Origin of the sequence: Nostoc sp. (genome assembly GCF_036916655.1) — a bacterium.
Lineage (GTDB): Bacteria > Cyanobacteriota > Cyanobacteriia > Cyanobacteriales > Nostocaceae > Nostoc.
Genome location: NZ_JBALFY010000101.1, coordinates 230,687 through 288,357, shown reverse-complemented (window position 1 = coordinate 288,357; position 57,671 = coordinate 230,687). Strand labels below are relative to the sequence as shown.

The following is a 57,671-nucleotide window of genomic DNA, read 5'->3' as shown; positions in this document are numbered from 1 at the left end:
CTGGTCAATTTTCATATAAATGACAACAGTTAAACCAGAAAACATCAAAGGCCAGCTTTCTTTGAATAGAAGTTTAGCAATTGGAAAACTCCAAGACCACAACCACAACGAGTAGCCCTTAATTCTGTAAGCGATCGCCAAACATATAGCACCTAATGCAATCTCTGCTAAAGCTGCCCAGGCAAAAGCAATTAATGGGGCGTGTATGACAATCAAAGTCACTTCTAGCAGGCTAATCAGTACAAACGCTATAGTTTTGGCAAGCACGGTGTACTTTGACTGCACTTGAGACTGAAACCAAAGATTGATTGTGTCAAAAGCCTGAAAAATTCCTGCTGTTGCCAAAATTGCTACTAACCACACGTTTAGCTTTTCATCCTGGCGTAACCAATAAATAGAGGCAGTTGCTAACAACACAGATCCTACCCCACCAAAGAATTTGAGCCAGAAAGCTGTTCCTAAAATTTGCTCTTTGCTCCAAGAGTCACGCACAATGTGGCGAACTGCAACACTGTCTAACCCCAAATTAGCAAACGGACTAAACAGTGCAACAAAGGCAACGGCATAGTTAAACAAACCGTACTGCTGCGCTCCTAAATAGCGTGCAATCCATATACTCAGAACTATCCCAACAACCATGCGAAAAATTTGATCTGCGAAAAGCCAACCTGTGTTCGCAATAATGGCACGCAGTTCAGAGCCAAGGTTTTTCTTAAACGGCAATAATTTCTGAATATTGTACTTACCTAGCATGAAGTCCAAATATATACGTAATTAAGAAACACCGATGTTAGGTGGCTGAGACTTCTTCTTGCGAGTTGGGGCGGAACCCTCATGGTAGTGATTGTAGTAGTAGCCGTAGCTGCTTCCTGTACTTTCTCCATTCACTACCATTCCCAAAACTCGCTGTTCAGACTGCTCTAACAATATCTTCATATCAGTAGCCACGGTAGATTTAACTAAACCAGAACGTACAACCAGTAGTATCCCATCTGCGAGTTTACCCAAGAACATTGCATCAGCGAATATACTTAATGGAGGAGTATCTATAATTACAAAATCATAGTCTCTGCTAGCCTCAGCAATTAAAGACGACATCTTCTGTGAATCGAGTAATGCTCCTGGATTAGGTGGTATTGTACCAGATGTTAATAGCTCCACATTAACCAGTGCTTCTTGGGTAGCATTTTGCAACGTAGTCTGAGCAACTAGCACATTACTCAACCCCATCAGATTAGGTAGTTGCCAAATTTGTTGTTGACGTGGGTGACGCATATCAGCATCCACTAATAGGACTCTGCGTCCCATCTGCGCCGTGGCTACTGCCAAGTTAGCTGCAATATAGGATTTACCTTCAGATGGAATTGAACTGGTAATTACAATTACTTTCAGTGTTTTATCACTAAGGGCAAAACCTAAGTTAGCTAGAAGCATCTCAAAGGCTGCATTGATTGCTGAATGGGGATTGTTGAGTACAGGCAGTTCTAACTGATTGTCTGTAACATCCTCTGTGGCTTTTTGAACATATAAAGGAATCGTACCTAATAAGGGATAGCGTAAAAGCTCCTTAGCAGCTTCAACTGTCTTGAGGGATTTATCTGTACTTTCCAGGATCAGAGCTGTTCCTACAGCCAGCACAATCCCCAAAAATCCACCCAATATTAGATTTAGAGCAATGCGGGGAGAAATTGGCTTTTCGGGAACTAAAGCCTCAGAGATAACTCTTGCATTACCCACATTCTGGTTCTCTACGACCTGCACTTCTTGCAACCGCTTTAGCATCTGTTCATAAGTAACTCGTGCTACTTGCTGCTGTCGTTCTAGTTGTTGCTGTTTTTGTTGCAGTCGGGGTATAACTCTCAACCGTGTTTGAGTAAGTAAGAATGCCTCGCTTAAGACTTCTACTTGATGTGCGAATCCGAATCGTTCTACCTCTGACTCTGCTAAATTAGCACTCAGAGTTTGTTTGAGGTCTCCAATCTGTAAGTTCTTTTCTGGCACAAACTGGGAACTATTAAAAGTTTTGGTAACTCGCTGTTTGAGTTGTTCTCTAAGAGCTTGTTCTTTGCTAATCAAGTTGACGACGGTTGGGTGTTCATCTTGAAAGCGAGAGCGTTCGATGGCTAATTCGTCTTGTACTTTCTGGTATTCAGTTAGTACTTGCTGGATACCAGGGGAGCGATTGAGAGTGCTAAGTGCGATCGCCTCCTGACTAGTTAATTGCAATTGACTTTGCAAAGTTTGAGAGCGAGAGTTAGCATTTGCCAAAGCTGCTTGGGCTTTGGTAATTTGGTCTGATAGCTCATTGAGTCTTTCTACCCCAGTTTTTGCTTCTTCTTCTAGAGCAACAACGCCATTTTCTTCTCTAAAACGACGCAATGCCGCTTCTGCTTCTATAACTCTCTTCTCAAAGTCAGGTAACTGGTTGCTCAAGAATTCCCGCGCTGCTGTCGCTTCTGCTCGGTTCGTGCGAATGTTATTTTCTAAGTAATTAGCCATTAACACTCTTATTACCTCTGCCGCTTGTTTGGGGTCGGTACTGCGGTATGAAAGCTCCATAACATCCGTACCCCTGATACTCTTGAGCTTCAGTTGTTTGATAAACCCATCAATTACCTGGGGTCTGCCCACTTTGTCCTTTAATTGCAGATTAGCAATTGTTTTTTGGACAATAGTATTTGAGCGGATGACTTCCGCTTCTGTATCTAAGGGGTTACTGAGGCTTGTTACACCACTGAGTTGTCCAACCTGATCGCTTAAACCTGTAAGTGAAGAAACACCATTCTGCTTGTTGAAAAGCAACTTGCCTTTCGCCTCGTAAATTGGCTTTTGGATGAAAGTGAATAACCCTGTCATTCCAAACACAGATCCTATGACAATTGCTATGAGTAACCAACGTCTTTTTAGGATCAGCCAGTACTGATGAAAATCTACTGAGTCTCGGTCTTCTTGGTTAGAAGGCATAAATAAAAATGTTAAAGCGCTCAAGAAGAGTGCCTAATTTGAGCCTGATTTGCTTTCAATGAAATTATCCATACTATTTTTAGCAATTTCTGCGTAAATTGCTTACGTATTTGTACTAGTTTTTCTTCAGGCATTAATATTAAATTAAGTAATTATTCGGTTTTAAAACGCTTTGTAGAAATACTACAAGTGTGGAGACACGTAATATAACGTGAAAGTACGTAATATTACAGCGTATAAATGAGGTACGCAAATAGGTGAGCATCTATGCACCTCTAGGAGTATCTGTGTTCAGACAAAGTTCTGATAGCTGGAAGCCACCACCGTTGAGATTTCTCTCTGTGGTTAATTATTTCTGTACTTTATCCATGTGGGAAAGGCTAGATTAATGAGCATCACCTTTTCTGCGAACAATCGAGGAAATAAGTTACAACAAATCCAGAATATTCTGCCTATATTGCTTTTGGTGGGGGATGTTCTTGGCTTACTCCTTAGTTTTACTCTTGCCCTATGGTTACGATTCGGTCAACCAATTGATGGTTTCGATCTGGTTTTTTATGGATTTTTCCTGTTAACTCTCGTGGGGCTTTATCTAACAAACTCTTACCAACCAGACACGCAAATTGCAGGTTTACGAGCTCCGGCTCGGATTTTGATCAGCAATATGATAGTTGGTGGAATCACCGCTGCTCTAGTTTACTTAGCTGGTGTATGGGGACAATACCAGCTTTTTGGGCGGGGAATTTTGCTACCAAGTTTAGGGGTCTTTACAATCTGGGCAGTGATGTTGCGCCTGTTAGCAGTAAAGTGGGTGCGATCGCACACTCAACAGAGTCGGTGGCTAATGCTAGGTGCTAGCGAAACATCTCTCCAGTTTGGACAAATATTCCTAGAATCCAACTCATTAGGAAGATTGTTTGTCTTATCAGAAACTAGTCAAAATACAACTCAGTCAACAGACAATCGCTTAAATCATGTAGGTAGCCTTAATGACTTACCTAACTGGATTCAACAGTCATGGTCAGGTGTAATAGTGGCAACCCAAATCGACTTATCTGATACGGATGTACGGCAGTTAATGGATATACGGCTGAAAGGTATTCCAGTTTACAGATTACTAGATGTTTGCGAAACCTTATGGTATAAAGTTCCTTCATCCTTAATACAGGATAGTTGGTTGGTTTTTAGTGCTGGATTTAACCTGTTGCCTGCTGGTATCAGTCTCAAGCTGAAGCAGTTCATAGATATGATTTTTGCAGGGCTGTTACTCTTAATTCTTTCCCCACTCATGCTACTTGTAGCATTGATAATCAAGATAGATAGTCCAGGTTCAGCATTCTACACCCAGCTACGGACAGGTTTGCACGGCAAGCCATTTCGGGTTTATAAATTCCGCTCCATGTATCAGGATGCTGAGAAACAAGGGGCGCAGTGGGCAAACAAAGGCGACTCTCGCATCACTAGAGTCGGACGCTGGTTACGAATTATGCGAATCGATGAACTACCGCAAATTGTGAATGTGTTGCGGGGAGAGATGAGCCTAATAGGCCCGCGTCCAGAGAGACCAGAGTTTGATGTCAAGCTCAAACAAGAGATTCCCTATTATGACGTTCGTTATTTGGTCAAACCAGGAATCACTGGTTGGGCGCAGGTAATGTATCCCTACGGTGCTTCGACTGAAGATGCTTACGAAAAGTTGGCTTACGACCTCTATTACATCAAAAACTATTCTCTATGGTTGGATTTAGCGATCGCTTTTAAAACCGTTCGAGTTGTTTTGTTAGGTAAAGGTAGATGAATAAAAAAGTTTTAGTCACAGGTGGTGCAGGCTATATCGGCTCTCATGTTGTGCGGCAATTAGGTGAGGCAGGTTACGACATAGTAGTGTACGATAACTGCTCTACAAGTTCGCCAAAGGCAGTACTATACGGTGAGTTGGTTGTTGCTGATTTAGCTGATATAGACCGTCTTTACCAAATATTTGCAAAGCATAAATTTAGTGCAGTGCTGCACTTTGCCGCCAGTCTGATTGTGCCAGAATCAGTTACTCGTCCCTTAGATTACTACGCCAACAACACCCGCAATACTCTGAATTTGCTCCGCTGTTGTAGCGTGATGGGTGTTAACAAAATTATCTTTTCGAGTACCGCTGCTGTTTACGGGCAACCTCAAGAAAATCCCGTCACTGAGTCTACCCCAACACTGCCAATTAACCCCTACGGACGCTCAAAGCTTATGAGCGAATGGCTCATTTCTGACTACGGCAAGTCTTCTCAATTGCGCTACGTTATTCTCCGGTATTTCAATGTCGCTGGAGCAGATCCCGCAGGCAGACTAGGACAGATGTCACCAGAAGCATCTCATCTGGTGCGATCTGCTTGTGATGCAGCGCTCATGCGGAAACCAGGAGTGCGAATTTTTGGCACTGATTTTCCCACACCAGATGGAACAGGGATTCGGGACTATATTCATGTTGAAGATTTGGCAGCAGCTCACTTAGATGCTTTGTACTACTTAGAGCGAGGTCAAGAAAGCCAACTTTTCAACTGCGGTTATGGACATGGCTACAGTGTACGGCAAGTCATTGAACGGGTAAAGGCAATTTCTGGAGTAGATTTTCCTGTACTCGAAACCGATCGTCGTCCTGGAGATCCAGCCTGTGTCACCGCCAATGCAGATAAAATCCGCAAACTTTTAAGCTGGAAACCGAAATATAACAACCTTGACCAGATTATACGCACCACCTTGGCGTGGGAAATGCAACGGGAAGGTTTGATACGTACTGCATAGATTTTAAAACCCAACAATTGGCTATTTTTCAAATATCTTTTAACAAGCCCAAACGAGGGCAGAAACTCTCAAGTATTTGCCAAGTATTAAAAATAATTTCAGAAATAGAGCTATTTATATTATGCGGATTTGGAAAGTTGCAATTTGTACTTCAGCTGCCCTGGTTGGTTGTCAACTAGGTCATGGCGCTTATGCCACTTTGAGCAAGACTGCTACGTCTGCAACCATGAATCTTAAACCACCAGATGAAGTTCTGATCAGCCAAAGCTTAGTGGTGAGGGCTAGCCCTGCTGCTGAAGCTCAGTACTTGCAGGGGACTGAGGCTCGTCAATTAAGCGATCGCTTAACGGAGAAATTGCCAAATAGTATCAGAGTACAGCAGCAGGAGAATACAAGCACTAAGGAAAAACTAAATGGATCTCGTGTTGCTCAACAGACAACGACACTATCAGATGTCCAAGGAAATTGGGCACAAAGTTTCATCGAACCTTTGATAGCGCGAGGGATTATTCGAGGATTCCCAGATGGCACTTTCCGTCCAGACCAACCAGTAACACGCGCTCAATTCGCCACTATGCTTCAGAAAGGTTTTCCGAAACCTACTGTTCGCAATGCTGTGCAATTTGTGGATATACCCAGCAATTATTGGGCTAACGATGCTATTCAAGCTGCATACAAAACGGGTTTTCTAGAGGGATATCCCAACAATATCTTCAATTCTGAGCAAAATATCCCTCGCGTTCAGATATTAGTTTCTCTGGTCAGTGGTCTGAATTTATCCACGAACACAACAACGCCAAAAGATTTAAATACTTATTTTCAGGATGCCTCTCTAATTCCTGATTATGCCCGCGAACAAGTTGCTGCTGCTATACAGAACCGTCTGATTGTTAATCATCCCGATGTTCAAGTGCTAAATCCGAATCAGGTAGCTACACGGGCAGATGTGGCAGCATTAATCTATCAAGCCTTAGTCAAGGACGGAACGCTTCCGGCATTAACAACCTCTGAAACTGTAACTCAATATGTCGTAGAGTACAAACCACCACAAAATAATCCTCCTGAAACAGCCCAAATTGAAGATTTACGCCAACGTTTTCGCCTACCACCAATATCTTCAAACAAATTGAGGCTAATTACAGGATTTATCAATGTGCCTGGTTTATCTGTTTCTACTCCTACTGCTTATGGTGCAGAATTTGGTGATGTTTTTGTGGGAGCTAGTTACCAAGCAAGGACGCGTTTTACTAATACTGATGATGGTGGAATCGTGTTAGGGTTTGGTTTAGGAGAACGGCAAATAGTAGGTTTAGAAGCCGCTGTTTCTTCTTTTTCTACATTTAGAGAAGGTTTTTTCACAAACGGAGGTGTTAGTTTTAAGCTTCACCATTTGTTTCCCAATAACTTGGCGATCGCTGTTGGAGTAGAAAATGCAGCTACGTTCGGTTCTCCAGATGGGGGAAGCAGCGTTTATGGCGTTGTTAGTAAAGTTTTCCAGTTGAAAAATGATACTACCGAACCTTTTAGTACTGTCACTGTGTCTTTAGGTTTGGGGGGGGGTCGTTTTCGCTCAGAATACGATGTTCAAAAAGGCATAGACTCTGTTAACGTGTTTGGCAGTGTCGCGCTAAGACTAGCTGAACCAATATCGTTAATAGCAGACTGGACTGGTCAAGATTTGACAATCGGTACTTCTATTGCTCCCTTCCGAAATATTCCGTTTGTGATTACTCCTGCTGTTGCTGATATTACCGGCAATGCTGGTGATGGTGCTAGATTTATTCTCGGTTTCGGTTTTGGCTATCTTTTCTAAATACTTTTAAACATCATGAATAATATTGGATATTTTTCCTTTCGTCTGAGTTTAAGCTTTACTTTTGGAGCAGCTTTAATGCTTTTTCAAACATCGCTACCAGCTCAAGCTCAAACTGGTAACCAGTCAGATGTCACTGGTGCGATCGTTACAACTAGCGACATCACAGGCGGTACTTTTACTAAGCCTTCGGTAGGAGGAAACGTTCAAGTTGTATTTTCCAGCTATAGCGTCCAGGTTGTTGTCAACGATGCTGCTCTTGAAATACTCCGTCAGCTAAATATAAACAGCTTAACTTCACCAGATGGTAACCCTATTCCTTTTGAGACACAACAGACTTTACTAAGTGTTCTAACAGCATCAAGGTCAGTACAAGGGAACGCGAACGATAGACTGACGAACTCATTAAGTAGTGTTCAGAGTGGGTCTATAGTTAACCAAGCTCAACAATTAGTCAATAGCTTGCAAGGTTTGCTAACAATTGATTCAGCTATTACAACTAAGTTAGCAGATGTCCAATTTAATGAATCTCAGTTAAACACAGCGATTAATACTCAGAATGCTGTGAATATTGATAATTTTACTATTACTCCAATTCCAGAGAATGCTTCACTAAATATTTTTACAGGTTCTAAATATGAGCAAGGTAATCCTGAACTATTTACTACGATAAGTACAGAAGATATACTGAATCTAATGCTAGTGCAAGTTCAAAATGTGAAAATTAATCCAACTCGATTAATGATAGCAGTCAAAGCTTATAATAATTTAATTGATAATAGCTCTGCACAGTTTCTAAATAATCCACCACCTGAATTATTAGCTGTTCAATCGGTACTATCACAATTGATAAAAAGTTTATGATGAGTGGATTTATCAGATATTTGGGTATCTGGCAGGTGATTTCCATAGTAGAGACGTTGCAATACAACGTCTCTACACGTATGAAATGTATCCTCACAATCCTTAAAAAAGTAGTCAAATCGCGGAGCGTCTTTAAGAGTTGAAATCGCAAAGACTGAGATTGCCACGCTTCACTTCGTTCCGTACCCTGCGGGTTCTCCGTTCGCGTAGCGTTCCGTAGGAAAGGAGTACGCAATGACATTTTATATTTAATTGCGTCTACTTAATTACCAGGTAGATTATTTGGATCTACACCTATAGAACGTAAATACTGGGCTAATTGTTCAGTCCTTTGTCGTTCTTGTTCAGTCTGCGATCGCTCCTGTTGTACCTGTTCTGCATCTGTCAAATAACGTTGTCCTTGCTCGTCATACCAACATAAAAACTCCTGTTGTATGCCGCCAATTACACCTTGGTGTCGCCCAATACTTAACCCCAACTCTGGCATCAAATAGGGTTCACCTATTTGTAGTTGGTAGTTTTCATCGATCAACTTATACACTTCAAAGGGTTGATGTTGATCGCGTCGCCAAAACTCAGGGTTATAAATTACGTAGTACAGTACACCGAGTTTTCTGTATATATCTAGCTTCTCGTCGTATTCACCCCCTGGGGTGTGCGATACCATTTCTAATGTGAAGATTGGAACTATCCCATTTTCTTCCCAAACTGCGTAACTTTTGCGTGATTTGCCTCCCTTTTTTCGTTCTACTCCCACACTTAAAAAAGCATCTGGCACTACAGCTACTCTGGGATTTACTCCTGTAGTGTGATACACTCCCATATCTACTCCGAAGTACCAATCCATACGATTTGCCCAAATAGAGTTGAGTAAAAAGAGTAAAATATTGGGCAAAAAATTTTGGTCTTCGTTATCCACTGGCGTATCGTCTGAACAGGGAAGTTCGTCAGTCGTCGGTAACGCATTTTTGAGATCGGGTGAGAGCATAACCGTTGTCTCGCTGGCGTTTGATGCCTTTATTATAAATGGGTTAAACAATTTTGGATTTTGGATTTTAGATTGCTTCTGTGCGAAACTCTGTTTGTGTGCGTACTTGAGCAAACTCTCCAAGATAGATTTTGACTCTTCAATCCAAAATTTAAAATTTAAAATCTAAAATTCGGTGACAAAAAGTTTAGCGTTTGGGTGTAACTTCACCAAACTTAATCAAAAGTGCGATCGCAATACTAACAAGTAAAATTAACGTCATACTCAAGGCTGAACCAAATCCCCAATTTTGCGTTGCTCCAAGAAACTGGTTATAAACTAACCGCGCCGCCGTCATACTAGAAGCACCACCAAGTAATTCTGGATCGACAAAATCCCCCAAACCTGTGATGAATACAAGCACGGATGCAGCCGCAATTCCCGAAAAAATTTGCGGTACAGTTACTTGGAAAAAAGTTTCCACCGGATTTGCACCTAAATCAGCCGCCGCTTCTAGTAACCGCTTGTCTAGCTTTTCCAGAGAGGCATATAAAATCAAAACCATATATGGTAACAAGCTGTAACTCATGCCAATCAATACAGCTTGACTATTGTTCAGTAATTCCAAAGTAGGTAAGCCTAAATTGCTGAATAAACTGTTCAATAAGCCAGTAGGACGAAGAATGGTAATCCAAGCATAAGAGCGGAGTAACGAAGAAGTCCACAAAGGTAGGACAAAGCCTAATAACAGTAAATTTCGCCAACGTTGTGGCGCTATTTGAGCAATCCAATAGGCGACGGGGAAGCCCAAAATTAAACAAATGATTGTAGTGCCAAACGCAAAAAATAGCGATCGCCCAATTACTTGCACGTAAAGAGAGTCAAATATTCGGATATAGTTTTTGAATCCGTTGGGGTTAACTATATCTCCTGGTCGGATATCTGCAACTAAACTTAACTCGAAAATTATCAAAGCTGGCAACACCAACAAAAGTAATAACCAAATCCCAGATGGTGCAAGTAATACCAAGGGTTGGAGCCAATTTACTTGTGGGCGATGCAATTCTTCTATTTTAGAAATATTATTTTTTTCCAAATTAATCACTCCTAACTCCTAAATCAATTAGCTACTAGTTAATTGAGTCCAATAGCGATCGTAAACCTCTTCAAATTCCTGTACAGGAGCAAGACGTTCACAATTTTTTAAAAGTGACTCTGGCGGAAACAAATTAACGTTGCTTTGGATTATTTTTGGCAATCGCTTAAATCCGGCGCTATTTGGTGTAGAAATGTTTAGGCGTTGACTAATTTGGGCCGCTATTTCTGGTTGCAAAATCATGTTAATCCAAGCATAGGCTCCAGCCCTGTTGGGGGCTGTTTTGGGAATTACAATAGTGTCTGTCCATAATGAAGAACCACTGCGAGGAATCACATATTTTAGTTTAGGGTTTTCTTGAGAGATTTTCACTGCATCTGCTGAATAACACATTGCTAGTAGCAAATCTCCTGCCAGGATTTGATTTTGCCAAGCGTCGGTATCAAAACGTGCGATCGCAGGTTTTAGCACCTTCAATTTTTCATAAGCTTGTTTAATTTCTTGTTCATTTTTGGAGTTGTAAGAATAACCTAGCATTCGTAACGTTGCACCCATTACTTCTCGAACATCATTGAGCAAAGTCATCCGTTGATTAAGTTGCTCTTGATTTTGCCAAAGATAATCCCAATCTTGTGGTGCATCTTTAATTTTTTCGGAATTGTAAAGTAAACCTGTTGTCCCCCAGTTAAAAGGGATACTGTAGCGGTTATTGCGGTCATAACTAGGATTCTGAAACCGGGGAAATAAATTCTCTAGACCGATTAAGCGATCGTGATTTATTTCTGTTAGCAAACCCTTGTCTACCATCTTCTGCACCATGTAATCAGATGGGTTGATGATACTGTAAGTGCCACCGCCTCCAGCTTGCAATTTAGCCAGCATGACATCATTAGAATCATACACATCCGCTAGCACTTTCATGCCAGTTTGGGTACTAAAGGTTTTCAATAATTCGTTGTCAGTATATTGTGTCCAGGTAAAGATATAAAGTTGGTCACGCTGACTATTCGTATTAGAATTAGCACGTACTTCAGCCAGCTTCCAGCCACAACCAGCTAAAGATAAGCTAGAAAGTGCTGCCACTCCTTTTAAAAATTGGCGTCTGTTAGTCATTAAGTTAATAGTCAATCATTTTTTGTATTGTTGCCAATTGATTTTAGATATATTTTTAATTGCAATGTTCATAGCCAGCTTAAACATTAACTTAAGTGTATATACTTGTGCAACTGTTAATAATTTACCTTTGTCGGACTGGAGATTGGGAACTGGGTACTGGTTAATAAATTCCTTGATTGTTTTTAGGACTTACGCAAAAGTACACACGGTAGGGCAATTCATGTAGACTCGAACGCGAGTGCGTCTCCAAGAGTTGCGGCTTCCCGCAGGGTATTGCCCCTACCTGAAAATAAGTGTTTCGGCTATTGTTTGCGTAAGTCCTGGTTTTGATTGGGGTCTGAATCCACATATTTAATCTTCTCAGTCCCCAATTCCTAGTCCCTAATCCCCAGTCCCCAGTCCCCAGTCCCCAATCCCCAGTCCCCAATCCCCAGTTCAACTCACTGTAATAACTGTTCCCACACTCTCATTAGCCGATCTATCCACCGCACACACGGCATAGGTTCCGGCTTGTTGGACGGTAGCGAAAGTTGTGCCAGCAGATAAAATTCGCCCAATTGTCCAAGTATCGCCAGTTTGTCGATAAAGTGTCCAAGAACGAACTGGCTGATTATCTCCAGGCTGCCAACTCAGTTTGCGGTTATTAACTTGTAGTCCAATGGGTGCAGGGGGTGGTGTTGTATCTTGCCAGGGCAAAGTTGGCGGTAGTGCAGGTTTGTTATAAAGCAAACTTTGGAATTTATCAGCAATTCCCTGACTATTTTCTGTTAAAACACTGAGGTTAAAGAAGATATTACCCAGTGACAACTGTCCAGCTTGGCTACGACTAATTTTCACCTGCTTTTCAATTTCATCACTCTCTCGACTCTTATTGCTTGGTTCTGTTAAATTGTTACCAGCGTAAACGTGTCTTTGCTTTGTGTTTACCTGTGTCCACCACTGTAACAACGCCGGATAACTTTGTTGTGGTTGATCTGTGCGCCAGTAAAGTTGAGGCGCGATATAATCAATCCAGCCTTCTTCTAACCATTTTTTTGAGTCGGCATACAGCACGTTGTAAGCATCTAACCCAGTAATACCAGTGGGTTGTCCAGGGCGATAAATCCCAAAGGGACTAATACCAAATTTAACGTCGGGTTTGGTTGCTTTAATTCCCTGGTAGAGGCGCTGTACCATTTTGTTAACATTGTCCCGTCGCCAGTCGCCAAGGCTGAGAGTACCACCAGCTGCCTTATATGCAGCGTAAGTTTTGTCATCGGGGAAAGACTGTCCCTCAATAGGATATGGATAGAAATAATCATCTAAGTGAATGCCATCAACATCGTAGCGCTTCACTACATCGATGATTACGTTATACGCTCTATCCTGAACTATTTTCAGTCCTGGGTCCATCCACCGTTGAGTTTTCCACAAATAAACACTTTCTGGATTGGTAGCTGCTATGTGGGGACGGACGGTTTTGGCTGGGTCAGTGGAAGTGCTAGCGCGGTAGGGGTTAAACCAAGCATGGAGTTCAATATTGTGCTTATGACATTCTGCGATCGCAAACGCTAAAGGATCATAAAATGGTTCTGGTGCTTTTCCCTGAGTCCCAGTAATCCAAGCACTCCAAGGCTCTAATTGGGATTCATACAAAGCGTCACCCTCTGGCCGCACCTGGAAAATGAGGGCATTGAAGTTTAACGCTTGTAATTTAGTAATAATCTCGGTGAGTTCAGCTTTTTGTTGGGCAACAGGAAGTCCCGCTTTAGAAGGCCAATCACCATTCCACACAGATACAACCCATGCACCCCGGAATTCCCGGCTATGATTTACCTTTACACTACCGATAGGTGTAGGTGTAGGTGTAGGTGTCGGCGTTGGCGTGGGTGTCGGTATCGGTATCGGCGTTGATATTGGTGGCTGCACTAGGTAACTAGAGGCAATTTTTTCTGCCTTACCTAAATACACTAAAGCTTGATAAATAATCACTGCCACATCTGCACGGGTGGCTGCGAGATTAGGATTGAGTAATTTGATATTTGGGAAACTAACCACCAATCCCGCGCTGGTGGCAATAGCTACCTGATTTCTACCATACTCAGGAATCTGAACATAATCTTGATAAATCTGTGAAAGTTGTGAGAGGAGGTCAGATTTTATCTTAGTAGCAACTTCTAACCCTCCTACCAAAGCAACTAAGACTTCTACTCTCGTAATTCGGTTAGCGGAACGGAAAGTTTTATCAGGAAACCCACTAAGAAACGCTTTTTCGTAAGCTGTTTGAATGGCGGCTGCTGCCCAATAATTAGTAGGTACATCAACAAAAGGGACATACTGCCGCTTCTTGGAAATTGTCCCAAATGCGTTAGCGATGATGGCAGCAAATTCAGCGCGGGTAACAGAGTTATCGGGGCGATAAATGCCGTTAGGCAACCCACTGACAATACCACGTTGGGCTAAGGCTGTAATAAATGAGCGTGCCCAATGGTTTTGAATATCCGAGAAGGGAGTAGCAATAGATACCATTGTTGATTGCAGCTAGCTGGCCTTGATTTTGATTTCCTTAGTTAATCTAGCAATTTTGTTGGCAATCGCTGCTGCAATGTCTTGTAAACTTTTTTGGGGATTGGGTAATATTATTCGGTTAAGGCAAGAGACACGATGAATCGCCGTCTCTACAATAATCACTCTTTTGTAGAGACAGCGATTTATCGCGTCTTTGCGAATCATTTATGGCATCTTCTATTTAGCGATCTAAAATTTTCATCAAAAAACCTTAATCTAACAGCATTCTGGGGATTAGGTATTCAGAAAATTGTTCTCTAGCCCCCAATACCCAGTCCCCAATCCCCATTCAGATAGAACGCGCATTCAATGACAACATTACGCGAGAAATGCCAGTGAAAATAACACTGACACCAACTAGTGTGCCAAGAAGCCAGGGCGCATTGAAGGGCCATTGGAACCAAATCATTGCACCTAAGACTAGCGTAATAATGCCATCACCTAGTATCCACGTCCAGTTGTTTTGGGAGCGTAACTGGAATGCCAGAATTAACTCGAATGTGCCTTCAGTCAGCAAAAAAGTACCAAGCAACAGAGTTAGGGTAAGAACACCTGTATAAGGGTAAACAAACAACATTATGCCTGTTGCAATATAAAGTCCGCTCAAAAGAAGTTTCCAAATAAAACCTCCTCCTTCGCGGGTTTGAGTGGCATAAACTAGTTTTGTAAATCCGGCGAAAATCAAAATCCCTGCAATCCAAGTTTCGGCGAATAGGGTGGTGAAGTTAGGCACTGCGATCGCAATCACCCCTAAAACACTCAGGAGAATACCAGTTATCAGCGATCTATTAACATCTTTCTTAATATCTTTAGAAATATCGGTTGTCATACAAATCTTTCCCTCTGCTCAGACTAAACTCTAAATTTAGGTTAGGGAATTTTTTAGTCACAGGGTATAACCCATAGGTAGACTCGTCGGTATTAACTTACAAAAGTTCTGCAAGCCTGCTTAGACGCTCATAAACAGAGATGAGGCGATCGCCTTCAAGTTCAACAGAAGTATTTGGATAATTCTGAATGGCTGCAAGTAGTGTAATTTGACCATTTTGTTTAATAGATGCACTTAAAGCACTTCGCAACGCTTGTTGATCTAGTTGTCCTGCGGGAGGATGAACTACCTCACCAATTTGGTTTACTAAAATTGGCCCAGCCCAACTAGAGAGTAAGCTATCTAAAAAGCCAGGATCGGCTTTGATTGGTGCTTTCAGTGCCTTACGAGCTAATTCAGGATCTTGTTTGGCCGCCTGTAAATAAGCTGTTAATGTCGGGGTAGTCTTGCCTGTCTCTGTAAACTGACTTAATTCTTCAACAGATATTTGCCCCTGAAAAGTACCATACTTTAAGATAACTTGCTCGGCAGCATTAGCATTAGTGGTTGAGAATAGAACAATAGCACCTAGGCCTAAAGCTACTGTTTGAGTGAGTAACTTAGCGAATTTCCGACTGTTTAATCGATTGAAAAGTTGATAAATCTGCATTTTGTCTAACTTTAATAATGGTGCGGAGCGTATATAGGCAAAAAATACCTATATCTTAGTATCAAACATTTTCATCAGGCGAAACAGCATGAGGTAGTATTGACTTATCTTCATCTAAGGTTGGTGCAGGTACACCCAAATGCTTCCTTGCGGAATCTTCCGCCAGCTTTCGGTCTTGCTCGTTCTCGAACTGACTCTCATCTAATAAGTGAGGGTTTTTTGCCGCTTCATCTCGGCTTGGTCGATAGCCATTTTTCCACCTGTACTTCCAGTCCATAAGTTGAAAGGCAAATATACTGCAATTTGATTTATTTGTTCTTTATCGTAGGTGTTGAATGGAAAGTGATACTCCTGCTATGGGTTGAAGAGGCTGATCCAGAGGGTATAAATTTAACATCTTAAGAGTAACAACACCTCACAATACATTTAATACATAAATTACGGATAAATACTTATAGATAGCGATCGCAAATCTTAGTATGGTTATGAACTGCGATCGCTATCTGTATTGTTCTTCAAATTTTCACTCAAAAACTATCGGCGATCGCACCACTGAATTTGATCGCAAATACTATACCTACAATTCGTGCAAAAATTAAGGCAGTGGCTCTCAAGCAATATCTCTATAGATATAAATCCAAGAGCTATTTTTTATAAAAATTATACCTGTAGACTCACGTAATTTAAGCTAAAAAAGCTTAATACTAAAAATAACTTTACTAGTCTTGAGTTTAGTTGTAATTAAAAAGCGCAGCCAACGAAAAATAAATAGAAAAAAGTACAACCAATGGCAAATTCTACAGACCACAACCAACAAATTCAAAAACTGCATGAACTAATTAAAGATATTGATTATGGTATGTTTACCACAGTCGATGATGATGGCAGTTTGCATAGTTACCCCATGTCAAAGAGTGGTGAGATTAACTCTGATAGCATACTTTGGTTTTTTACTTATGCTAATTCCCATAAGGTAACTGAGATTGAACACCATAAGCAGGTCAATGTTAGTTTTTCGTCACCCGAACAGCAGCGATACGTTTCTATTTCAGGTACAGCGCAACTAGTGCAAGACCGCAACAAGTTGCGAGAACTATGGAAGCCGGAACTTCAAACCTGGTTTCCTAAAGGGCTGGAAGAACCCAATATTGCTTTGCTCAAGGTGAATATTAACCAAGTTAATTATTGGGAGAGTGTATCGAGCTTTCAGCCACAAACAATTAGTTTTTTGACACCATCACGCCTTTAATTAATTCGTAATTCGTAATTGATAATTTGTAGTTAAGAGTTAAATTACAAATTATGAATTACGAATTTTTTACACATGTGAGTATTGGATAATCTTTCCAAGGATTAAGTATTCTTAATTGCAAAAAACATGGTAGATCATCACAAGAAAGATGAATCAACCCAAAGCATCTATTTTTACTAAAAGGATGTTTGAAAAGTATTAGGCGAATATAATTCGCTACTACACAAACCAAGTCCACCTCCGTGGAAAGCATGAAAAATCAAGGATTTTTAACCCACGGAGGTGGGTTTTATCTGTATAGCCGCGATTTCTAATCGCAAAGACTAAGCTAATCAGCATTCAAGTTGCATAATCAGGGCGGGCAAGATGCCCACCCCACAAGATATTAATAAAGTTTTAATATGCAAATTAAATGTGTTTTAGCTTAGTAACAAATTAGACTTTTCAAACAACCTCTAAGGGGCTTCCACGTAAAAAATATTCAATTAACTCTTGTGGGGTGGGCGTCTCGCCCGCCCAGTCCATAGGGTGGGCAAGATGCCCACCCCAAAATATTGGATAATTTATTTCTTGTAGTTCCCTAAAAAAGGCTACATTATCTATATCGTAGCCCTTTTAAATGTACAGGAACGCAAAATAAGCGGATAAGTATGCAGAGTCTTTTTGAAGAGAAATAGTTACAAATTTCTGCAATGTTGTATTTAGGAAGTCTTAGATGTCGCCCAAACAATTTATTTACTGCTGGCAAAAACGCTTACTTCCCATCTTAATACCTACTGCTGTGCGAGTAGTGGTCATAATTTGTCTAACAGCAGGGGTTTTGGGCATCTGGGGAAGCACTACTTCTATGAGTTATGCTCATGCTCAACTAGTAAGTTCCAATAGAGGCATTCAGGATCAACAGATACCATTAAAACCAACAACGCTAAATGCCACTGTATATCACAGTCCCGATTGTAACTGTTGTGGCGGCTGGATTGATCATTTAAAGGCACAGGGTTTTAAAATTACAGACTTCTCTACGTCTGACATCGAAACAGTCAAACAAAAGTACAACGTGCCGGATAATTTGTCATCCTGCCACACAGCAATTGTGAACAGATATGTCATTGAAGGACACGTCCCAGCAGATGACATCAAACGTCTGCTTCAAGAAAAGCCAAATGTTATTGGTTTATCTGTTCCCCAAATGCCTGTAGGCACTCCTGGTATGGAGATGGAGAATCGAAAAGATCCGTTTTCTGTGCTTTCTTTTGATCGCCAGGACTCAGTTGCAGTATTCAATAAATATCGTGCTGAGTCCTGAGTGAATTAGAACGAGTTATATTATGGCAATGACATATCATGTCTGGCTAAGGGACTTCCAATTAAAAAAATATTCCATCGCTTTGACGGCAGAGGAGCAGGGAGCAGGGGGAGGGAAAGCCGTTTTGATGGGCGTGAAATGGGATAATTTATTTTCTGGAAGTCCCTAAATACTAGACATCTGGTGAAAATGAATGTAGAGACGTAGCAGTGCTACGTCTCTACAAGGGTTCTGGATATCGCATATTTAATTTCTGGAGATGTCTAGTAATTTGTCGGACATAATATTACTCATTAGAGATATGAATGAAAATGAGCGTAGAGACGCAGCCACGTCTCTACAAGGGTTCTAGATAACGCATATTTAATTTCTAGAGATGTCTATTAGAACCAGATTTAATCAACTGCGACAAATTATTTAACCATTTCCCAAACCAGAAGCCAGATGTGAAGGTTGCAACATTTTGAGAAAGAAGTTCAATAGCATGGTTACAATCTTGCAGGCTGGCATCAAGGCCCATTGCGTGATAGATTTCGCGAGCATTGCAAAAGGCATGGATCGCTTCTGATTCTCGATTGATTTTTTCTAACACCAAACCCAAATTAAACCAGGCGTTTGCTTCCCCATTTCGATCGTCGAGATGTCTTCTGATCTCTAATGAATGCTGATGAAATTCAAAGGCCATTTGGTACTGTCCCAAAGCCTTATAAGCGCTGCCCAAGCCACTTAATGCCATGCCTTCGCCGTTGCGATCGCTGATGAATCTTGCCACCCCTAACCATTGCTGGTAAAACTCAATTGCCAGTTGGTAATTTCCCAACGATTCATAAGTATTGCCTAAACTTCCCAGGCTTAGGCATTCCCCAGTCCAATCACCTATGTTCTTCGTGATACTCAACCACTGCTGATAAAACTCTATTGCTTGCTCGTACTTGCCCAGGTATTCATAAGTATTGCCCAAACTTCCCAAGCAAATGCCTTCGCCTGTGCGATCGCCAATTTTCCTAGTGATACTCAACCACTGCTGATAAAATTCAATCGCTCGCTGGTATTTTCCCAATGATTGGTAAGCATTACCCAACCCAGATAAAGATTTGGCTTCCCCGGAGCGATCGCCTATTTCTCTAGCCGTATCCAACCACTGCTGATAAAACTCAATTGCTAGGTGGTACTCGCCTAATGACTGGTAAGCATTGCCTAAACTTCCCAAAGAAATAACTTCTTCATTGGGTTCACTTTGCCCACCATTGGCATCGCCTGTTTCTCTAGCTTTTTCTAAGCATCGTTCCTCAAACTCAATGAACTCAACAGGTTGCGTCCATAATTCCCCACATTGCTGCGCCAAAGTTGAGGAATCTTCGGCGTTCCGGGACTGGGTACTGGTTACTGGGCTGACACCATGAGCGTCAGCATTCGACTGACTTGTATTAAGCTGTGTCGTTGGCGCAGCCCCTTGTAGAGAAGCAGCACTCACGCCGAAGTCCGAACGAGATTGGGCAGGAAATTCCTTTAAGATTTCGTTGGGATCTGAATTCCCATCCAAATTCTCCCAATCCCCAATCCCTAGTCCCCAATCCCCAGTCCCTATTTCAATGTTATTTAGGCTCCCGGATCTAATTACTTCTGTCATTTTCTATAGAAAACGAAATTTTTGGTTAATAAGCTGTTGATTATACAATTTTCTGTACCTTTAGCACAGGATAAGTGAAACTTATAGGCACAACTTCTCTTAAAAACCTAGAAGTTATTCTTCAATATTAGACCTTATTTTATACCCTGTCTTCTCTGTGTATAAAAGACTTTAAATATCAGAAAAACCAAATCAATCAGCAGCAGCGTAGTCGGGTAATACGTTGAGTTCTAAATTAACAGCACTGAGATAATTTTGGTCGTTTAAAACTTGTGATGGTAATTTATCTGCATTAACAGCAGCTTGAACCACATCTTTCGCCAGAATATTTCTGTTTTGAGTTCCAAGTACTAGCGCTTCTCCGCTCGGAATACCATGTTGTTGCAGACCTCCTTGATAAGCAAAAGTTACTAGATTCAAGGGTTGTAGGTAACTCACACCAGTTGAGTTAGTGGATATATTGTTAGAGTTAACAGCTATTGTTTCATTGCTATTACTAGTAGCTGTTTGAGCGCCAGCGATTCCAGGTACACAGATAATAGAAGCAAAAATAAGTGCAGAATTTATTAAGGTAACAAGTTTCATAACTTATACTTAGGTAAAATGCAATCGGTGTTCTTTACTAATAGAGTCCTCTTTATTATTAATCTCAGCTTCCTTCGTCCAGGTCATCTGATCGGTTGATATATGACTCACCCAAAAGGGTGAGCTAATTGAGCAACACAAACAGGAATGGAGACTCCGTTAACTCCAGACACAGAAAACATTGGTTGAAATTTTCAAGTACTTCAATGAGGCGATGAGACAAAGAGGTTTTTCAGGAACTTTACCCATTGTCGGCGAATCTTAGTGCCAGTCCCCCATACTCAATATTGCGATCTAAGATTATTGGGTATTCTATAAATTGCGATCGCCACTATACTGATGATCGAAGTTGAACATCTGAGTAAAATATACGGCTCTACCCCAGCGATTACTGATGTCACCTTTAGCGTCGAACCTGGGGAAATTTTAGGGTTGTTAGGCCCTAATGGGGCTGGAAAAACCACAACCATGCGGATTCTGGCTGGTTATTTACCAGCAACCAATGGCAATGCCCGAATTGCTGGTTATGATGTCCATAAAAATTCTCTGGCTGTGCGCCAACGCATTGGTTATTTACCGGAAACACCGCCGTTATATCCAGACATGACGGTGGAGGGATTTTTGGATTTTGTCGCCCGAATTAAGGGAGTTTCAGCAGGCGATCGCCCCAACAAGGTAACAGCTGCCATCGAACGCTGTAACTTAGAAGACAAGCGGCGGGTGATTATCCACAAACTCTCTAAGGGATACCGCCAAAGGGTAGGAATTGCTCAAGCGATCGTCCACGATCCCCCAGCAATCATTTTGGATGAACCCACCGTTGGACTCGATCCTCGACAAATAATTGAGGTGCGGAATTTAATTAAAAGCCTCGCTGGTACGCACACAATTATTCTTTCCACGCACATTCTGCCAGAAGTGAGCATGACTTGCAGCCGCGTCGCCATCATCAATCGCGGTAAAGTTGTGGCAACTAATACACCAGAAAACCTAATGACTCAGTTGACAGGTGGCTCAGGGTATGAGTTGGAAATAGAAGGAGAAGCTGCTCTTGCGAAACAGGTATTGCAAAAAGTCGCGGGTGTGAGTCTGATAGAATCAATTCCCACAGCCGGAATCCACGGTCATCAACCCCAAGAAAATCGCGCTTACCTGCGGGTAATATCGCAACCAGGAAAAGAACCAGGAAAGGATATTGCTACAACATTAGTGCGTGCAGGATTCGGTTTACATGAACTGCGGCGGGTCAACGCTACCTTAGAAGACGTGTTCTTGCAACTGACCACAGAAGAAAAGAATTTCGATCCTGAGGTAGACTTAGCAGCAGACAACGAAGGAGAGGCAGCCTAAATGGGTATAGTGCTGAGTAATATTATTGCCATTTATCGCCGAGAGTTACAGAGTTATTTTGTATCGCCTTTAGCTTATGCGATCGCAGGCATATTTTGGTTCCTTGCCGGGTTATTCTTCGTGATGATTTTGCTAGGGCCAGATGGCATTTTGGTAGGAGTGGCGGCAATGGATGCACAAGGGCAACAGTTGGGAGTACCAGTACCACCCATAGATGTCCCCTACGAATTTGTCCGAATATTTTTGGAACGTATGGAGTGGCTATTGTTGTTTATTCTGCCCATCCTCTCAATGGGACTCTATGCAGAAGAACGTAAGCGGGGCACTTTAGAACTGTTAGCCACCTCACCAATCACCAATTGGGCGGTAGCTGTGGGTAAATTATTAGGCGTACTAACATTTCTGACCACAATGGTTGTACCCATGATAGTGTTTGAAGCGATCGCCATCAGCGGCTCAAATCCACCAATGTCGCTCTCAATTCCCTTGCTGGGTAATTTTGGATTAATCTTACTAGCAGCAGCAATTTTATCTATCGGAATGTTTATTTCCTCATTAACAGACAGCACAATTCTGTCTGCCGTTCTCACCTTTGCAGTTATTTTATTATTGTTATTGATTGATTTAATCGGCAAAATTGTCCCTGGCCCCGTAGGCGAAGCTTTAGGTTACTTATCGTTGCTGAAACATTACAGCACCTTAATTCAAGGGATTTTCGACACCAGCACCTTAATTTTATTCGCCAGTTACATTTTTTTGGGCATCTTTCTCACCGCTCAATCAATTGATGGACTGCGCTTTCAAAGGCAATAGTCATTTGTCATTTGTCATTTGTACTGAGCGAATGTAAGTGTATCTTGTAGAGAAGTATTGGTCATTAGTCAAAAAAATAGTGACACTTAAAAATATATGGATGAAAATTGATTGACTAAAAATCATCAAGACAACTCAATCAATGCCAACAAAGCGTTTCCAAGAATTACAAGTTTATAAATTATCAGAACAATTAGTGGATGACATTTGGAAAATTGTTGAGGGATGGAATTTTTTTGCAAAAGACACGATTGGTAAACAGATTGTACGTTCAGCTGATAGTATTGGTGCCAATATAGCGGAAGGTTTAGGAAGAGGTAGTTTTCAAGATAATAGACGTTTTATCAAAATAGCAAGAGGCTCTTTGAATGAAACTCAACATTGGTTAAGACGAGCTTACACTCGCAACCTTTTAACTAACGAATAGATAAATGTAACCAAAACAATCATTAACGAAATAGCGCCCAAATTAAACTCCTACCTAAACTCAATTGGCAATGTACCAGATGACAAATGACAAATGACAAATGACAAATTATATGAAGATAGTTGCAAAAAAGAAACTTTGGAAATATCTGTTTTGGTTGGGCCCATTCCTAATTACAGTCGGCTTAACAGTTGGATTAGTTTCTGAACAGTGGGGACTAATTCCATTAGTATTTCTAATTACGGGAATTGTCATCAGTGGATTGGGGATAATATGGCAAAGCTACCAAACTAACTGGTGGAACCGTCGTTCTACCCAAGCAGGGACTAATGCCTTAGTGGTGACTCTGGCAATATTGGCAATTTTGGGATTGATTAATTTTTTGGGAACTCGCTACCATCTGCGGGCAGACTTAACAGAATCTCAATTATTTACCCTTGCGCCCCAGTCGCGGGAATTAGTAAGCGTTTTACCACAGCCAGTTAAAGTATGGGTGTTTGATATTAACCAAAATCCCCAAGACCGAGAACTGCTAGAAAATTATCAGCGGCAAAGCTCAAAATTTAAATATGAATACATCAACCCCGAAGCTAGACCAGGACTTGCAGAAAAGTTTGGTGTCAAAAATTATGGGGAAGTTTACCTAGAATCTGGGGATAAACGGCAATTAGTACAGACAATAAATGAAAATGAGCGTCTATCGGAAATCAGATTAACTAGTCGCCTGCAACAACTAACAAATTTAAGCACAGCCAAAGTTTACTTACTGCAAGGTCATGGCGAACGCCAACTTTCAGCTGGTAAAGGTGCTATGTCACAAGCAGTTCAAGGATTAGGCGACAAAAATTTCACAACAGCACCGCTGAATCTAGCAGAAACCTCGAAAGTTCCTCAAGATGCAGCTGTCGTCATCGTAGCTGGCCCGAAGCGAGAGTTATTTCAGGGCGAAGTCAACGCCTTGCAACAATATCTAAATCGAGGCGGTAATTTACTGCTGATGATTGATCCTAATACCGATCCCAAACTTAATAGCTTGCTACAAGAGTGGGGTGTTCGTCTGGATAATCGTTTAGCCGTAGATGTTTCTGGAGAAAGCGTCGTGGGACGTGGCCCTGCTGCCCCCTTAGTAACAGAATACGGTCAACATCCAATTACCAAAGATTTCGGTAACGGTAACTCCTTTTATCCGATTTCCCGACCACTGGAAATTACCTCTGTACCTGGTGTTGAAGCTACTCCTTTGCTGCGAACCAAACCCTATCCCAGCAGTTGGGCAGAAAGCGATCTCCAAAGTGAAAAATTAGAGTTTAATGCAGATAAAGACCTTAAAGGGCCTCTGACTTTGGGTGTTGCCTTAACCAGAAAACAAATACCCAAATCTACTTCTACTCCCCAAGCCTTAACTACACCTTCACCTCTACCATCACCAACCACCCAAAGCAAAACTAGCTCTAATTCTTCTGCAAAAACTCCGCAAGCTTTACCACTTCCATCACCAACCACTCAAGGCAAGACTAGCCCTAATTCTTCTGCCAAAACTCCGCAGGCACTTCCATCACCAACCAGCCAAGGCAAAACTAGCCCTAATTCTTCTGCCAAAACTCCGCAGGCACTTCCATCACCAACCACCACTCCCTCATCTCCCCCTACATCTCAAACAACCACTGAGTCGCGGTTAGTGGTTTTAGGAAATTCTAATTTCGCCACCGATGGCTTGTTTCAACAGCAACTAAACGGAGATGTATTCCTCAACTCAGTTACTTGGCTGAGTAAACAAGACCAGCAACCTCTTTCTATTCGTCCTAAAGAACCGAAAAACCGTCGGATAACCCTGACAACGACCCAAGCGAATCTTTTAATAGTATCCTCTTTGTTAGTTTTGCCTTTAATTGGGTTATCGGCAGCAGTTATTATCTGGTGGAAACGACGGTAAGAAATGGGTTAGGAGTTAAGAGTTATAAATACTAACTCTTCACCAATGACAAATGACAAATGACAAATGATTAAAAAATGAAATTGCCGCGAACGACTTTAATTTTGATACTGCTAGCGCTAGGTTTAGGTAGTTTTGTTTACTTCTATGAAATTCGAGGTGCAACTCAGCGACAAGAAATCAAAGAGCAAAAACAGAAAATTTTCTCTTTTGGAGAAGATGATGTGCAGTCTCTAACAGTCAAGACAAAAAAACTTACTCTGAATCTGGAACGTAGCCCTGAATCTTCTAGTAAGCCAAAGTGGTTAATCAAATCTCCGATATCGGGGCCAGCAGATGATGCTATTGTTTCTTATTTAATGGATTTGTTGGTCAAGGGTAATAGCGATACGACTTTATCAATCCCAGCAAAACAGCTTGGAGAATTTGCCTTAGATCAACCCCAAGCAACTATCAATATCACCTTGAAAAACCGACAAAGCCATCAGTTGATTTTAGGTAAATCTAACTTTAACGGTCGTTTTTTGTATGCTCAAGCTGATCCTGCTGTTAAACCAGATGGAAATATAAATGTGCTGTTGGTATCTACAGATTTTGCCAATGCCGTGAATCGGGAACTATCAGAGTGGAAACAACCGGTAGATAATAGTCAGAAACTTCCTCCGCTAATCATTCCTAAACCGAGTCCGACAAACAGCAAATAGTTAATTCCAAATCTGGCGATATTCTTATGACAAGTCCGACAGCAACCTTGCTAATTTCTTGCCCCGATCGACGAGGATTGGTGGCGAAATTTGCCAATTTTATCTATTCTAATGGTGGTAATATTATTCATGCAGATCAACATACAGATTTTGCTGCTGGGTTATTCCTCACGCGCATTGAATGGCAGTTAGATGGATTTAATTTGCCGCGAGAATTTATTGCCCCTGCATTTAATGCGATCGCACAACCTTTAGGCGCTAAGTGGGAATTACGTTTTTCTGATACACTACCACGCATTGCTATTTGGGTAAGTCGGCAAGATCATTGTCTATTTGATTTAATTTGGCGACAACGCGCCAAAGAATTTATTGCTGAAATTCCTTTAATTATTAGCAACCATTCTAATTTAAAGGTAGTGGCAGAGCAATTTAATATTGACTTTCAGCACATTGCTATCAATAAAGATAATAAATCAGAACAAGAAACCCAACAGCTAGAATTACTCCGCCAGTACAAAATAGATTTAGTTGTATTGGCAAAATATATGCAGATTGTTAGTGCAGATTTTATTAGTCAATTTCCGCAAATTATTAATATACATCATTCATTTTTACCAGCTTTTATCGGTGCAAATCCTTATCACCGAGCTTTTGAACGTGGTGTGAAAATTATTGGTGCAACAGCGCATTATGCCACTGCTGATTTAGATGCAGGCCCAATTATTGAACAAGATGTGGTGCGAGTTAGTCACCGTGATGAAGTTGATGATTTGGTGAGGAAAGGCAAAGATTTGGAGAGAATTGTATTAGCAAGAGCAGTGCGATCGCACTTACAAAATCGTGTATTAGTATATGGTAATAGAACAGTAGTATTCGAGTAAATAATGCTCAAGTTACTGAAAGTTGCAGCTATACAAAAAAGTCCACTTATGTGGACTTGAGGAAATAGTTATTTAAATAATTTACGTAGGTGTTTTAGTTAGCTGAAACTAACTCTGTCTCATCTTTTGATTCATCTCTGATTTTAAAGTAGTAATAAAGATTACCAACAGTTAGGTCTGACGCCTGTTGCAAATTAGATGTAACTAATGTTTTATAACCAGTAATTCCGGCTTGTTCACTAATATAAAATTCGTACTCTCGACGTAGTTCAGGCTCAAAGAGAAATAACAACTGGTCACGAAGCGAATAGAAATGAGATTTTTCGGCTAAACTCTCATAGACTAATTGTTCTGGCGGTTCTGCTACATTGATTGCGGAGTAGTGAGTATCTGGACTATTAAAATCAGCGCTACTTAAAAGTTTTAAATCTGATGAAGGAAGCGATCGCATCCAATCAACATGATTTTGCCACGAATCCAATACCGCTAAATCATGATTTTTAATACGGATAATTTCGGGAAAGAGAAAATCAAGCTCATCATGTGATTCGCAGCGATTAATCACAGTGAGAGCATCTTCACGGATTTTATCTTGGAGTAGGATGAGGCGATCGCTCACTGCTGAAACTTCACTCTGCACTTGATAAGTTACAACAATCGCCTGTTCAATTGCCCACGCGCATTCAAGTCTGCGTAGTTGACCAGCTGCACAGGTTTCTTCTAGTAAATGCGGATTGCTGTAATCTGCTAAAGCTGTAAATAACATTCCCCTCACGTCATCAATCTCAGCGTTTCTTCGGCTGAAATCTTGCAATTGCATGGCTGAACGAAAGCGGTTCATCGCCTGGATAAACATTCCATACGCTCTCACTAAAGCCGTGCGGTGTTGTTCAAATTTGATGTCTTGGGCTACTTGTTCGATTATTTGTCTAATTTCTACTCCTTGGTCTTTTAAGGCTTGTTTCAAGTCAATAAAGCCGTTTTTAACTTCTAGCCTCATTTGCTCTACTTCTTTTCTTAATTTCATTGTTTGGTGCAGGTTGACTGCTGTTAATGCGACACCTGCAATTGTTCCCACACCAATCAAGGCTGTAGTTGCTTGCAGCACACCCAAGCTAGTCTGTATAGTTTGCAATCCATTCAGTACTGCTGTAAAGCCTTGTTGAGTTTGATACATCTGCACTCCACTCGTTACTAGATTTGAAGCTGCTATCAGTGGAGATAAAGGGCTGTTGTTGACTGTAGCACCAATAGCATGGGCAATAAACTGCCCGCTAACTGCATCTCTAGCCATGCTTAAAGGGACTCCATTGCTGAAGGTTTGTAGATATTTCCCAGCATCAATACCAGCTTGAATTGCAGGCGCAAATTGAAACAGCATATTTTTAGGTTGCTAAAAGCTAATTTTCTTGAGCCTAACTGGTATAAAAAAGTAAACATAACCGTATTTATTCGGTATATTAATAAATTTTGTCTAAATCTGGGCATACTAAGCCTGAAAACTTATTGCCTTACATAGTTTATGGATACTTCACTAGTTAACTCTCAGACTGTTGAGCTATTGTCCCAGATTACCGGACAAAAACTGACTCCAAAAAATCTCACGCCACCTGTGATATTTCTGGCAAATTTAGTCACAGTGCTGTTGGGAGTGATATTTGTAGATGGCATAGTAGCAGAGTCAGAAAAGCAACGTTTACTGACAACCCTTTATCGATTTAGTATTCCAGAAAGTGATGTGCGTAAGCTGACACATTTGATGATTAAGGGAGTCAAGGAGAATCAAGTTTATAAGCAAGTGAATAGCTTACTAGCATTGGCGGCTCCACTTTCAGAGTCAGAAAAGCTTTTGTTAATTGGCTTTGGCTATGAAATGTCAGCAGCAGATGGCGAAATTGACCCCCACGAGAAAAAATATTTGGAGATACTCGCCAAGCACTTAGGTATTAAACCGCAACATTTGGCAATTTTAGAAACTGATTTTACTCATCAAGAAAATGTGGAGCCTATTGCTTTAGACGAAGTACATTTTTTACTCAATCCTGCTCGTTTTCAAGAACTGGATACTATATTTGTTAAGGCTGCTAGTGATATGTTAGCCACTCTACCTGCTAAACCAAAACACAAAATAACCAAACCGCATAGAAATGTATCTTATGGAGAATTGAAAAAGTTCCAGGAATATCGCAAACAAGTAGACAATTTTTGTTATCAGCTATTTCAGATAATCCAAGACTGTACCAATCGTGGCTTTTTACCTCATACTTTGATGAAGGAGTTAGGGAAAATATCTCAAAAAATACAATCCCAGCGCTTTCGGCTATCAGTACTAGGCGAGTTTAGTCAAGGAAAATCAACTTTACTTAATGCCTTAATAGGTGAGGAAATTCAACCTGCGAGAGAGATTCCTTGTAGTGGGATAGTAACAGTTTTAAAATATGGAAGCCAAAAGCGGGTAGTCTGTCGTTATAAAGATGGACGGGAAGAAGAAATTCCTTTTGAGCAATATCAATTAAAAGCAACAATTTCAGAAGATGCAGCACTTGGATGTCTCAGTGATGAACTAGCACATGATGAAATTGATGAAATTGTTTTTGAGCATCCTGATTTAGACTTATGCAGTAGTGGGGTAGAAATTGTAGATTCTCCAGGATTAAACGAACACCCTGAGCGCACTGCCATTACTCAAAAACTGCTGAAGGACACGGATGCAGTTATATTCCTAACTAATGCCTCCCGTTCTCTAACTCAGGTAGAACGCGATTTACTCCAGGATGTGAGAACTCAACTAAATCATGGTAAAGAAAACGAACCTGCTAACAATCTTTTTGTAGTAGGAAATTTTATAGATTTAGTGCGTACCGAAAAGGGACGTGAGCAAGTAAGACAGAGGATCGAAAGATTTGTACAAGGTCAAAATTCTATAGTTGCAGGTGAAAACCGTGTTCATTTTATTTCTGCTCAAGCTGCCCTGGATGCAATTTTACGAGGAGATGAGGATGAGTATTTCAACGCCTTCCAAAATTTTACCCAGTCTATTGAGAAGTTTTTGACGTTTGATAGTGGAAGAGTAAAAATTAAGCACTCTATTAGTCAAATAAATAGAGTTATTGAAAAAGGTTTAGATGGGCTATATAAATCGAATGGTACTTTAGATGGAAAAATTCACATTTCTGAAGCAGAAAAGCAGAAAATTCTAGAAAAAATAGGAGAAGCCAGTGGGCGCGATGTCAGAATCCATCTATTGGCAGATCAACTTATAGAATTAGTGTTTGAGCAAATTGCTGAATCTTGGGATGAATGGCGTGAAGGCTTAAGCGATCGCATGGCTCAAAAGAGCCAATATTGGAATTCTGAACACAATCCAGTTTTGAGCCAAGACAAACTGATTAGAGATTATACAAATCAATTTATTAGAGACTTGTCAACAGAAATAGATGAATGGGGAAATAAGAAACTTAAGGAGGTAATTTTAAAAGAAAATCTTAACTATTTAGACACTAATATTGCTTATGAACTAGATGCTATTCAAGGCGAGTTTAGCAGATTAGACCAGAACATACAAACTAATTTTAGCAAACAGCTAAAGATTTCAATCAATGGTATAAATGATGACTTTACGGGTATGGGAGGATTTGGTGGTGGTGTTGGAATAGGTGGTGCTTTAGCTGCTGGATTAATAGTATTTACAGGACTTGGTTTTATTGCCGTAATTGTTGCAAGTGTAGCTGCTGCAATTGCGGGTTCATTTGGTTTAGGAATGCTAGATTTTGATGGAATAAAATACCAAATAAAAGGGAAAGTTTTTGAACTAGGATTTGAGAAATTCGATGAGTCAATGGATAAAATATCCGAGAAGTTAGATGAAATTGTTGGCTCAGTCTTTAATAGCCGAGTTGAATCAGCCAGTCGAGTAATTGCACAAGTGATCGCACTTTACGAAAATCTCCTAGAACAGCAGGAAAAAGCTCACAACGAAACTTTGGAACAACGTGAGGCTGAAAAGATGTGGATTTACCAAAAGCGCCAAGAACTTGAGCAAGTACAGAATGGGCTGGAAGTCATTATCAGTAAATGTGGAAAAGATTAGAAAAGCCTTCAATGACCATAAAGATATCAAACGAGTTTTGCATCGAGATTAAGTAAAATCATGACTTTTGCCTAAAAAATTACGAGATGCGATCGCAGCTTTCCAGCAAGAGGCTCAGATGCCCGATTTCTTGAAGAAGTCGGGCATCTTTTGACTGGTTCCTTCTTAACCAAGCAGTATTAAAATATCTCTTATCTTCACCCTATTTTCTAAATCATCATGCGCCGAGTTATTATTTCTACCATTGGTACAAGCTTACTCACTAATCAGATCAACCGAGCTAATCCTGAGGAAAAAGATTGGTATTCGCACTTGCGGGATACAGCAAATCTGAATGAAGCTAAAACACCAGAGGATGTCAAGCAGATTATTGCAATCCTCAAAAAAAGAGCCGAAGAACAACTTTCAGATGCGAAAATTTCCCTGATTCGTCGTGCTAGTGCAGAGTTAAATGGAATTTGTGGGATTTATCAAGATAATTTCAGTCAAGGAAAAGAAGATATTCACTTTCTTATCGCTACTGATACAGCCCAAGGTAAAACTACTGCTAAAATTGTTGAAGATTTTCTTAAAAAACAAGGATTAAATAATACTAGTACTTTTGCTCCTGGTGGGCTTTCTACTGCTAGTACAGAAGCTTTTTCTCTGGGAATTGATACGTTAATTGTTTGGTTACAAGATACCATCCCACAATTGAAACGGGATAAATATAAAATTTATTTTAATTTGGTTGGTAGTTTCAAGAGTTTACAAGGTTATCTCAATACCATTGGGATGTTTTATGCTGATGAAATAATTTATATCTTTGAAGGTGAAAAATCTGATTTAATTACGATTCCGCGCCTACCTATAGCTGTAGATGTTTCGTTAATTAAACCTTATGCACTTCAATTAGCATTATTGGATGCTGGCGCTGGACTTTCTGCAAATGAAACAGTCGGAATTCCCGAAACAATGGTTGCAGAAGTTGATGGTAAAATGACACTTTCGACTTGGGGACAGTTAATCTGGAATCAGTGTAAAGATGATTTGCTTTCAGAGGATGTCTGAAAAGTTTTTTTGTATACACCTAACCCTTGGAGATCCCCCTAAATCCCCCTTAAAAAGGGGGACTTTAAGACTCTTATTCCCCACTTCTTTAAGGGGGGTTAGGGGGGATCAAGAAATATTCGATACTTCTCAGACATCCTCTCAGAAGAAGCTAATAAAAATCCTTAGAAGATGTTTGAAAAGTATTATTGCTAACACCAAAACCTCCTCAATTCCAACAACGCCAAAGCTAACCCTTCCAACGTTATTCAGCAACTTCACCAAATAGCCGTTTTAATAGTCGCAGGACAAAGCGATCGCACTCTTTCTTACACCGCTTCTGATATACCCCGTGTCTGTAAATGCTTTTTCACTTTGGAAAACTTTATTTAGCGTAAGCGTAGCTCACCGCAGGTATCGCATGTCCCTACGTCCGCGATAAAATTCTCAAACACACAGCGCACTCCATACCAATGCAAATTAACTGGCAAACTGCCAAAACCTACGAAGATATTCTGTATCAAAAAACCGATGGTATTGCGAAAATCACCATCAATCGTCCCCACAAACGCAATGCTTTCCGTCCTGAAACCGTCTTTGAACTGTACGACGCTTTCTGTAATGCTCGTGAAGATACTACTATTGGTGTTGTCCTATTTACTGGCTATGGCCCACATACTGATGGCAAATATGCCTTTTGTTCTGGTGGCGACCAAAGCGTGCGGGGACATGCAGGTTACGTGGATGATACTGGCATCCCTCGGTTGAATGTGCTGGACTTACAACGGCTGATTCGTTCCATGCCGAAAGTGGTGATTGCTTTAGTGGCTGGATATGCGATCGGTGGTGGACACGTTCTACACTTGATTTGCGACCTGACTATCGCCGCCGATAACGCCATTTTCGGACAAACTGGGCCGAAAGTCGGCAGTTTCGATGGTGGTTTTGGAGCCAGCTATCTCGCCCGCATCGTGGGACAAAAAAAAGCTAGAGAAATTTGGTTTCTCTGCCGCCAATATGATGCACAACAAGCGCTAGAAATGGGCTTAATTAATTGTGTTGTTCCACTGGAACAACTAGAGGCGGAAGGTATCCAATGGGCGCAGGAGATTTTAGAAAAAAGCCCGATCGCAATTCGGTGTCTCAAAGCCGCCTTCAACGCTGATTGTGACGGACAAGCGGGTTTACAAGAACTCGCTGGCAACGCCACCCTACTTTATTACATGACAGAAGAAGGGTCTGAAGGCAAACAAGCCTTTCTCGAAAAGCGTCCACCAGATTTTCGCTCTTTCCCTTGGTTGCCTTAGAATTGCAAAAATCGCACCTCACTAAAGGGTGCGATTTTTTTAGATATCAACTTTTACAGCACTAAAAATCTTAAAAACAAATCTTATTTTAAGTAGACTACAAACTCAGTCCAGTAATAATGGATGACTAAATAACCACTGCTTTAGTCTTTACCTGTTCAGATATAGAGACCGTGATTTCCTCTATTGGGGCAAGAGCAGTATTGTCTAAATCTGAAGCTAGAGATTGACAAGACGCTAAAACTGGGGCTGCATCTGGCAAACCCCAAGCATCCTCCAAGGTTTCCCAAGAAGGTGCAAAAGGTGGGAGTGCCAAAGAGCAAGCCTTCCAAGTTGCTTGAACTGGTGCGCCCAACTGCTGGCACGTTCCACCACGGCGACCCTCTGGCTGGTAATGACGGCAATATTTACAGGCAGATGCTAAAACTTTAATGGGTTTCATTAGGATTCATCTTTAGTGTCGTTTCTGGCTGAATTTCATCTTTATATTTTGCTTCTATATATAAAGACGGAGAAAAGCCAAAAAGTCATTATTTGCTATAGGTTTCAGCGATCCCAAGTAAAAAATAAACTTCAGGATATTTTTATAATCTTGTTATATATTTAAATAATCCTTAGAGCAGTTACATATAAATATCGTCTAAAACTTATTAGGGATCAAGATTAAAACTAAAGCTTTTGATTTCTCCAGCCTTTTAACTTCTGTCTTAAGTAGGACTTAAGACAGAGGATTTTAGATAAACAGTCTGCTTTATGTATCACATTCGGTAGATTTTAGCAGTAAAATAATATCTTTTCTCAAGATTCAGAACTATTTGATGTAATGGCAGCAAGTTAGTTCAGGATAAATTCTGCTTAACGAATAATGCTCAACAATTTTGTCTTCAAAACCGTTTAGCAGCACAGACAGAACAAACTTGCCAGCGTTGGAGTTCCCCTGCTGGGGTGGGAGATTGACATTGGGGGCAAAGGGGTAAGCCATGCGATCGCGATCGCATAATCTTCGTCCAATGTCCAAAAGCTTCATTCACATCCTTCGTGGGTGTAACATCAGGGTGTTTAATCTCATCACCAAGATAACTGGGATGCTCATCGGGCGAAACCGATTGTTGCTGTTTTCTCTCCACAGATCGATTTTGCCAGCCAGCAGTAGAGAAGCGAATATCAAGCAAAGGCGTTGGCATCTGTTTATTTAACTTTAAAAGTAGAGATGTGCGACCAAAAGTCAAATTTTGCGCCCAAGCAGCACTAGAAGTTGCTACCGACAAAACATCACGCTGAATCGACAATGGCCGAGTATTTGCAGCAACTACAGGGCCAACAACTTCTGCCCAAAACTTCAGCAGAAGTTGAAATGGTTGCTCCTGCCATTTAGCCTGTTTTTCCAGAATCCCTAAAATATCATTAATTGATTTCAACGACATCGTTAAAAGTGGGGAGTGAGGAGTGGGGAGTGGGGGATAAGGGAGCAGGGAGAAGAATTCCCCTCTGCCCCCCGCACCCTGCCCCTCTGCCTCTTTTCAATGCCCAATACCTAAATCTATTTAAATAATTTCCGCTACTATTGTCACAAATATAATTCCAACAATCTACGCTTGAGGCACAGAAACAATGACTCAAAACCCCCTTAAAGATTCTGATAATCATCAATTGTCTAAAACATCTGGGTTGAAACCAGCACTAGCAGCAGCATTAGCAAGTTTAGAGGTACCGCTAGATCAAGAGTTAGCTCGATATCGACGTACACGAACTGGTTTAGTATCAAACCAGTCCCGTGTTGCAAGTTACATGAGTAATCAATCCCAGCCATTAACTGCCATTCATACAACATCGGGCACAACTCAGTCATCGGTAACAGAAATTAAAACTAATGTACCACCGACATCTGTACCCGTTAATAATCATCAGGGAACCCCAGCGCCAACTAAGGCAAAAATTGACGTACCACCCACATCTGTAGCAGTGAATCCTGAGATCAACCCAGCACTAGCTACGGCAAAAACCGAGGAACTGAATAATCTTAATGTGCCCTCTACCTCTGATTCTGCTAAAACACAAACTCAACTTCCACCACCCCCACCCAACTTTAGTAGCAGCATTGTGTCAGCACTCGTTAAAGGGACTAAAAGCGAAAATCTCTTGGAACCAGATAACACTCCTAAGCACCCAGATGACTATTTAGAATCTAGTGAAGCACTGCTGCGAAGTCTGGCAGAAGAACAGCCAGAAAGCAAGAATCCAAGTAATTCTAGTGACACTCTGTTATCACCTTTGGGAATTGGCTCGATGTTGCTACTACTGGTGGCGAGTCTTACCTTGGGTTATGTAGTGTTCAATCCCAAAAGCTTACCACAATGGAATTTAGGCAATTTGTTTAATGGGAACTCGTCTCCCACACCAGAAAATGCTGAAGAAGTTGGCAGTAATGTTCAACGCCAAATCCAGCCACCAAATACATCTATGCCCAAATATCCCAATCTCGCTAATGAAGAGTTTCCTGAGGTGAGAGATCCTAATGATGTAGTTGGCTTAAAACCCAAAGTCCAACCAAACCCCGCAGTAGTCCCTAATCCAATAGTTCCTCAAAATCCCCCAAATCCTGAGGCCAACACAGCCTTAAAACCGACCAATCCGATCGCCTTAGCACCAGTACCGACGCTACAATCCTTGCCTCCTCTGAATTTGCCTCCCACTTCACCGATAAAAACCTCGCCTAAAGCGATCGCAACTTTACCAAAACAGAATGCAGAAATCAAACCAGGAACAGATGGGTTCTATCATATAGTGATAGATAACAAAGGCGCGGCTTTTGCCTCAGCACGGCAAGTAATTCCTGATGCTTATTTATCGCCCAGCAAAGAATTGATTTATCTGGGTGCTTTTAAAACTAAAGAGCAAGTAAAACAACAGATGCAGCTTTTACAGGCAAGGGGAATCAAGGCACGGGTTCAGTAGCCATAAGTTGTAAAAATTTACGATACCATTAAGATAACAGTGCTGAGTTGTGTTGGCGGATAGCTAAGGTTTAGCCCGTGCTAAGTGCTGATTAGTAGGGACAAAATCTTATTTGTTGACGACCCTACGACAAAAATTCTTATACTCAAGATTTTAGTTGGGCATTCAGCACTCTATAACTAAATTCATTACTCAGCACTCACCACTCAATACTCACTACTGGATTTGGATTTCGTGAATGGAGAGCCGACATGGAATTAATCAACCGTATTCTGCGGGTGATTCGCGCTAATTTCAATAGTTTGATTAGTGGTGCAGAAGATCCAGAAAAGATTTTGGAGCAAGCTGTTCTGGAGATGCAGGAAAATCTGATGCAGTTGCGGCAGGGTGTTGCACAAGCGATCGCTACCCAGAAACGCACTGAACGCCAGGCGGCGGCTGCCCAGTCTCAAACAGAAGAATGGTATCGTCGTGCCCAATTGGCGCTACAACAAGGCAGCGAACCTCTAGCACGCGAAGCATTGACTAAGCGCCAAGCCTATAAAGAAACCACTACAGCCTTATTTTCCCAGATAGAGCAGCAAAACGAGATAGTAGTTAGGCTAAAAAAGGATATGCGATCGCTAGAGTTAAAAATTGCTGAGGCGAAAACTAAAAAAGATATGTATATTGCTCGCGCTCGTTCTGCTGAAGCATCTTATCGCCTCCAGGAAATGCTCGGCACAACTTCTACCACTAGCAGTCTGAGTGCCTTTGAGCGGATGGAAGAAAAAGTTTTACAGATAGAAGCTCAATCAGAAGCCATAGCTCAACTTAGTAGCGACGACTTGGAAACACAATTTACTTCTTTGGAATCTAATAATGTAGATACCGAATTGGCAGCGATGAAGGTACAAGTTCTCAACCAGGCAGAAAGCACACAGCACGAAAGTCTCCTTACCCAGGAGAGCCAAAAGACAGCGCAGCCTCCCCAACAGCAGTTACCCAAAACTCAGGACTCTTGAAAAAGAGGCAGGGAGTAGGAGGCAGGGGGTAGGGGGCAGGGAGCAGGGGGCAGAAAGAGGGTAGAAAGGGGATTTGACCCCTCCCTGTTCGGGAACCACTTAGTAGAAGTGGGGGAATCAGACCCATACAACGCTTGTCGGCTCAAAGCTTGGATCATTTAGCCCTGCTCCTTTTCCCCCTGCAAAGAGCCTCTTCTTGAAGTTCGACTAATTACCCCGATTTGGCATATCTTAACAATTAGGAGTTGTGAGGAGATACTGATTCAAACTGGAAAGATTACATTGAAATAGGTAGCTATAAAAAAGTAAAAAAGCTAACTGTCCAACAAAAAGCGTAAATTACACAAGGAAAAACAAAGTTATGGGATTATTCGATCGCATTAAGCGAGTAGTTAGTTCTAACCTCAACGACCTAGTTAACAAAGCTGAAGACCCCGAAAAAATGCTAGAGCAAGCCATCCTGGAAATGCAGGAAGACTTGGTGCAGCTGCGTCAGGGAGTCGCCCAGACCATCGCCGCGCAAAAACGCAGTGAGAAACAGTACAGCGATGCTCAAAATGAAATCAATAAGTGGCAACGCAATGCCCAACTAGCGCTGCAAAAAGGTGATGAAAATCTAGCACGACAAGCTTTAGAACGCAAGAAGACTTATACGGATACCAGTGCTGCCCTCAAAGCTAGTTTAGATACCCAAAGCACTCAGGTTGAAACCCTCAAGCGCAACTTAATCCAGCTGGAAAGCAAAATTTCTGAGGCTAAGACTAAGAAAGAAATGCTGAGAGCGAGAATCACCACTGCCAAAGCCCAAGAGCAACTCCAAAACATGGTAAGTGGGATGAATACCAGCAGTGCCATGTCTGCCTTTGAGCGGATGGAAGAAAAAGTCTTGATGCAAGAAGCCCGTGCCCAGTCAGCAGGAGAATTAGCAGGAGCAGATTTAGAAAGCCAATTTGCCCGCTTGGAAGGTAGTAGCGATGTGGATGATGAATTAGCAGCTTTGAAAGCGCAACTGTTACCACCCGCAGCTCCCCAAAATCAAGCCCAACTGCCACCGCAACAACAAACCCCTGCTCCTAATCCTAAGTCTAATGAGGTGGTTGATGCCGAGTTGGATTCCCTACGCAAGCAATTGGATCAATTGTAAAATTGGTAGAAAATTTATTTGAACTAGTCCCACACCTGTCGGCTGTGGGATTTTACGTCATTAGTTATTTGCTATTGACTATGGACTATTGACGACTTTGGGATAAAGTATTGTGTGTGCCAACTTTGATCGCCACCTGATGGAGACTGCAATGAGTAAGGCTGTAATCACCATAACCGATGCTGATTTTGAAACTGAAGTGTTAAAAGCCGAGCAGCCTGTATTAGTTTATTTTTGGGCTTCCTGGTGTGGGCCTTGTCAATTGATGTCGCCCCTAATTAACTCAGCTGCTAACCAATATAGCGATCGCCTCAAAGTCGTTAAAATGGAAATTGACCCCAACCCACTCACTGTTAAGCAGTACCAAGTTGAAGGCGTACCCGCCCTCAGACTATTTCAAGGTCAAGAAGTTTTGATATCCACCGAGGGAGTCATCGGCAAAGAGAAATTACTAGCTCTCCTAGATACTCACTTAAATACTAATTAGTCAATAGTTCATAGTCCATACCAAATGACCAATGACCAATGACTAATGACTAATATGCAGTTTGCAAAACGTTTACAACCCCTACAATCAAATGTATTTGCTGATATGGACAGAGCCAAGGCAGTCGCTTTGGCATCTGGACGACAGATAATTGATTTGTCATTGGGGTCTTCTGATTTACCAGCCGAGGCTCATGTAATTGAGGCGATCGCCCAGTCTCTTAGCGATCGCAGCACCCACGGCTATCTGTTATTTAACGGTACTCAAGGATTTCGCGAAGCCGCAGCCAACTGGTACGAACAAAAGTTTGGCATCAAAGTCGATCCTCAAACTGAGGTACTACCTTTAATTGGTTCTCAAGAAGGCACAGCCCATTTACCTCTAGCAATACTCAATCCCGGAGATTTTGCCCTGTTGCTCGATCCAGGTTATCCCTCTCATGCTGGGGGAGTTCATCTAGCCAGTGGTCAAATCTACCCAATGCCACTACTGGCAGAAAACAGCTTTTTACCAGTGTTTGCTGATATTCCTGCCCCAGTCTTAGCCCAGTCGCGGATGATGGTATTAAGTTATCCTCATAATCCCACGGCTGCGATCGCACCTTTATCTTTCTTCCAAGAAGCTGTCGCCTTCTGTCAGCAACACAATCTCGTGCTGGTTCACGATTTCCCCTACGTAGATTTGGTATTTGGGGAGAGTCAGGACTGGGCAGATTCTTCTCCCAATCCAAAATCCAAAATCCAAAATCCAAAATCCCTAGTTCCTTCAATTCTGCAAGCCGATCCAGAGAAAAGCGTCTCCATTGAATTTTTCACCCTTTCCAAGTCCTATAATATGGGCGGCTTCCGCATTGGCTACGCCATCGGTAATGCCCAGTTAATTAACGCCTTACGCCAGGTAAAAGCCGCCGTTGATTTTAATCAGTATCGGGGAATTTTGAATGGTGCGATCGCTGCCCTAACTGGCCCACAAGCTGGCGTCAAATCTGCCGTCGCTACCTTCCAGAATCGGCGTGATGCTTTCATCAATGCTTTACACAACATTGGCTGGAATGTTCCTACTCCCCAAGCCACAATGTACATTTGGGCAAAATTGCCTTCACATTGGAGTCAAAACTCCATAGAATTTTGTACCCAACTAGTCAAACAAACTGGTGTAGCCGCTTCTCCAGGTGCAGGCTTTGGCAAATCTGGAGAAGGATATGTGCGTTTTGCCTTAGTACATGAGCCACCTTTGTTAGAAACTGCTGTAGAAAGAATTGCCGAGTTTCTTCATTGAAATAGGAACTAGTACCGCAAGGCGGAATTAAAAATTAAAAATTAAAAATTAAAAATGAATATAGCGTAAGCATTTCATTGATTTGGAGTGGGTGATTTATTTAGACCGTGTTGTACTAGTACAGCACGGCCTAAATAAACCACACGTTAACTTAACGTGAAAGCAAGTCTAGAACTAGTTTTTAGATTGCCTCGTTCCCAGTCTCCGACTGGGAATGCTCGTCTTTGAGGCTCCGCCTCTCGAACTCGCGGCAGAGCCGCTTTTGAGTTGCATTTCCCGACTCTGGCCGGAAACGAGGTTTTAAAGGAGTTTCAGCTTAAGTTGACCATACTCAGTGCTTCGGCAAAGAGACTTTTGAGATCGGCGCAGCAAATTGGAGAGAAATGGCAAAATCTACGCCGTATTGATATGCGTTCCTACGAATCTCCGTATTATACTAAACTCAAAATAGATCATAGTACTTTTAAATACATAGTATTTCTGCCTAAATATGTAATTAGACTTATAAAAAAATCGAAAGATTCGTCATTTTTTTATTGATAATCAGCAATAACTTTACCCAATTAGGTCTTCATGTTTCTTAAACTGGGTTTGTGCGCTGAGATACTAAAGATGGTTAACAATACAGTTTGTGTTTTTAAGCAACTGTATTGCCAAAAAGCCTGTAGTCAAGACAACCCAAGCCTAAAAACGGCAGTAGTTTAAAACTTAACTTCCAAACTGACAGAGACTTAAAAACAATGAAAATGACTTTCCAGAAACTTGTAATTGGTGCCTCAATGGCTATTGGTGTGAGCGCTCTTGCCACTGTACCAGCACAGGCTGGAACACTCACCGGCGCTACTATTGGTGGAACAGCAGCAAATGATTATTCAGTCTATGATGTCCAAGGTAAGAGTACCATACTCTTGGACGATGCCTCAAAATCCGCAAATGTACAAAAAGTACTGGATGGAAACGCCGCAAATCCTACTGGAAACGTAGAGTTACGAGCTAGCAGTGAACAAGCGAATTTTGATTTCACCAAAAATACTAGCTTAACAGGGCAAATTGGTGGTCAAAGCATTACTTTGAGTAGCCTGACATCAGCAGATTGGTTTAGTACTGCGTCAGGACCGAGTACAGCCTATGGAGCAAATAACTTTGCAAATACTTGGTTTAGCCAATTTTATGACGCAGCTGGTCTAGCAGCTAATGAATCTACAATTAAATTGGCACTAGGTCTACCGAGTATTACCCCTAGCAGCTACATCCGCCAGCAAGCCTATAATGCGTTTTTCGGCATCAATGGTTTCCAACGCTCCAGCGATCCTAATATCTCTTACGTTAACCAAAATGATACTACTGGCGATATTAAAATTGGGTTAGCTGGTCACTTAAATTTAAAAACTTACTATGCGCCTCTATTAGGAACCTTGGGTAATTTCCTCAAAGATGGATTCCAAGCTAGTGAAGTTGTTAAAGTTACCTATAATGGCAAGACTGATTTCCTTTACAGCTTTTCTGCTACTGACAGTGGGCTAACAAACAGTTTAGGAGTAGGTGCTGATGGAGCATCTCACAGTGGCAACTATGAAGTTAGCATCAAAGGTGTTGTGCCTCCCGCAGCAGTGCCAGAACCATCTATAATACTGGGTTTGTTGGGTGTTGCTGGCGTTTTTGTGACACAACGCAAATTTAAGAAAGTATCTATTTAAGATTGCAGGTTCAAAACTACAAATAACGAAAGGGAGCAGTTAGCTCCCTTTTTTGATGAATAATTACTTTTGAGGCTACACTTTTTATAAAAAAATTTGCAAAAGCAAAAAAATAGTTGGTTATAAGATTATACATCTGTATGTCCCTATCAAGATATTTGTAATAAGTCTTTTATAAAATCGTATTAATTAACCGAACATCCAGATACAAACTGTTTTATAAAGACAATTTATATACCGTTGTTTTCAGTAGTATTTAAGTGTTTTTACTCATACGCTATTGGTAGTTCCATGTTTAAAAGTAGTCATTGATTTAAAATCACAACTTAGATAAAGCTCGTAAAAAAAGCTTAATTTTTGATTAATTTATACTTCATTGTATTAATTTTCAATTATTGTAGTACGATTGAATTTAATCTATTCATATTTTTGACTAGATTACATAAGTCAGATTTCTATTCGTTTCATTATTGAAATACACTAGGTTTAAGTTTAGGGTAATAATTGTTGGCTTTTACTTAAAATTATCAGATAATAGATAGCAATGACGGCACAATTACTCAATGAGAGATAAGCCATTGCGGTCACATAAAGTTAGACGAATTTTGCTAGTCGAAGATCATGATCTCAATCGGATGTTACTTAGTGACTATCTAAGTCACTGTGGGTACGAAGTCCAGAGCTTATCAGAAGGCTCTACTTTTTTCTCAACTATAGAGAAATTTGAGCCAGATTTGATGTTGTTAGACTTGAAGTTACCAGATATTGACGGTTACTCACTCTTAAAACAAGTCCAGCAAAAACCTGATTTATCAAAAATACCGATCATTGTAGTTTCAGCCTTTGCTTTTAAAGCAGATAAAGAACTAGCTCTGAGTTTGGGCGCACGTAGCTATTTTGTCAAACCCTTAAAACTTAAGGATCTCATCCTTACAATTGAAGAACAATTTACTTGTCACCACAGATAAGCTTTTCTGTTAAGTGTGCATTTATTCTGCTTTTTGGTCAGCAATAAACTCTTCAACGCGCTCACTAAGAGTTTGTACGGAACTACCAATAGTTGAAATTTTTTGTTGTACTTGCGCTAACAATAAAACTGCTGTTTGTAGTTCATTGAGAGTTTCAGCCATAGCCTCACGATACTGTAATTCAAAATCTTGTAAATTCATGGTCTAGCTCTTGTTTGAAATCATTATAATAACTATGTTTTCAATCATAATCGTAAATTTCAAGAACTCAATCCGTTAATTCGCTTAATATTATAAATTCAATAAATAAACATAAATATTGCCAATTGACAAAGATTTTATCTGTTATTTATATAAGCATTATTTATTTAAAAATAAAGATAAATCAACACAAAAAATATTACTATTTAAAACGGAACGCTCCAGATAATAAAATACAGCAGGGAATAGGGAACAGATTTGAAAGTCTCTTGGTATATGGCTTTTTTATGAAATTTTGTACCTCATTTACCTAAAATCTGCTGTATTATCAATTTAAAAAAGTTAATAATATATTGAAAAAGCAAAGTTTTTATTCTGACAGTAGCAGTCAAGAACTGTCGCAGCTAGATAAACTCTTGTTGACTCCAAAATTTTTATGCTTGCGATAAGTTTTCTGACAAGTTTCTAGCTGGGAAACTTCAGCCTGCGGAAAGCTGCAAAAGTAGCTACAGCAGACTTATTTTTGTGCAGGCTAAAGGTCTACCTGACTTAGAAGTTAAGAGTGCTGAGTTAAGAGTTATTATTCTCCCCAGTCCCCAATCCCTCTTTAATCTGTTCTGGCGTATGCAGTTTTTGATGGCTATTTCATCTTTACTTCATAAATAGTCTGTTAAATCGGCACGAAAAAACAATTTTTCTTAAAATAGAGAAAGATTACCTAATTTTGGTTGTGACAATATCTACTCAAATACTACCACTGGTTAAAGAGCCGGAACGACTGGAAAATCGTCTAGCCGAAATTCCACCGGAACCGGGGGTTTATTTCATGCGGGACAGGAGCGATCGCATTATATATATAGGTAAATCACGTAAGTTGCGATCGCGTGTCCGTTCCTATTTCCGGGATGGCTACAACAAGAGTGAACGTATCGCCACGATGGTCAAGTTGGTGACAGAAATTGAATTCATTGTCACTGATACTGAAGCCGAAGCTTTAGCCCTAGAAGCCAATTTGATCAAGCAGCACCAGCCATATTTCAATGTGTTGCTCAAAGATGATAAAAAATATCCCTATCTCTGCATCACTTGGTCAGAAGATTATCCGCGAATTTTTATCACCCGTAAGCGCCAATTCGGCAAAGAAAAGGATAAATTTTACGGGCCTTATACTGATGCTGGTTTATTACGAGAAATTGTCCGCATCTGCAAGCGGATCTTTCCCCAGCGACAACGACCTCAACCACTTTTTAAAGACCGTCCTTGCTTGAATTATGATTTGGGGCGCTGTCCGGGTGTGTGCCAAAAGCTGACTTCACCAGAAGAATATCGCAAAATTGTGCAAAAAATAGCGATGGTATTTCAAGGGCGAACTCAGGAATTGATTGATATTTTGACCCAACAGATGAACGCAGCCGCCGAGAACTTGAATTTTGAGTCAGCCGCGCGGATTCGCGATCAAATTTCTGGGTTAAAGTCGCTGACAGCCGACCAAAAAGTATCCTTACCAGATGATACTGTTTCACGGGATGCGATCGCACTGGCAGCCGACGAACAACACGCCTGCATTCAACTATTCCAGATTCGCGCTGGTCAATTGGTGGGACGTTTAGCCTTTGTGGCGGATGCTCATGCAGAACCAGGAGCTATTTTACAACGAGCTTTAGAAGAACATTACCAAACTGCTGACTCGGTGGAAATACCTTTAGAAATTCTGGTGCAGCATGATTTACCAGATGCGGAGATATTGGCGGATGTCTTAACTCAACGCAAAGGCAAAAAAGTCACAATTTTGACTCCTTTGCGGCAAACTAAGGCAGAATTAATTGAGATGGTAGAGCGAAATGCTCAGTATGAATTGCAAAGAATGCAAAAATTTGGCGATCGCAATCACCAATCAATGCAAGATTTAGCTACCATTCTCGATTTACCTGATGTACCTCACCGCATCGAAGGTTATGACATTTCCCATATCCAAGGGTCAAATGCTGTCGCTTCGCAAGTTGTGTTTATCGACGGATTACCTGCAAAACAGCACTATCGTCACTATAAAATCAAAAATCCGACGGTAACAGCAGGACATTCAGATGATTTTGCTAGTCTGGCTGAAGTTATCCAACGGCGGTTCCGTAAATATGCCGAAGATCAGCAATTAGCGCGTTTGGGTAATCCTGACTGGCCGGATTTAATCATGATTGATGGTGGTAAAGGTCAGTTATCATCGGTTGTCGCCGTTTTGCAAGAGATGAATTTATTAGAAGACTTGCGAGTTGTGAGTTTAGCAAAGCAGCGAGAAGAGATTTTTTTACCGGGAGAATCTAAACCCTTGCCAACTGATGCAGAACAACCGGGAGTACAGTTATTGCGGCGACTGCGGGATGAAGCGCATCGGTTTGCAGTGAGTTTCCATCGTCAACAGCGTAGTGATAAATTGAAGCGATCGCGTTTAGATGAAATTCCTGGCTTGGGACATCATCGACAAAAGCAGCTACTAGGACATTTTCGCTCAGTTGACTATATTCGGCAAGCGACAACCACACAACTCGCTGAAGTAGCAGGAATTGGGCCGCGTTTAGCTCAAGAAATTTACGATTATTTTCATCCTGCTTGAGGAGATTAGTAGTCTGTAAAATTCCAATTTATGTATGAATAAACAAGTTTGTAGTAAGGGCTAAAGTCCTTACTACACACCCTTAAAACTAGCTTGATCAATTATTCGTATCACTCTCGCAGAGGATTCTGTTAAGGTTGTCTGCGAGAATTTAAGATGTGTAAATACCGTAAATTTACGGTATCTCGTAACTATGGTAATTTTGATTAAATTTTCACACCGGAATTTCACCTCATAAATCTTGCCAGCAAATATTAACTAATCCTTAAGATAAATATTTTGTTACTAAATATACAGTATTTTCTGTAGTTTAATTTTTGAATACAAGAACGGCTCTTTTTTGTATCTGTCTAAGATGACTATAAATAAGCCTCTCTCAAAGCATTCGTCATAGGGATCAGTGAATATCTAAGCGGCATTTAATTAAAAAATAATTTATGTACCTAAAGTAAGAGGATAAAATCACTGAAATTATAAGATACTATAAAGAGAAATCGGAGTTTTTTCAAATCTGAAATTTTGTTTAAAATAATTAGCCAATATTAAAGTCGTTTGTTAAGTTGGGTCAAACCAAAATTTTTTCTACTTTAACTGGCAGTTTTCTCACATAAAAAATAAATTACAACCAGGGATTTTAAAATGCAGACAGTACAAAAGATTTACTGCCCAAATTGTGGCAGCCAAGCAGAACGTTATTATATTTCTGATAGTCAATTAACCCGAACACAATGCTCTACTTGTGACTACTTGATGATTAGTTGCACTCGCACTGGCAAAGTAATTGAGGCTTATGCACCAGGAATTTATGCACAGCGCTAGATAATAAAAATTAAAAATTAGAGAAAATATTCTCTAATTTCTAATAATAAAGTTACTTGTCAGAAATTTTAAATACTTTACAGATTATTCTATTGTCTGAGTTGTTGCTGTCGGATCTGTTCTTGTAACCTGAATTGTTGCTGTTGTCTAATTTGTTGATCTTGTCTGAGTTGTTGCTGTTGTATTCTCAGTTGTTGCTGTTGTGAAAAGTCTTGCTGTTGTAGTCTTGTTTCTTCCTGTTGTAGTCTCAATTGTTGCTGACGCAATATTTCTTGCCGTTGTCGTGTAAATTCTTGCTGTTGTATTATCTGTTGTTGTGGTTGTTGAGAATTTTGCCGTAGCCATGTTTCGTTCATTCGTTCTTGTGTTTGCTGATTTCGCTCCTCTTGCTGTTGTCTGAGTCTTTCTTGAGGCAAATCTTGCGTCTGGGGAGTCGTCCGAATTATTTGTTGGGGATTCGTCCGAATTATTGGTTGGGGATTTGTTTGAATTATTTGTGCAGATGCAGGAAAATTAATCGATAAAGCTTTGGCAAGTACAATCAATGGTAGCCATACTTTAAGCAACGATAAGCGATTCAACATATAATTATTTCCTCAATTGTTATAGGTTGGGTTGAGCGATCGCTAAACCTTTAAAATGCCAATATAATTTCCCTATACATAAATACAGGGGCTTGCAATAGTTAACTGAAGCTAATGTCTTATTTACCGTTATGGGCTTACGCGATACTTACGGCTGACTACGCCAACATTCTTCAGTTGGTGACGTGTTCTAAATATTAGTGCGTTGGGAATAGCTTTCTAAATCAAGGTTATATCCACTGCATTCTCTTGACTTTTCATAAAACTCTTGCTTTTTAGACATTTATCTTAATTAAATTATATATTTAAATTTTTTACATGGTTTGCCGGATTACCGTAAATCTACCTGCGGTGGGTAAGTTAACAAAGGGATCTCAAGCGGTTTTACGCCATAGATAAACAGAGATGTATCTGAAGACATATCTCTGTTTATCTGCGGTTTGATATTCATTCATAGAATTGACTGCAACAAGTTTAATTTTTACTTGCTCTCAATTGCCCACAAGCAGCATCAGCTTCTAAACCACGAGAATAACGGACACTAACAGCAGTATTTTGCTGCTTAAGGACGTTGACAAATGCTTGAATGCGATCGCGGTTGGGGCGTTTGTAGTCTACTTCTTGAATGGGATTGTAGGGAATCAAATTTACATGACTTTGGAATCCTCGCAGGCATTTTGAAAGTTCTAATGCATGTTCTGGTAAATCATTAACACCAGCGAGAAGAACGTACTCAAAAGTAACCCGGCGGCCAGTGATTTCTACATATTCTCGACACTCAGCCAGCAAATCTTCTAAAGGATAAGCGCGGGCGCTGGGGATAAGTTTTTCTCGTAGTGCCTGATTGGGTGCGTGGAGACTTACAGCCAGAGTGATTTGCAAATTATTTTCTGCGAACTGACGGATGCGATCGCGAATCCCAACTGTAGAAACTGTCAGCGATCGCTGCCCAATACCGACATCTTGATTAAGAGATTTCAAAGCTGCTAAAACATTCTCAGTATTCAACAACGGTTCACCAAGTCCCATAAACACTACATTGCTAACCCGTTGCTGAAAATCTTCTTGCACAGTCAACACCTGATCGACAATTTCGTGCCGTGCTAGGTTGCGTTTGTAGCCTCCCTTCCCAGTAGCGCAGAAATCACACGCCATTGGGCAACCCACTTGAGTAGAAACACAAACTGTCAGCCGGGCTTTCGGGCCTTCTCCCCTTTCTGCGAAGGTGGGAATACCTACAGTTTCAATAATTTGCCCGTCTGTTAATTGTAAAAGATATTTGACTGTACCATCGGGAGCCTCAGAGCGGTAATGTAAGATTGAGCGCCCAATCGGGATTTCTGCTAATTCTGCACGCCATTGCTTAGGGAAGACAGAAATATCAGCTAGCGATCGCACCCCCTTGTCATAGATCCATTCATGCAGCTGCTTGCCTCTGTAAGCAGGTTGTCCCTGCTGCTGCACCCAAGTAGTTAACTCGGCAACGGTTGCACCTAGTAAGGGAGGGATTAATGCTGATTTTTCTGGGTTTTGTGAGTCAATCGGAGATACAAGAGGCGTAGCAGACATAAAAAATCACGAGTTGATGCTGAATCTCTATACTACACCTGCCAGATTAACTTAGTCTTGACCTAAGAAGATGGTTAATTAACCAAAGGTTGTGCCATTCCAGCCCCACATTGCCCCCTTAGCATCTGCAAACTCGATGTAAATGCGATTTTTCGACACGCCTAGAGTTTGGTTAATCTGCTGGCAAAAGTCCTGACTCATTGCTGCGGTTTGATCTGGCTTCATCGTACCGATGCTTTTAATTTCAATGTAGCAAACTGGATCAGTATTTCCTGCAAAAGTCATGGGGATTCCTGGTTCAAAAGCAGTCATGACATAAGATTCTGGTTTTCCCAAATGTTTCGCCAACTTGGCTGATAGGTTTAAAAGCAGCGACTCAATTTCAGCTTTTTCAGGAGCAGATGCAGAAGTTTGCACTTTAATTAAAGGCATAATACCGGATTGGGATTTTGAATTTTATTGACATTGTTAAGTTTATCTAACCGCAGAGGCAATGGGGAGATGAGGGGGATGCAAGGGAGAAGAGTTTTTTTCCCCTCCGCCCCCCGCACCCCGCCCCTCTGCCTCTTTTCAATGCCCCATGCCCAACACTTAGTTATGAGATGAGCGAAATAGATGACTATGTTCGGGATGATATAAACGCGATCGCCCTGTTGTTGTCGAAAGTGCTGGACTGATTATATAAAGTGTAGTGCGAATTAGTTTTTCTTTATGAGTACATTCCGCCATTTGATTCAGAGGGACAACCTTGATTTTTTCATCAGGCCAGCCAATGCGAAAGCAAATCGCAATCAGGGTTTCGGCTGAGTAATGTTCGAGTAGTTTGGCTTGGGCATTTTCGACATGACGCGCACTCAAATACAGGCAGAGGCTAGCCCGATGTGCTGCAAGAGAAGCTAATTCTTCAGTGGCGGGGACTTCTGTACGTCCACTGATGCGTGTCAAGATGATGGTTTGGACTAAACCAGGAACAGTTAGTTCTATTTTGAGTTTGGCAGCAGCAGCTTGAAAGGCGCTGATACCTGGTATGACTTCAAAAGGAATATTTGCCTCTGCGAGGAGGTGCATTTGCTCGTGGATGGCGCTGTAGAGACTAGGATCGCCGGAATGGAGACGGACTAGAGATTTTTGCTGCGATCGCACCCTATCAATCATAATTGGCAAAATCTCTTCTAAAGTTTGATTCGCAGTTCTAATGATCTCCGCATCTTCTCGACAAAGTTCTAAAATTTGTTCGGGTATTAAAGAGTCAGCAAATAAAATCACATCAGCAGCAGCCAGTAGTTTCTGCGCCTTCACCGTTAATAAATCAGGATCTCCAGGCCCCGCTCCCACAATATACACAGATGGATCTAAAGCATATAGTGTTTTTTTATCACTACAGTCTTCTGTATATTCACTTTTAAAAGAACACACGGCAATCCCTCAAAAAAGTTTTGTGGCAAATTCTTCAGTATCTTTCCGGATTCATCTTCTTTCCCTAGTAGATAGTAATGGTAGATGCACCCTGGTTAAGCCCTAGAGAATACTCTGGGGCATTTTTTATTTTTGGGCATTGGGCAGAAGTTCTTTAATTTTGAATTTTGTTAGCGCAGCGTTAGCGAGTCTGCGAGCGTCATTTTGAATTTTGAATTGATTGCTCCCTCATCTCCCACTCTCCCCATTTCCCTTAAGAGTAGGAACTACATCAGGTAAAGGGCGTTTGAGTAAGTAAAGCCAAGCTAATCCAACTAATCCCAATAAAATTCCTAGACTACTAACTACTTGTGCCATTTTTAATGGCCCCAGCATCAAGCTATCAGTGCGAAAGCCTTCAATCCATAAGCGTCCTAAGCTATAGGCTGGCCAGTAAACTAGAAATAGTGTGCCTACCTTCAGGCGTGGCTTACCGGATAAAGACCGGAAAAACAACGTTATTAGTAGCGTAAACACCATTAAATCCCACAGAGATTCGTAGAGGAAGGTGGGATGAAAATAATCGAAACTAGCATAGTCTAGAGGACGACGATCTGGTGGAATATAGAGCTTCCAGGGTAAATCAGTGGGATCGCCAAAAGCTTCAGAATTAAAGAAATTGCCCCAACGTCCGATCGCTTGCCCTAAAATCAGCGAAGGCGCTACTAAATCTGCCAGTTGCCAAAAAGAAACCTGCTTGATTTTGGCAAAGATTAACGCAGCCACAACGCCACCCAGAATAGCTCCGTGAATGGCAATACCTCCTTCCCAGATTGCAAAGATTTTTTCTGGAGTTGGGGCATATTTTGGCCATTCAAACAAAACATAATATAGTCGTGCGCTAGGAATTGCCCCAATCAATAACCAAAAGAATAAATCGCCTAGCAACTCAGGATTAACATTACGGCGCTTTGCCAATTCCTGGGAAAGGATAACGCCAATTAATACTGCTGTGGCAATCAATAAGCCATACCAACGAATACTTAAATGGATACCTAGTATATCTAAATCTAATTTCACCAGAATCGGGCCTGGTGAAGCAAATTGAAATGCCAAAGGCAAGGTGGAAAAATCCAGTGCCATGAAAAATTACCTAGAAGAGTTCGTTAACTACCCGCGTACTTTGCTAAGTACGGAGTTTATTGCATCTCGAATACTGGAACTACCCTTGAATTCTCCACAATATTGTGGCGATGTAGGTAAAAATGCCGTATCCAGATTTAGGAGTCTAGTTCCTAATGCCTAGTTGAGCATAACTTGTGCCACTAAAACAATTGAATTTAGCATCCTTACTCAGAGCGCAAGATGGTAGATTTGAGTAAGTTACACAAAACGGTTTCGATATAATCACCTAAACAACTTTGATATATTTAAAATTGTGATCGCTATTTATCCTGGTAGCTTCGACCCCATCACCTTGGGACACCTTGACCTCATCCAGCGCGGTAGCCGGCTGTTTGAGCGGGTGATTGTCGCTGTACTGCGGAACCCCAACAAGATGCCACTTTTTAGTGTGGAGCAACGGCTAGATCAGATACGTCATTCTACACAACATTTATCGAATGTAGAAGTAGACAGCTTTGATGGTCTTACTGTCAACTACGCTCAAATGCAACAAGCACAAGTTTTGCTGCGGGGTTTACGGGCTGTGTCAGATTTTGAAGTGGAACTGCAAATGGCTCACACCAATAAAACTCTTTCTACCGAAATAGAAACAGTTTTTCTTGCAACCTCAAATGAATATAGTTTTTTAAGTAGTAGTGTGGTAAAAGAGATTGCAAGGTTTGGTGGCTCTATCGATCATCTCGTTCCCCCACACATTGCCCTGGATATATACCAATGCTACAATCAGAAATCTCCAATGTTGAACCCAATCTCAACGGAAGCAATCCCCCCCCTCAAGAATATCTCGGTGGAGAGGGAAGCATAGATATTCAACAAGAACTCAACCGCCTAGAGGAAATAGTTCTCTCTAGTCTCAGGATTCCGCTGACGGGACGCACGCTCATCGATGAAGAAAAGTTCCTGGATCAGCTTGATTACATCAGGCTGGCTTTACCATCACTTTTTCAAGAAGCAGCAGCAGTTCTTGAGCAAAAGGACGAAATTTTGCTGGAAGCGGAAGGGTATGGACAGCAGGTTGTTGAGGCTGCACAAGCAAAAAGAGCGCAAATTTTAGCTGAAAGCGATATCATTCACCAGGCGGAACAAGAAGCTGAACAACTGCGGCGACAAGTGCAACAAGAGTGTGAGGGAATAATGCAAGAAACCCTCGCTGAGATTGAACGTAAGCGGTATGCTTGTCAGCAAGAGTTAGAGATGATGCGACAAACTGCGATCGCTCAGGCTCAAGAAATTGAAGATGGTGCCGATCAATATGCCGATGGACTTTTGGGAAATATTGAGCAGGATCTCAAAGAGATGTTGCGAATTGTCACCAATGGACGGCAACAACTGCAAATTGATAACCTCACCCAGCGTAATTCACCTCCTGGCAAAAAAAGATAGAGGTTTTAACGAAAGATGGGGAAAATTATCGGTTGGGTTTCGCTACTGCTTAACCCAAATATTTTTATGAATGAAGACTTTTTGGGAAGCTATCTGGTAAGCTGTTCCATATTTAAATTGCATAGGGCGAGCAAGATGCCCACCCCACAAGAGTTGTGTTGAATTCATATAGATGTTTTTTAGCTATTCAACACCTAATTACAAAGTATATGTAAAATCTTCCACCAACATACCAGGAACTAAACTACCTCCAAGTTGGCGACTTTCATAAGTTCCTACTTCGGGAATGAATTCTTGAAAAGTGGTCAAATCGACTAAGTTTTCTCCCCAGAAGCGATAAAGACTTTCATCAAAACGCAAGTTTTCAATGGGGGCAACAATTTCTCCATTTTCCACCCAAAAACAAGCATAACGAGTCATACCTGTGATTCTACCAGTGTGGCGATCGCTCCAATTTAAGTAATGCAAATTCGATACATATAATCCTGTATCCAAACTCGGAAGAATCTGCTCAAATACTAAATTTCCTGGACTCACTTCTGGCGCTCGTAAAGTCTCTGAACTATTAGCGCCGTTGGCAATTTTTTGATATTCCTTAGCAGTCCGAGAATTCACCAAAGTATTTACCAAATATCCTTTTTCTATTACAGGTAACTCTGGTGCTGCTATTTCTCCCAATTCATTAAAGCGTGGTACTAATCCCCGTTGAAAGTTTTCTTTCAAATTAAATGCAGGGGAAAGCTGTTTTTCTTTACGCCATAGAGCAGCTAAAGAACTGTTTCCTTGCTGAATATCAGCTTCGCTCACAGATCCCCAAGAAAGCATCAATAATAAATCTGCAACAGCAGCAGGTGCAAAGTAAGTTTTGTACTGTCCCCGTGGCAATTCTTTAACTGGACGAGCAAGCAATTCTAGTTGTTTTTTCGCTTCGCTAATTTTGGCGATATAAGCAGATTCATCCCAATCACTCCCGGCAAATGTGCCTTTAACGGCTTGTCCAGATGTGGAGAATAGAGAATAATCTAAGGTAAAAGAATCAGTCGCAAACCAGTGTTTTTGACCGCTAGAATCACCATAAGCTTTAATTACTACTCCCCCTGCATATATCCCAGTAAAATCCAATTCAGCAACTAGTTCTAGCACCGTTGGTACTACTGCCTCAGCCGCCAATAAATTTCCAGAATTTATTTCTCGACTAGTATTATTTCCTGATGGCAAAACTAGATATGGATCGATGGGTAGTAGAATAAGTTCGTCGCGTAATTCCTGCAAAGCGGTATATGCTAACTGCCAGTCTACCTCCCAATTTCCAGTAAAGGGAAACTGCTGAACACTGTTGCGCTGTTCTTTCATCAAAGTTAGTTCGATCCAACCATCTGCAACACAACCAGTTTGTCGCACTTTCGCATGATTAAAACGAGTAAATTGACTGATTTCACTGCTGAGTCTCACAGTAAATTGTTCATCTTCTGCTTTTTTGATCAGCAAACTTTCAATCAGTCGATTAAAGCTGACTTCTAATGCAGATAATTCCTCAATTTTCATGGATATTAAATATTAATAGGGAATAGGTAGATGGGATGACGCAATTACGAATTACGTTAGCGCAGCGGTAGCGAGTCCGCGTTCGCTTTTAGCGTCTCGTAGAGAGCGTCATTACGAATTATCTAAGTTCCTCCGCCAAAAACTTCGACGTTAGCAAATACACAGACAGGTGAACCGTGTCCTACCCAAATGGCCTGGTTTGGTTCTCCTTTACCACAATAAGGAGTACCATACATTTGCCAGTTTGTCGCATCTCCGACTTTAATTAGACTATGCCAAAACTCTGGTGTTGTGGCGCGATAGTTAGGATTACGGAGGGTTTTGGTAAGTTTACCGTTTTCAATTAATTTAGCGTACTCACAACCAAATTGGAATTTGTAGCGGCGATCGTCAATTGACCAAGAACGGTTAGATTCCATGTAAACGCCGTGATCTATCCCGCCAATAATGTCTTCAAAAGTACCATTGAGAGGCTCTAAATTCAAGTTACCCATGCGATCGATCGCTGGCCGATTCCATGAGGAAGCACGGGCACAGGCAACTCCTGCTACACCAGATCTTGCTTGACTTTCCAGACTGCCTAAACCCCGTTGCAGTACACCTTCTTTAACCAAATACTCTCGTGTTGCGACAGTACCCGTATCATCAAAGCCGTAGCTAGCAAATTCACCAGGCACGGTGGGATCAAAGGTAATGTTCATCAGTGGCGAACCATAAGCTAGGTTGCCAAAATCACTTTTATTAACGAAGCTACCTCCAGCATAGTTACGCTCATCTCCCAAAATTCGGTCAATTTCTAGGGGATGCCCGACACTTTCATGGATTTGCAGCATCATTTGATCTGGGGCTAAAACTAAATTGGTACGGGTGGTTGGGCATTCTTCTGCTGTCAAGAGTTCTACTGCTTGTTCGCCAATTTGCCGCACCCGATGCCATAAGTTTTCTTGTTTTAATAGTTCGAGTCCGCCTTGGTAGCAGTTTGCTTGGGAGCCGTTGTTGCTGCGCTGCTGTACAATTGCTCCATCTTGGGCAGTGGCTCCGTAATTAGTGCCTATAGATAGTATTTTTTGATAGACTTCTGAGCCGTTGCTGCTGACAAACCAAGATTCTCTCTCGGTTGTGCTAGCACTAGCTATGGTTTGCACAATCTTGTCGTCAACTTTCAGCGTTTGGCAAATCCGAATTAGTAAATCGTTGATTCCTCCCGGACTCAGAGCATCTAATGGTTCCAGAAATGGCGATTTATATTCACCAACGACTTTCGGACGCTCACTTTCATGGAAGGGATGTATCCACCATTCACTGGCTGCTAGTGCCTGTTTATAGGCTGTTTGAGCAGCCGCTTGCAAGGAAGATAGTTCCAGAGAGTTAGTAGCTGCATAACCCAGACTGCCATTAACCAAAACTTCCAGCATGGCTCCAGCAGTGAAGGATTTGCCGTTTAGTTGGGGTAAGGCGTCACGGACGAAACGGGTAGTAGAAGTTTCCTTTACGGCTCTAATACCAATCCAATCAGCGGGAATATCGAAACTAGCGATCGCTTTTTTTAGAGTAATCCACATAAGAATTTAAAATTTAATTCCGGTGCCAGCGTGTGCCATCACGGCTATCAATTAGCGTAATACCTTCTGCCTGGAGTTCGTCACGAATGCGATCGCTTTCGGCAAAATTTTTAGCTTGACGTGCTTCTTGCCTGTGCTGAATTTTCGCCTCAATTTCCGCATCGCTTAAACCATTACTCGTGTGAGTTTCGGTTTCTATCTCGGCTTCTAAACCCAAGACTCTAGCTAATGTAACGAGTGTTTGCCATTGCCGATGTAACTCCTGTGGTGACGTTTCGGTTTTCCCTTCATGCACAAGAATATTTCCCTCACGGCGCAGTTCTTTGGCTAATTCAAACAATACTGTTAATCCACCGGGAAAATTAAAGTCGTTATTTACACTTTCTTGGAAGCGTTCAAGATAGGGATTGGGTACTGGGTATTGGGTACTGGGTATTGGGATCTTCCCAGTCCCTAGTCCCCAGTCCCCAGTCCCTAAATCCCATCCTAGTTTTTTGCCATATTGATAGCCGAAGAGTAAGCCTTCTTTAATGGTGTGCCAACCGTTGGTTGCTGCGGCGATCGCTTCGTCGGTAAAATCAATGGGTGTACGATATTGAGCAGTCAGCACGAATAACCGTACTGCCATCGGGTCAACTCCTCGATCCAGCAATTCTCGAATAGTGGTAAAGTTGCCCAAAGATTTGGACATTTTTTCACCATCTACCTTTACCATGCCGTTATGTAACCAGTAACTTGCTAAGGGTTTTCCGGTTACAGCCTCAGATTGGGCAATTTCGTTTTCGTGGTGGGGAAAAATTAAGTCAGCACCACCAGCATGAATATCTATGGTATCACCCAGGCGATCGCGCACCATTGCCGAGCATTCTATATGCCACCCCGGACGACCTGCGCCCCAAGGTGATTCCCAAGCTGGTTCTCCTGGTTTTGCTGCTTTCCACAAAGCAAAATCAAAGGGATCTTTCTTTTTCTGATATTCTGGATCTTCGACGTTGACGCGATCGCTTTTCCCCGCCTGCATATCTTCTAACTTGCGTCCCGAAAGCTTGCCATACTCAGCAAACTGCCGTACTGCATAATACACATCGCCGTCAGCAGGGTAAGCAAAACCTTTATTTTCCAATTCATGAATTAACCGCTGAATGCCATTCATTGTGTGGGTAGCGCGGGGATATTCGTCAGCTTCCTTGATTCCCAGGCGCGCCATATCCTCAAAATATGCTTTGATGAAGCGATCGGCTACAACTTCCATTGATGAATGTTCAACACAGGCTCGATTCAGAATCTTGTCATCAATATCGGTAAAATTTTGGATATATCGGACTTCATAACCGATAAACTGGAGATATCGGCGCACTACATCCCAAACGATGCAAGCTCTAGCATGACCCAAATGGCAGTAGTCGTACACCGTCACGCCGCAGTAATACATCTTAACCTTGCCTGGTTCGACTGTTTCAAACGGTTCTTGACGACGGGTGAGGGTATTGTAAAGGGTTAGGGTCATAACAGAGTAATGCTGAAATAAGGAGATACGTAATAATAGGGTAAGGCAGCTGGGATGACAGTCCAGCATCCCTATGCTAGTGTTTTCTGGACTATTTCCGCTACATTACTATTTTTTGACTATTTGATAACAGCGCTATGCAATCAGCAGTTACACCCGAATCTTCCGCAATGGATACGCCTAAACAAGGAATGCCAGTAACAATTATTACGGGTTTCCTCGGTAGTGGTAAGACGACTTTACTTAATCATATCCTCAACAACCAACAGGGTTTAAAAACCGCTGTTCTCGTGAATGAATTTGGTGAAATCGGCATCGACAACGAGCTAATTGTTTCCACTGGTGAGAACATGGTGGAACTAAATAATGGTTGTATCTGCTGCACTATTAATAATGATTTAGTAGATGCAGTTTACAAAGTTTTAGAACGCCAAGAAAATCTAGATTATCTCGTAGTGGAAACAACTGGATTGGCAGATCCGCTCCCAGTCGCTTTAACATTTCTGGGCACAGAATTACGGGATTTAACCCGTTTGGATTCGATTATTACCGTGGTAGACGCGGCGAATTACAGCCTAGATTTATTTAACTCTGAGGCAGCGTACAGCCAGATTGCTTATGGTGATGTGATTGTGCTGAACAAGGCTGATTTGGTTGATGAAGCCACTTTGAAGGAATTAGAAAGAAAAATTAATGAAGTTAAGGAAGGAGCGAGAATCATTCGCGCAACGCGATCGCAAGTTCCACTTCCTTTAATTCTCAGTGTTGGTCTGTTTGAGTCAGATAAATATTTTGACACAGTGGTGGATGAACACGACCATCACGATCATGACCATCA

49 protein-coding genes and 3 pseudogenes (2 of these 52 running past the window's edge) are annotated in these 57,671 nt (G+C 41.3%); 28 read left to right on the top strand and 24 right to left on the bottom strand.

Going from position 1 to position 57,671, the window contains the following annotated elements; genetic code table 11:
* Both V7L31_RS28695 and V7L31_RS28690 read right to left on the bottom strand, forming a co-directional pair.
* A protein-coding gene (locus tag V7L31_RS28695; protein ID WP_334699364.1) for a flippase crosses the window boundary here: on the bottom strand, positions 1–753 show its 5' portion. It extends 573 nt beyond the left edge of the window; 753 of the gene's 1,326 nt are visible here — the first part of the coding sequence; it begins with the start codon at positions 751–753; the stop codon falls past the left edge of the window.
* A gap of 21 nt (positions 754–774) precedes the next feature.
* Positions 775–2,964 carry a GumC family protein gene (locus V7L31_RS28690; protein WP_334699363.1) on the bottom strand — a complete coding sequence of 730 codons (2,190 nt, stop codon included), beginning with the start codon at positions 2,962–2,964 and terminating at the stop codon, positions 775–777.
* 388 nt (positions 2,965–3,352) lie between these two features.
* Here V7L31_RS28690 and V7L31_RS28685 point away from each other — a divergent pair, with 388 nt between their 5' ends.
* The 4 genes from V7L31_RS28685 to V7L31_RS28670 all read left to right on the top strand — a co-directional run bounded on the left by V7L31_RS28685 (position 3,353) and on the right by V7L31_RS28670 (position 8,431).
* Complete coding sequence (locus tag V7L31_RS28685) at positions 3,353–4,762, top strand: sugar transferase (RefSeq protein ID WP_334699362.1); 1,410 nt, start codon at positions 3,353–3,355, stop codon at positions 4,760–4,762.
* Positions 4,759–5,754: a UDP-glucose 4-epimerase GalE gene (gene galE, locus V7L31_RS28680; RefSeq protein WP_334699361.1), complete on the top strand. Its 996-nt coding sequence runs from the start codon at positions 4,759–4,761 to the stop codon at positions 5,752–5,754. Before V7L31_RS28685 ends, galE begins: the two co-directional genes overlap by 4 nt.
* Before the next feature lie 121 nt (positions 5,755–5,875).
* Complete coding sequence (locus V7L31_RS28675; protein ID WP_334699360.1) at positions 5,876–7,567, top strand: S-layer homology domain-containing protein; 1,692 nt, start codon at positions 5,876–5,878, stop codon at positions 7,565–7,567.
* Between the two features lie 15 nt (positions 7,568–7,582).
* Positions 7,583–8,431 (top strand): hypothetical protein, encoded by an 849-nt coding sequence (locus V7L31_RS28670; protein ID WP_334699359.1) that lies wholly within the window; start codon positions 7,583–7,585, stop codon positions 8,429–8,431.
* Positions 8,432–8,693: 262 nt separating this feature from the next.
* On the opposite strand, the gene V7L31_RS28665 is transcribed toward V7L31_RS28670, so the two are convergent.
* The 8 genes from V7L31_RS28665 to V7L31_RS28630 form a co-directional block, all read right to left on the bottom strand.
* Complete coding sequence (locus tag V7L31_RS28665) at positions 8,694–9,419, bottom strand: Uma2 family endonuclease (RefSeq protein WP_334699358.1); 726 nt, start codon at positions 9,417–9,419, stop codon at positions 8,694–8,696.
* 187 nt (positions 9,420–9,606) lie between these two features.
* Positions 9,607–10,500: an ABC transporter permease gene (locus V7L31_RS28660; RefSeq protein ID WP_334699397.1), complete on the bottom strand. Its 894-nt coding sequence runs from the start codon at positions 10,498–10,500 to the stop codon at positions 9,607–9,609.
* A gap of 21 nt (positions 10,501–10,521) precedes the next feature.
* A complete protein-coding gene (locus V7L31_RS28655; protein WP_334699357.1) occupies positions 10,522–11,607 on the bottom strand; it encodes an ABC transporter substrate-binding protein in 1,086 nt (361 codons plus the stop codon).
* A 438-nt stretch (positions 11,608–12,045) separates the two neighbouring features.
* The gene (locus tag V7L31_RS28650; protein ID WP_334699356.1) at positions 12,046–14,118 is read right to left on the bottom strand and encodes a glycoside hydrolase family 10 protein; all 2,073 of its coding nucleotides are present in this window, start codon (positions 14,116–14,118) and stop codon (positions 12,046–12,048) included.
* A gap of 12 nt (positions 14,119–14,130) precedes the next feature.
* On the bottom strand, positions 14,131–14,322 hold the full coding sequence (locus V7L31_RS28645) for a hypothetical protein (RefSeq protein WP_334699355.1): 192 nt from the start codon (positions 14,320–14,322) through the stop codon (positions 14,131–14,133).
* A 124-nt stretch (positions 14,323–14,446) separates the two neighbouring features.
* Positions 14,447–14,986 carry an HdeD family acid-resistance protein gene (locus tag V7L31_RS28640; protein ID WP_334699354.1) on the bottom strand — a complete coding sequence of 180 codons (540 nt, stop codon included), beginning with the start codon at positions 14,984–14,986 and terminating at the stop codon, positions 14,447–14,449.
* Positions 14,987–15,083: 97 nt separating this feature from the next.
* A complete protein-coding gene (locus V7L31_RS28635; protein WP_334699353.1) occupies positions 15,084–15,635 on the bottom strand; it encodes an alpha/beta hydrolase in 552 nt (183 codons plus the stop codon).
* A 61-nt stretch (positions 15,636–15,696) separates the two neighbouring features.
* Positions 15,697–15,912 (bottom strand): bromodomain-containing protein, encoded by a 216-nt coding sequence (locus V7L31_RS28630; protein WP_334699352.1) that lies wholly within the window; start codon positions 15,910–15,912, stop codon positions 15,697–15,699.
* 510 nt (positions 15,913–16,422) lie between these two features.
* Between V7L31_RS28630 and V7L31_RS28625 the strand changes: the two genes are divergently transcribed.
* The 3 genes from V7L31_RS28625 to V7L31_RS28615 all read left to right on the top strand — a co-directional run bounded on the left by V7L31_RS28625 (position 16,423) and on the right by V7L31_RS28615 (position 18,362).
* Complete coding sequence (locus V7L31_RS28625; protein WP_334699351.1) at positions 16,423–16,884, top strand: pyridoxamine 5'-phosphate oxidase family protein; 462 nt, start codon at positions 16,423–16,425, stop codon at positions 16,882–16,884.
* A gap of 718 nt (positions 16,885–17,602) precedes the next feature.
* Positions 17,603–18,193: a DUF411 domain-containing protein gene (locus tag V7L31_RS28620; RefSeq protein ID WP_334699350.1), complete on the top strand. Its 591-nt coding sequence runs from the start codon at positions 17,603–17,605 to the stop codon at positions 18,191–18,193.
* 22 nt (positions 18,194–18,215) lie between these two features.
* Positions 18,216–18,362 carry a hypothetical protein gene (locus V7L31_RS28615; protein WP_334699349.1) on the top strand — a complete coding sequence of 49 codons (147 nt, stop codon included), beginning with the start codon at positions 18,216–18,218 and terminating at the stop codon, positions 18,360–18,362.
* A 201-nt stretch (positions 18,363–18,563) separates the two neighbouring features.
* Here the strand turns inward: V7L31_RS28615 and V7L31_RS28610 are convergent, their stop codons facing one another.
* Together V7L31_RS28610 and V7L31_RS28605 are read right to left on the bottom strand one after the other, a co-directional pair.
* Positions 18,564–19,823 carry a tetratricopeptide repeat protein gene (locus tag V7L31_RS28610; RefSeq protein WP_334699348.1) on the bottom strand — a complete coding sequence of 420 codons (1,260 nt, stop codon included), beginning with the start codon at positions 19,821–19,823 and terminating at the stop codon, positions 18,564–18,566.
* Between the two features lie 192 nt (positions 19,824–20,015).
* On the bottom strand, positions 20,016–20,408 hold the full coding sequence (locus V7L31_RS28605; protein ID WP_334699347.1) for a hypothetical protein: 393 nt from the start codon (positions 20,406–20,408) through the stop codon (positions 20,016–20,018).
* A gap of 339 nt (positions 20,409–20,747) precedes the next feature.
* Here V7L31_RS28605 and V7L31_RS28600 point away from each other — a divergent pair, with 339 nt between their 5' ends.
* The 6 genes and pseudogenes from V7L31_RS28600 to purU all read left to right on the top strand — a co-directional run bounded on the left by V7L31_RS28600 (position 20,748) and on the right by purU (position 26,516).
* Positions 20,748–21,758, top strand: coding sequence for an ABC transporter ATP-binding protein (locus tag V7L31_RS28600; protein ID WP_334699346.1), 1,011 nt, complete (start codon positions 20,748–20,750; stop codon positions 21,756–21,758).
* Positions 21,759–22,571, top strand: a complete 813-nt coding sequence (locus V7L31_RS28595; RefSeq protein ID WP_334699345.1) for an ABC transporter permease — start codon at positions 21,759–21,761, stop codon at positions 22,569–22,571.
* Positions 22,572–22,713: 142 nt separating this feature from the next.
* Positions 22,714–23,088, top strand: a pseudogene (locus V7L31_RS28590) (four helix bundle protein).
* A 22-nt stretch (positions 23,089–23,110) separates the two neighbouring features.
* On the top strand, positions 23,111–24,931 hold the full coding sequence (locus V7L31_RS28585) for a GldG family protein (RefSeq protein ID WP_334699396.1): 1,821 nt from the start codon (positions 23,111–23,113) through the stop codon (positions 24,929–24,931).
* 77 nt (positions 24,932–25,008) lie between these two features.
* Positions 25,009–25,635: a DUF4340 domain-containing protein gene (locus V7L31_RS28580; protein WP_334699343.1), complete on the top strand. Its 627-nt coding sequence runs from the start codon at positions 25,009–25,011 to the stop codon at positions 25,633–25,635.
* 26 nt (positions 25,636–25,661) lie between these two features.
* Positions 25,662–26,516 (top strand): formyltetrahydrofolate deformylase, encoded by an 855-nt coding sequence (gene purU / locus V7L31_RS28575; RefSeq protein WP_334699342.1) that lies wholly within the window; start codon positions 25,662–25,664, stop codon positions 26,514–26,516.
* Positions 26,517–26,610: 94 nt separating this feature from the next.
* Here the strand turns inward: purU and V7L31_RS28570 are convergent, their stop codons facing one another.
* Positions 26,611–27,897 (bottom strand): hypothetical protein, encoded by a 1,287-nt coding sequence (locus tag V7L31_RS28570; protein WP_334699341.1) that lies wholly within the window; start codon positions 27,895–27,897, stop codon positions 26,611–26,613.
* A gap of 141 nt (positions 27,898–28,038) precedes the next feature.
* Between V7L31_RS28570 and V7L31_RS28565 the strand changes: the two genes are divergently transcribed.
* The 3 genes and pseudogenes from V7L31_RS28565 to menB all read left to right on the top strand — a co-directional run bounded on the left by V7L31_RS28565 (position 28,039) and on the right by menB (position 32,942).
* Positions 28,039–30,606: a dynamin family protein gene (locus V7L31_RS28565; protein WP_334699340.1), complete on the top strand. Its 2,568-nt coding sequence runs from the start codon at positions 28,039–28,041 to the stop codon at positions 30,604–30,606.
* A gap of 219 nt (positions 30,607–30,825) precedes the next feature.
* A pseudogene (locus tag V7L31_RS28560) lies at positions 30,826–31,653 on the top strand (putative CRISPR-associated protein); the annotation flags it as partial.
* A 455-nt stretch (positions 31,654–32,108) separates the two neighbouring features.
* Entirely contained in the window at positions 32,109–32,942 is an 834-nt protein-coding gene (gene menB, locus V7L31_RS28555; protein WP_334699338.1) for a 1,4-dihydroxy-2-naphthoyl-CoA synthase, read from the top strand.
* A gap of 127 nt (positions 32,943–33,069) precedes the next feature.
* On the opposite strand, the gene V7L31_RS28550 is transcribed toward menB, so the two are convergent.
* Together V7L31_RS28550 and V7L31_RS28545 are read right to left on the bottom strand one after the other, a co-directional pair.
* Positions 33,070–33,384, bottom strand: coding sequence for a hypothetical protein (locus V7L31_RS28550; RefSeq protein WP_334699337.1), 315 nt, complete (start codon positions 33,382–33,384; stop codon positions 33,070–33,072).
* A 442-nt stretch (positions 33,385–33,826) separates the two neighbouring features.
* Positions 33,827–34,366, bottom strand: a complete 540-nt coding sequence (locus V7L31_RS28545) for a DUF721 domain-containing protein (RefSeq protein WP_334699336.1) — start codon at positions 34,364–34,366, stop codon at positions 33,827–33,829.
* 187 nt (positions 34,367–34,553) lie between these two features.
* Between V7L31_RS28545 and V7L31_RS28540 the strand changes: the two genes are divergently transcribed.
* From V7L31_RS28540 to V7L31_RS28510, 7 genes and pseudogenes are all read left to right on the top strand, one after another.
* A complete protein-coding gene (locus V7L31_RS28540) occupies positions 34,554–35,897 on the top strand; it encodes a hypothetical protein (RefSeq protein WP_334699335.1) in 1,344 nt (447 codons plus the stop codon).
* A gap of 251 nt (positions 35,898–36,148) precedes the next feature.
* Positions 36,149–36,901: a PspA/IM30 family protein gene (locus V7L31_RS28535; RefSeq protein ID WP_334699334.1), complete on the top strand. Its 753-nt coding sequence runs from the start codon at positions 36,149–36,151 to the stop codon at positions 36,899–36,901.
* A gap of 361 nt (positions 36,902–37,262) precedes the next feature.
* Positions 37,263–38,045, top strand: a complete 783-nt coding sequence (locus tag V7L31_RS28530) for a PspA/IM30 family protein (protein ID WP_334699333.1) — start codon at positions 37,263–37,265, stop codon at positions 38,043–38,045.
* A 151-nt stretch (positions 38,046–38,196) separates the two neighbouring features.
* On the top strand, positions 38,197–38,532 hold the full coding sequence (locus tag V7L31_RS28525; RefSeq protein ID WP_334699332.1) for a thioredoxin family protein: 336 nt from the start codon (positions 38,197–38,199) through the stop codon (positions 38,530–38,532).
* Positions 38,533–38,577: 45 nt separating this feature from the next.
* Positions 38,578–39,810, top strand: a complete 1,233-nt coding sequence (locus V7L31_RS28520) for an LL-diaminopimelate aminotransferase (protein ID WP_334699331.1) — start codon at positions 38,578–38,580, stop codon at positions 39,808–39,810.
* Positions 39,811–40,550: 740 nt separating this feature from the next.
* Positions 40,551–41,507: an NF038130 family PEP-CTERM protein gene (locus V7L31_RS28515; RefSeq protein WP_334699330.1), complete on the top strand. Its 957-nt coding sequence runs from the start codon at positions 40,551–40,553 to the stop codon at positions 41,505–41,507.
* Between the two features lie 544 nt (positions 41,508–42,051).
* Positions 42,052–42,475: pseudogene (locus V7L31_RS28510) on the top strand (response regulator).
* A gap of 21 nt (positions 42,476–42,496) precedes the next feature.
* Here V7L31_RS28510 and V7L31_RS28505 read toward each other — a convergent pair.
* Positions 42,497–42,676 carry a hypothetical protein gene (locus V7L31_RS28505; RefSeq protein WP_334699329.1) on the bottom strand — a complete coding sequence of 60 codons (180 nt, stop codon included), beginning with the start codon at positions 42,674–42,676 and terminating at the stop codon, positions 42,497–42,499.
* A gap of 730 nt (positions 42,677–43,406) precedes the next feature.
* On the opposite strand from V7L31_RS28505, the gene uvrC reads away from it, so the two are divergent.
* Positions 43,407–45,284 (top strand): excinuclease ABC subunit UvrC, encoded by a 1,878-nt coding sequence (gene uvrC / locus V7L31_RS28500; RefSeq protein WP_334699328.1) that lies wholly within the window; start codon positions 43,407–43,409, stop codon positions 45,282–45,284.
* 639 nt (positions 45,285–45,923) lie between these two features.
* Complete coding sequence (locus V7L31_RS28495; RefSeq protein WP_292853714.1) at positions 45,924–46,103, top strand: replication restart DNA helicase PriA; 180 nt, start codon at positions 45,924–45,926, stop codon at positions 46,101–46,103.
* Between the two features lie 89 nt (positions 46,104–46,192).
* Here V7L31_RS28495 and V7L31_RS28490 read toward each other — a convergent pair whose 3' ends face one another.
* The 5 genes from V7L31_RS28490 to lgt all read right to left on the bottom strand — a co-directional run bounded on the left by V7L31_RS28490 (position 46,193) and on the right by lgt (position 50,794).
* Positions 46,193–46,687: a hypothetical protein gene (locus V7L31_RS28490; RefSeq protein ID WP_334699327.1), complete on the bottom strand. Its 495-nt coding sequence runs from the start codon at positions 46,685–46,687 to the stop codon at positions 46,193–46,195.
* Between the two features lie 474 nt (positions 46,688–47,161).
* Complete coding sequence (gene rlmN / locus V7L31_RS28485) at positions 47,162–48,256, bottom strand: 23S rRNA (adenine(2503)-C(2))-methyltransferase RlmN (RefSeq protein WP_334699326.1); 1,095 nt, start codon at positions 48,254–48,256, stop codon at positions 47,162–47,164.
* A gap of 78 nt (positions 48,257–48,334) precedes the next feature.
* Entirely contained in the window at positions 48,335–48,688 is a 354-nt protein-coding gene (locus tag V7L31_RS28480) for a phenylpyruvate tautomerase MIF-related protein (RefSeq protein WP_334699325.1), read from the bottom strand.
* 159 nt (positions 48,689–48,847) lie between these two features.
* Positions 48,848–49,672 carry a precorrin-4 C(11)-methyltransferase gene (gene cobM / locus V7L31_RS28475; RefSeq protein ID WP_334699324.1) on the bottom strand — a complete coding sequence of 275 codons (825 nt, stop codon included), beginning with the start codon at positions 49,670–49,672 and terminating at the stop codon, positions 48,848–48,850.
* Between the two features lie 228 nt (positions 49,673–49,900).
* A complete protein-coding gene (gene lgt / locus V7L31_RS28470; protein WP_334699323.1) occupies positions 49,901–50,794 on the bottom strand; it encodes a prolipoprotein diacylglyceryl transferase in 894 nt (297 codons plus the stop codon).
* A 295-nt stretch (positions 50,795–51,089) separates the two neighbouring features.
* Here lgt and coaD point away from each other — a divergent pair, with 295 nt between their 5' ends.
* Together coaD and V7L31_RS28460 are read left to right on the top strand one after the other, a co-directional pair.
* Complete coding sequence (gene coaD / locus V7L31_RS28465; protein WP_334699322.1) at positions 51,090–51,641, top strand: pantetheine-phosphate adenylyltransferase; 552 nt, start codon at positions 51,090–51,092, stop codon at positions 51,639–51,641.
* Entirely contained in the window at positions 51,551–52,219 is a 669-nt protein-coding gene (locus V7L31_RS28460; RefSeq protein WP_334699321.1) for a DivIVA domain-containing protein, read from the top strand. The genes coaD and V7L31_RS28460 overlap by 91 nt, the downstream gene beginning before the upstream one ends.
* Before the next feature lie 198 nt (positions 52,220–52,417).
* Here the strand turns inward: V7L31_RS28460 and V7L31_RS28455 are convergent, their stop codons facing one another.
* The 3 genes from V7L31_RS28455 to cysS all read right to left on the bottom strand — a co-directional run bounded on the left by V7L31_RS28455 (position 52,418) and on the right by cysS (position 56,833).
* Positions 52,418–53,764 (bottom strand): TldD/PmbA family protein, encoded by a 1,347-nt coding sequence (locus tag V7L31_RS28455; RefSeq protein WP_334699320.1) that lies wholly within the window; start codon positions 53,762–53,764, stop codon positions 52,418–52,420.
* A gap of 122 nt (positions 53,765–53,886) precedes the next feature.
* Positions 53,887–55,326, bottom strand: a complete 1,440-nt coding sequence (locus V7L31_RS28450; RefSeq protein ID WP_334699319.1) for a TldD/PmbA family protein — start codon at positions 55,324–55,326, stop codon at positions 53,887–53,889.
* Between the two features lie 13 nt (positions 55,327–55,339).
* Entirely contained in the window at positions 55,340–56,833 is a 1,494-nt protein-coding gene (gene cysS / locus V7L31_RS28445; RefSeq protein ID WP_334699318.1) for a cysteine--tRNA ligase, read from the bottom strand.
* Between the two features lie 137 nt (positions 56,834–56,970).
* Between cysS and V7L31_RS28440 the strand changes: the two genes are divergently transcribed.
* Positions 56,971–57,671: the 5' portion of a CobW family GTP-binding protein gene (locus tag V7L31_RS28440; RefSeq protein ID WP_334699317.1), read on the top strand. It continues 406 nt past the right edge of the window; 701 of the gene's 1,107 nt are visible here — the first part of the coding sequence; the start codon lies at positions 56,971–56,973; the stop codon falls past the right edge of the window.

Excerpts from the sequence above, each read along its gene's own strand:
- V7L31_RS28690 (WP_334699363.1), bottom strand. The coding sequence starts at position 2,964 with ATGCCTTCTAACCAAGAAGACCGAGACTCAGTAGATTTTCATCAGTAC.
- V7L31_RS28685 (WP_334699362.1), top strand. The coding sequence starts at position 3,353 with ATGAGCATCACCTTTTCTGCGAACAATCGAGGAAATAAGTTACAACAA.
- galE (WP_334699361.1), top strand. The coding sequence starts at position 4,759 with ATGAATAAAAAAGTTTTAGTCACAGGTGGTGCAGGCTATATCGGCTCT.
- V7L31_RS28675 (WP_334699360.1), top strand. The coding sequence starts at position 5,876 with ATGCGGATTTGGAAAGTTGCAATTTGTACTTCAGCTGCCCTGGTTGGT.
- V7L31_RS28670 (WP_334699359.1), top strand. The coding sequence starts at position 7,583 with ATGAATAATATTGGATATTTTTCCTTTCGTCTGAGTTTAAGCTTTACT.
- V7L31_RS28665 (WP_334699358.1), bottom strand. The coding sequence starts at position 9,419 with ATGCTCTCACCCGATCTCAAAAATGCGTTACCGACGACTGACGAACTT.
- V7L31_RS28655 (WP_334699357.1), bottom strand. The coding sequence starts at position 11,607 with ATGACTAACAGACGCCAATTTTTAAAAGGAGTGGCAGCACTTTCTAGC.
- V7L31_RS28650 (WP_334699356.1), bottom strand. The coding sequence starts at position 14,118 with ATGGTATCTATTGCTACTCCCTTCTCGGATATTCAAAACCATTGGGCA.
- V7L31_RS28645 (WP_334699355.1), bottom strand. The coding sequence starts at position 14,322 with ATGATTCGCAAAGACGCGATAAATCGCTGTCTCTACAAAAGAGTGATT.
- V7L31_RS28640 (WP_334699354.1), bottom strand. The coding sequence starts at position 14,986 with ATGACAACCGATATTTCTAAAGATATTAAGAAAGATGTTAATAGATCG.
- V7L31_RS28635 (WP_334699353.1), bottom strand. The coding sequence starts at position 15,635 with ATGCAGATTTATCAACTTTTCAATCGATTAAACAGTCGGAAATTCGCT.
- V7L31_RS28630 (WP_334699352.1), bottom strand. The coding sequence starts at position 15,912 with ATGGACTGGAAGTACAGGTGGAAAAATGGCTATCGACCAAGCCGAGAT.
- V7L31_RS28625 (WP_334699351.1), top strand. The coding sequence starts at position 16,423 with ATGGCAAATTCTACAGACCACAACCAACAAATTCAAAAACTGCATGAA.
- V7L31_RS28620 (WP_334699350.1), top strand. The coding sequence starts at position 17,603 with ATGTCGCCCAAACAATTTATTTACTGCTGGCAAAAACGCTTACTTCCC.
- V7L31_RS28615 (WP_334699349.1), top strand. The coding sequence starts at position 18,216 with ATGGCAATGACATATCATGTCTGGCTAAGGGACTTCCAATTAAAAAAA.
- V7L31_RS28610 (WP_334699348.1), bottom strand. The coding sequence starts at position 19,823 with ATGACAGAAGTAATTAGATCCGGGAGCCTAAATAACATTGAAATAGGG.
- V7L31_RS28605 (WP_334699347.1), bottom strand. The coding sequence starts at position 20,408 with ATGAAACTTGTTACCTTAATAAATTCTGCACTTATTTTTGCTTCTATT.
- V7L31_RS28600 (WP_334699346.1), top strand. The coding sequence starts at position 20,748 with ATGATCGAAGTTGAACATCTGAGTAAAATATACGGCTCTACCCCAGCG.
- V7L31_RS28595 (WP_334699345.1), top strand. The coding sequence starts at position 21,759 with ATGGGTATAGTGCTGAGTAATATTATTGCCATTTATCGCCGAGAGTTA.
- V7L31_RS28585 (WP_334699396.1), top strand. The coding sequence starts at position 23,111 with ATGAAGATAGTTGCAAAAAAGAAACTTTGGAAATATCTGTTTTGGTTG.
- V7L31_RS28580 (WP_334699343.1), top strand. The coding sequence starts at position 25,009 with ATGAAATTGCCGCGAACGACTTTAATTTTGATACTGCTAGCGCTAGGT.
- purU (WP_334699342.1), top strand. The coding sequence starts at position 25,662 with ATGACAAGTCCGACAGCAACCTTGCTAATTTCTTGCCCCGATCGACGA.
- V7L31_RS28570 (WP_334699341.1), bottom strand. The coding sequence starts at position 27,897 with ATGCTGTTTCAATTTGCGCCTGCAATTCAAGCTGGTATTGATGCTGGG.
- V7L31_RS28565 (WP_334699340.1), top strand. The coding sequence starts at position 28,039 with ATGGATACTTCACTAGTTAACTCTCAGACTGTTGAGCTATTGTCCCAG.
- menB (WP_334699338.1), top strand. The coding sequence starts at position 32,109 with ATGCAAATTAACTGGCAAACTGCCAAAACCTACGAAGATATTCTGTAT.
- V7L31_RS28550 (WP_334699337.1), bottom strand. The coding sequence starts at position 33,384 with ATGAAACCCATTAAAGTTTTAGCATCTGCCTGTAAATATTGCCGTCAT.
- V7L31_RS28545 (WP_334699336.1), bottom strand. The coding sequence starts at position 34,366 with ATGTCGTTGAAATCAATTAATGATATTTTAGGGATTCTGGAAAAACAG.
- V7L31_RS28540 (WP_334699335.1), top strand. The coding sequence starts at position 34,554 with ATGACTCAAAACCCCCTTAAAGATTCTGATAATCATCAATTGTCTAAA.
- V7L31_RS28535 (WP_334699334.1), top strand. The coding sequence starts at position 36,149 with ATGGAATTAATCAACCGTATTCTGCGGGTGATTCGCGCTAATTTCAAT.
- V7L31_RS28530 (WP_334699333.1), top strand. The coding sequence starts at position 37,263 with ATGGGATTATTCGATCGCATTAAGCGAGTAGTTAGTTCTAACCTCAAC.
- V7L31_RS28525 (WP_334699332.1), top strand. The coding sequence starts at position 38,197 with ATGAGTAAGGCTGTAATCACCATAACCGATGCTGATTTTGAAACTGAA.
- V7L31_RS28520 (WP_334699331.1), top strand. The coding sequence starts at position 38,578 with ATGACTAATATGCAGTTTGCAAAACGTTTACAACCCCTACAATCAAAT.
- V7L31_RS28515 (WP_334699330.1), top strand. The coding sequence starts at position 40,551 with ATGAAAATGACTTTCCAGAAACTTGTAATTGGTGCCTCAATGGCTATT.
- V7L31_RS28505 (WP_334699329.1), bottom strand. The coding sequence starts at position 42,676 with ATGAATTTACAAGATTTTGAATTACAGTATCGTGAGGCTATGGCTGAA.
- V7L31_RS28495 (WP_292853714.1), top strand. The coding sequence starts at position 45,924 with ATGCAGACAGTACAAAAGATTTACTGCCCAAATTGTGGCAGCCAAGCA.
- V7L31_RS28490 (WP_334699327.1), bottom strand. The coding sequence starts at position 46,687 with ATGTTGAATCGCTTATCGTTGCTTAAAGTATGGCTACCATTGATTGTA.
- rlmN (WP_334699326.1), bottom strand. The coding sequence starts at position 48,256 with ATGTCTGCTACGCCTCTTGTATCTCCGATTGACTCACAAAACCCAGAA.
- V7L31_RS28480 (WP_334699325.1), bottom strand. The coding sequence starts at position 48,688 with ATGCCTTTAATTAAAGTGCAAACTTCTGCATCTGCTCCTGAAAAAGCT.
- lgt (WP_334699323.1), bottom strand. The coding sequence starts at position 50,794 with ATGGCACTGGATTTTTCCACCTTGCCTTTGGCATTTCAATTTGCTTCA.
- V7L31_RS28460 (WP_334699321.1), top strand. The coding sequence starts at position 51,551 with ATGCTACAATCAGAAATCTCCAATGTTGAACCCAATCTCAACGGAAGC.
- V7L31_RS28455 (WP_334699320.1), bottom strand. The coding sequence starts at position 53,764 with ATGAAAATTGAGGAATTATCTGCATTAGAAGTCAGCTTTAATCGACTG.
- V7L31_RS28450 (WP_334699319.1), bottom strand. The coding sequence starts at position 55,326 with ATGTGGATTACTCTAAAAAAAGCGATCGCTAGTTTCGATATTCCCGCT.
- cysS (WP_334699318.1), bottom strand. The coding sequence starts at position 56,833 with ATGACCCTAACCCTTTACAATACCCTCACCCGTCGTCAAGAACCGTTT.